Genomic DNA, 57671 nt, shown 5'->3' on the forward strand with positions numbered 1-57671 from the left:
GAACGGGCAGTCGGTGCCCAGGCAATTGTCGACGGTGGAGGTCACCATCGGCAGCAGCGGCGAGTCGTCCGGCAAGGCTTCCAGCTCGGCCATGTCGCCGAACTGGGTGCGCCCGCTCCAGGCCACGATGCGCTGGAACTGCGAGACCTGTTCGGGCGTGGCAAAGCGCGGTTCGCCACGTGCCTGCTGGGTGCGGTACTTGCACAGGTAGTTGGCGCGCCCCTTCAACAACGCACTGCGCAGCCCCACGCCCAGCGCGGCGCGCACACGCGGTAGATCGCGATGGAACAGCTGATCCTGCAGCGCGCGCGTGCCGGTGGAAACGATGGTCTTGAGCCCGGACAGCAACGCCGGCACCAGATAGGCGTAGGTCTTGCCGGTGCCGGTGCCGGCCTCTGCCAGCAATACATCGCGCTGCTCGAACGCCTCGGCGATCGTCCCGGTCAGGCGCAACTGCGCAGCACGTGGCGCGAACGCGTCGAGCTGGCGCGCAAGCGCCCCGCCCTCGCTGAGCGCTTGGATGCTGGCAGTGGCAAGTTGGGACATGGGACCGAACGAAAAACGGACAGGAAGCACGACAGCCTAGCGCGTGCGCGGTGATGCTGCCTGGGTTGCACTTGATGGATTGCGCACATCCCGCTGCTGCGCCAGCAACCGTCAGGTGCGCCTGTGCTTGCTGAAACCGCACCGGGCAGCCAGGAGCCCCCTCCTCACCTTGGCTCGAAGTGCTCCAGGCATTCCAAGCGCACGAAGGACACGGCCATCCAAGGCATCCACCGCGCCCGCCTTGCGGTGCGCAGTCGCTTCGATCGCCGGTCTCAGTACCGCTTCACGCCTGCCACGGTGCAACCGGCAATCTGCGCCTTGGCAGAGGCGGCGTTTTCCTTTTCGCCACGCGCCAGACGCGATTGCTCGATGGTCGCCCAGTGCCGACGGCACAACGGCCCGGTCTTGGACCCCAGGTCGATCGCCTGCTTGGCGAGGCGTTCGGCCGCTGGCCAGTCGGCCTGCAGCACGGACACTTCGGCACGTTCCTGCAGAATCGCCGGGTCGCCCGACACCAAGCCCAGCGCCTGATCCAGGGCCGCAGCGGCGCCGGCCAGATCGCCGGCCTGGCGTTTGCTCTTGGCGGTCTCGCGCAAATCATCCACCTGCGGGTCGCGCAGCGGCTGCACCGACAGTTCGGTGTCGTCCGCGCCGGCTTCGCGTTCGATCAGCAACAGCCGCTGGGTCGGGGTCGTCGGGTCCACCGGGGTCGGCGGCGGCGCGGGTGGTGCGCTGACGCAGGCGGTGAGTGCGGCCAGGACGCCGATCGGGGCGAGCAAACGGTGCATTCGGTTCATGGGGTCGTTCCAATCAACGCGTGGGTGGGGCCGCGGCAGGTGCGGCGGCAGGGTCTTCGGGCTTCTTTTCCAGACCGAAGAAGCGGCGCCAGCCACCGCCGCTGGATTGTTCGGCAGGTGCGGCCGCTTCGCCGGGCGCGGCTTCGATCGACGGCGCGTTGCCCGCGCACGGCGCGTAGGCCGGCGTGAAGCCGACCACGAACGGGAACTGGCGCGCACCCGGGCAACCCGGGTCGGTGACGCCGGTGCCGCTGGCGTCCACCCACTGCCAATCCAGACCTTTGCCGCTGACCTTCAATGGCGCACTCGGCAGGCGGGCGAAGATGCTCGACCACACCCGCATCGCGCCGGTGGCGCCATACAAGCCGGTTTCGGCGTTCTGGTCGTTGCCCATCCAGATCACCGCCAGATGATCGCCGGTGTAGCCGGCATACCAGCTGTCGCGACCGTCGTTGGAGGTACCGGTCTTGCCGGCCGACGACAGGCGCCCCAGGCCATCGCCCAGCAACTGCCGCGCGGTGCCGCCGCTGACCACCTGCTGCAGGCCGATGCTGATGAGGTTGGCGGCCACCGAATCGCCTTCCTGCGCCGGCGCCGGGGTCTTGTCGTAGCGCTTGAGCAGCTTGCCTTGCGGGTCGAGCACACCGCGCACCGCATGCAGCGGCTGGATCTCGCCGCCGGCTGCCAGGAACTGATACAGCTGCGCCATGCCATACGGGCTCTGGTCGGTGGTGCCCAGGATCAGCGCCGGATTGGGCTCGGCCTTGATACCGGCCAACACCTGGATCAGCTGCGCGATGCGGTCCGCGCCGACCTGCATGCCCACCCGCACCGTGGCCTGGTTGTAGGAATGCGCCAGCGCATCGACCAGGCGCACCGTGCCGTGGCTGCGGTTGTCGGAATTGCCCGGCGACCAGGTCTTGCCGCGGCTGAGCTGCACGGTCACCGGCGAGTCGTCGACCCAGCTGGACAGCGCCCAGCGGTCCGGCGAGGCCAAGGCCAGCATGTAGACGAACGGCTTGAGCAACGAGCCCACCTGCCGCTGCGCTTCCACCGCACGATTGAAACCCGGCTTGGCCACATCGCGGCTGCCGACCACGGCGAGCACATCGCCGTTATGCACGTCGGTAAGCACCAACCCCGCCTGCAGCGGCGGGCGTTTCTTGTTGTCCAGCCGCTTGATGGTGCCGGTCACTGCGCCTTCGGCATACGCCTGCGCCGACGGCGACATGCCGGTAAGCACGCTCATGCCGGCGCCCTGCAGCACGCCTTCCGGATAGTCGTGCGCCAGCTGGCGCCGCACCAGGTCCACATACGCCGGAAAACGGTTGGCAGCGACCAGGCCAGGCTCGATCGGCACGCCCAACGGCGCAGCCAGCGCGCGCTTGTATTCGGCGTCGTTGATCAGATTGTTTTCGTGCAGCTTGCCGAGCACGAAATTGCGTCGGTCCAGCGCGCGTTCCGGGTTGCGCCGCGGGTCGTAGTACGACGGCCCCTTGACCAGCCCGATCAACAATGCGATCTGCTCGGTGGTCATCGAATTGAGTTCGCGACCGAACCACAGTTCCGCGCCCGACGACACGCCGTGGATCGCCTGCCCGCCGCGCTGGCCCAGATAGACCTGGTTGAGATAGGCCTCCAGGATGGTGCGCTTGTCGTAGCGCGCCTCCATGATCACCGCGTACAGGATCTCGTTGAACTTGCGCGTGAGCGTCTGTTCCTTGCCGATGCCGAGCAGGCCGCTACGGGCCAACTGCTGGGTCAGGGTGCTGGCGCCCTGGCGGACCTGGCCGCCGGAGCGCGCCATGATCCAGGCCGCGCGCACCATGCCGCTCAGATCGATGCCGTGATGGCTGTTGAAGTCGCGGTCTTCCACCGCCTGCAGGCCGGTGACCAGCAGCTCGGGCACTTCTTCCATGCGCACCAGGCGGCGTTCTTCCTGCTTCTGCCCGTACAGGGTGGCGATGCGCGCCGGGTCCAGGCGTGCGCTCTTGAGCGCCTTGCGGTCGCCGGCGTCGCGCAGGCTGGCCACGCGCCCACCGGCCAGGCTGACTTCGATACGGCGCGCCGGCACGCGTCCATCCACATCGATGTAGCCGCGGCTGGCGATGGTGAAGCGGCTGCCGTCCTGCTGGTAGGTGCCGGCCAGCTTCGCCTGACCGTCGTCGCGGTACGACGCCGCGTCCAGCTCGGTCTTCAGCGTGGCCGCATCCAGTGCGTTGCCCGGCACGAGCACCAGCGGCCGGCCGTACACGCGGGTGGGGATCTGCCAACGCAGTTCGCCAAAGCGCTGGGTGACCTGCTTGTTCAGATACACCGTATAGGGAATCAGGAAACCGAGCGCCAGCGCGAACGCGGCAAATCCCCAGACGATGAGTCTGCGTTGCCAGCGGGAGCCTTGCGCGTTGGTGTCGTCCTCGAAATCGTCGGGAGCGTCGTTGTCGTGGCGTCGGGGCACAGGAATGCGAGAATGTAGAGTGCGGCGAGTCTAGCGCAGCGCTGTCATGGCTGTGACCTGCCGGCCCGTCGGCCGTTAAGAGCGGCTAACAAAGCGACCGATGCCGCTTCGCTAGGCGCGAGGTGTTCTCGGCAGCAGCGCAGGCATGGCTCGCACACTGCGCTGGCAGATGCAACGATTGCCTCGACCCTCGCTCTGCTCGCCACGTTTCACTGCCCCACCACGCTGGAGTTCCAACGCAATGTCGATGTCTTTGGCCGATGCGCGCTATCTGTTCAATCGCGTCCTCGGCCTGATCCACCGCAGCGTGGCCAGCATGCGCACGCGCGGCTGGCGCGCCACCTGGCAACGCATTCGCGTGCACACGCAGGCGCCCCCGGTCGCCGTGGGCACGCCGCTGTGGCTGCCGCAGGCCGCCCCGTTCGCGGCGTTCGCGCTGCCGCACAGCCCTACCCCGCGGGTGACGGTGGTGATTCCGGTCTACAACCACATTGCGCACACCTTGGCCTGCCTGCGCGCGCTGGCGGCGCATCCGCCGCTGCTGAGTGTGGAAATCATCGTCGTGGACGACGGCAGCAGCGACGCCACCGCTGAACAGTTGCCGCAGATCGCCGGTCTGCACTATCACCTGCGTGCGAGCAACGGCGGCTTCATCGCGGCCTGCAACGACGGCATCGCACTGGCCCGCGGCGATTTCGTGGTGCTGCTCAACAACGACACCATTCCGCAGCCCGGCTGGCTGGACCGGTTGATCGACACCTTTGCCCAGCATCCGGGCGCCGGCCTGGTCGGCGCGCAACTGGTGTATCCGGACGGGCGCCTGCAGGAATCCGGCGGCGTGGTCTTCGGCGATGGCAGCGCCTGGAGCTACGGCCGCTTTGAATCGTCCGAAGACCCACGTTATGCATATGTACGCGCGATGGACTACTGCTCGGGCGCGGCAATCGCGCTACCGCGCGCGCTGTTGCACACGCTGGGCGGGCTGGACCGGCGCTACATGCCGGCGTATTACGAAGACACCGATCTGGCGTTTGCAGTTCGCGCGGCCGGATATCAGGTGCTGGTGCAGCCGGCCAGCGTTGTGGTGCATGACGAGGGCACCAGCAATGGCACCGACACGCGTACCGGGGTGAAGGCCTACCAGGTACGCAATCAGAGCGTCTTCGCCGAAAAATGGCAGCAGCCGCTGAAAACGCAGCTGCCGGCAGGTACGGTGCCCGGGCCGGCACTGCTGCACCGCCACCAGCGACAGGTCTTGATCCTGGACGAGTGCGTGCCGCAGCCGGACCGCGACTCAGGCTCGCTGCGGCAGTTCAACCTGATCCGACTGCTGCGCGAAGAAGGCGCGCATGTCGTCTTCGTGCCGACGCGCCGCGAACACGCCGGGCGCCACACCCAGGCATTGCAGCAGCTCGGTGTCGAAGTCTGGTACGCGCCGTTTCTCGAAGGCATCGGCAGCTGGCTGCGCAGCCATGGTGCGCGATTTGCGGTGGTGCTGCTGGTGCGCCACCACGTGGCGCATGCCTGCCTGCCGTTGCTCAGGCAATATGCGCGCCAGGCGCGCACCTTGTTCGATACCGTCGACCTGCATTACCTGCGCGAACGCCGCGGTGCCGAGCTGGCCGGCGATGCCAATCTGCTGCGTAGCGCAGAACGCACCCGCGTGCGCGAGCTCGAGATCATGGCGGCCACCGATGTCACCTTGCTGGTGTCTGCCGCAGAACAGGCGCAGTTGCGCGCGGATGCGCCACACATCCGCACCGCCCTGCTGTCCAACCTGCATGAGGTCGCCGGCAGCGGCCACAGCTTCGCGCAGCGCCGCGACCTGGTCTTCGTCGGCGGCTTTCGTCATCCGCCGAATGTGGATGCGGTACAGTGGTTCATCAGTGACATCTTTCCGCAGGTCCGTGCGCAGCTGCCCGAGGTGGTCTTCCACTGCATCGGTGCCGACCTGCCCGACGCCCTGCGATTGTTGGCCGACGAATGCCCCGGCGTGCAGCTGCATGGTCACGTTCCGGATCTGGTTCCGTTCATGGACAGCGCACGTATCGCGGTGGCGCCGCTGCGTTTTGGCGCGGGCGTGAAAGGCAAGATCAATCTCAGCATGGCGCACGGCCAGCCGGTGGTCGGCACCACCTGCGCGGTGGAAGGCATGCACCTGCGCGATGGCGAGGATGTGTGCGTCGCCGACGATGCGGACGCCTTCGCCGCTGCAATCGTGCGGCTGTATCGAGATGCGACGTTGTGGCAGCGCTTGGCCGATAACGGCTTGCGCAACGTGGCCGAGCATTTTTCGCTGGACGCAGCACGGGCGACGGTACGCGAGTTGTTTATTGCGGGGTGAGCAGGCGGCTAGGGATTGGCGCCTGGATCGTTTGCATCACGAAACGCCCCAGGACACGCAGTGATTGGCGATTGATCCGCCTTCGCCGCATCGCGAGGCTGCGCACGTACCCTCATCCGCCCCTTCGGAGCACCTTTTCCGGTGGAAGAAGGGAGTGTGCATCGCAGCTTGTATCGCGTGCTGGTTGAAGGCTGCACAGCTTGGTCCACCTGCGTCTGCAGCACGCATCGCATCTGATGCAAATATGGGGGCTTGAAGCGTGGGACTGTGCCCGTACCTGATGCAACACGGGCCTTAGACCGTGGGACTGCACACGCTCGGCGGGCTTCCAAGTTGCCCACATCACCAGCAACCGCTCACCGCTGTTCGGCCACCGCCTTGACCCGCCGCGTGAATTCGGCCAGTTCCGGCAAACCCGGATCCAGCTGATGCGCCTCGTCCTGCGCACGGCGGGCGAAGGCTGCGTCCTCCTGGCCCAGCCGCTCGCTCCCGACCGCCACCCAGCGCTGTGCAAGGCGGCGTCGCGCACCGGCCAATGCATCGGCATTGGGTGTCAGCGCCTGCCAGGCATCCAGGCACCCACGTGCGGCACGCAGGCGGTTGTTGCGCAGTTCGTCCTCGAAACAACGTTGGCTGGCCGGTACCACGCGCGCCGCTGCCCGTAGCACACGCGGATCGCGCGGCGCCAGCGCCTGCGCGGCACGCACGGCGTCGTAGGCGCTGGCGCCGGGCGGTGTCATCCAGTGTTGCTGCGCTTGGGCATCGGCAACGCGCTGCAGCAATGCCCGCAGACGGCGCTCGCGCGTGCCCCGCGACAGGCTCGCGTCCGGGCCGCGCTGGGCGTCGCGCGCGCGCGCAATCGCTTGCCCGGCCTGCACGATCGACGCGGCGCCCGGCGCCAATTGCTGCGCCTGACCCAAGGATTGCAACGCATCGTCGAAGTGGAAATCCGCCGCCTGCCGGCTGGCCTGTGCGGCGTACTCGTCCGCCACCTGGTCGCGGCCCCGCTGGGCGGCCCCATCGTCCGGTTCGGCGGCCAGCACCGCGTTGAAATCGCGCGCAGCCGGGGCCAGGCGACCACGTCGCAGCAAGGCCTGCGCACGTTGACGCCGTTGCTCCAGCACGCGGTGGTACTGGCCTTCGGTGAGCGGCATGTCGACATGCCCGGCGTCGTAACGCTTGGCCGCGGCCAGCAGCGCCGAGGCCTCGCCGAGCTCATCGCGCGCCAGTGCGTAGCGTGCCTGCGCCAACAGATCGGTCAAGGCGTCTTCGCGGCCTTCCAGTGCGTCGGTGCGGTCAGGCGCCAGGGTCAGGATGCGTTGGTAGAGCGGCAACGCACTCTCCGGCGTGCCGTCCAGGCGGCCCTGCTGCTGGGCAGCCGCCGCCTGCGCCAATAAGGCATCCAGCCCGACCCGACGCGCCTGCAGCGCGCGCAGCCGCGCCGCAACCGGGGCGATCTGCGCCTGCGGCGCCTCCAGGGCGGTGGCCAGCGCCAGCGCGCGCTGCGCTGCTGCGACATCGCCTGCTGCAACCGCTGCACGTGCCTGCACTACCGCAGCAGCGCCGGTCCGCGCCAGCCCGGTCCGGGCTTCCCCACGGTCGCTGTCCAGTGCAAGTGCGGCGGCGAACAGTTCCCGCGCACCGCTGCCGTTGGCGGCGCTGAGCTGGCCGCGCGCCAAGGCAGCATCGCCCCGCTGCAACAGTTGCTGGATGCGCGTGTCCGGCCACAGCCAGTCGGCCAGCGGCCTGCGCAGCACGACCACGGTGAGCAACAGGCAGACGCACAGCGCCAACACCATGCGCCAGAGCGCGCGGCTGCGCAGTGGCGCCCAGAGGCGGGGCGATCTGGCCCAGCGCGGGAGCAAAGACATACGGTGGCGTCCATCCTTGGCGCGACCTGACGGGGACGCGTTCACCGCATCATGGTAGCGGTGGAGGTTGCGAAGGCGGCGTGGGCTCTTCGGGAATCGGGAATCGGGAATCGGGAATCGGGAATCGGGAATCGTCAGGCAAGCACAGCTCTCGCCCCTCATGGGCTGTGTGTTTCACACCGGGGCGCACCTTCCAGGTAAGCGGCGTCCTCAGCCCAGCCGCCGCACCTCGCTCACCCCGGGCAGCGCATCCAGCTTGCCAAGCAGGCCGGACAGCTGGCCGTAATCGCTGACCTTCAAGCGCAGCCGCAGTTGCGCCCTGCCGGTATCGCGAACGTTGTCGCTGTTGATTTCCAGCACGTGCGCGTCTTCCTGGGCGATCAGGTTGGTGATGTCCTTGAGCAGCCAGCGGCGGTCCACCGCGCGCACCTGCACATCCACCTCGTAGCCGCTGCCGGCCTTGCCCCACTCCACCGGCAACACGCGCTGCGGGTGGGCGGCCGCCAGGCGCGCCAGTGCCGCGCAGTCGGTGCGGTGCACGGTGATGCCACGGCCGCGAGTGAGGTAGCCGGCAATCGGCTCGCCGGCCACCGGCTGGCAGCAACGCGCCAACTGCACCAGCAAATTTCCCACTCCCTCGACGGTGAATTTGGATTTCCCCAACCCATCGCGCCGCGCGGTCGGCCGCGGGGGTGCCGGTACTGCCGGCTGGGACGCGGCGCGCTCGGCCTCCAGCAATGCACGGCTGACTTGGTTCGGGCCGGTATCGCCCAGGGCGACCTGGATATACAGCTCGTCGATGTTTTCGGCGTGGAATTTGCGCGCGGCCACGCTCAGATCCGCATGCTGCAGGCCCAGGCGCTTGAGCTCGCGATCAAGCAAGTCCTTGCCCGCCTGCACGTTGCGCGCGCGGTCCAGCTTATGGAACCAGGCGCGCACCTTGTCGCGCGAGCGCCCGCTGGCCAGAAAGCCGTTGGAGGCCAGCAGCCAATCGCGGCGCGGGTCCGCTTCCTTGGCGGTCATGATCTCCACGCGGTCGCCGCTGCGCAGCCGGTAGGTCAGCGGCACGATACGGTCGTTGACGCGCGCGCCACGGCAGCGATGCCCGACCATGGTGTGCACGTGATATGCAAAATCCAGCGGCGTGGCACCTTGCGGCAGATCGATCACCTCGCCCTTGGGGGTCAGCGCGTACACGCGGTCTTCGATCAGCTCGGCATCCAGCGCGCCGGCCAGCTCGCCATGCTCGCCCTCCTGCACCTGCTCCAGCAGCTGGCGCATCCACAGAATCTTGCGGTCGAAGGCCTTTTCGCCGCCCTTGCCGCCTTCCTTGTATTTCCAGTGCGCGGCCACGCCGAGTTCGGCCTGAGCGTGCATTTCGAAGGTACGGATCTGGATTTCGATCGTGCGCCCTTCCGGGCCGACCACCGCGGTATGCAACGAACGGTAGTCGTTGGCCTTGGGCCGGGCGATGTAATCGTCGAACTCGCTCGGCACCGGCGCCCACAGCGAATGCACCGCACCCAACGCGGCGTAGCAGGCGGCCACGTCATCGACCATGACCCGCACCGCACGGATGTCATACAGCTGATCGAACGACAGACGCTTTTTCTGCATCTTCCGCCAGATGCTGTAGATGTGCTTCGGCCGCCCGCTCACCTCCGCGCGCAGGCCCTGCTGGGCAAGCGCTGCCGACAAGGTGCGCTTGACCGCTTCCAGGTAGCGCTCGCGCGCCACGCGGGTTTCGTCCACTTCACGGGCGATGCGACGATAGGTCTCCGGCTCCAGATGCCGGAATGCCAGGTCCTCCAGCTCCCACTTCACCTGCCAGATGCCCAGCCGGTTGGCCAGCGGCGCGTGGATGTCGCGCGTGAGCTGGGCCAGCGCGCGGCGCTCATCTTCGCTCAGGCGATCGGCCACGCGCATGCGCGCCAGCTGCCGTGCCAGCAGGATCGGCACCACGCGCAAGTCGTGGATGATGGAAAGCAGCAGACGTCGCAACCCTTCGCTGTTGCGCCCGGCCTCGCGTCCGGCATGCAGCGCCCAGACCTGATCGGCTGCGTCCAGGCCGTCTAGCAGACCTTCCACCGCCACCCGCCGCTCCGCCGGTTGCCACGGCAGGCCCGCGATCGCGCCACGCAAGGCAGGCAAATCGAACAGCAACGCCGCAATCAGGGTGGCTTCATCGGCAGCCAGCAGTGCCAATGCATCCAGGGTGTCGCCAAGCAATGCCCACGGCACGTTATCGGTCTGCGCGGGCGACAGGTCCTGCCAGGCCTGCGCCAGCGCATCGCGCACTGCGGGCGCGATCGAGGCCACGGCGGGACGCTGCAGCAACGCCTGCAGACGATCAAATGAGGAACTGGTCACAACGGTGGACACGGCGGCGGGCAACAGCAGGGGGCTGACGACTACGGTAACGTGCGCGTCACCTTCTCCACAACGCGTTTTGCCGGGGCGCTCGCCATGCGAGACGCCGCTCTCGCTTATGCCAGGTTCACCCGGCAACGTCTTGATTCGTAACCGCCAGGCGCGAAAAGCGACACGGCGCCGCAAAGGAAAGTTGGGACCGACGCGCCTTTTTACGTGCGCTTTACAACTGCGCCAGACCGCCTGCCTATGCTCGGAGGACGTCGTGCGTTGCATCCAGCAGCCAGCGACGTTTTCCCCAACTGCGAGGTAGCCGTATGAAGACCTGGAAGAAGCCTGTCGTTCGTGAAGTCAATTGCGGCGCCGAAATCAACTGCTACGTCTCCGGCGAGTTTTGATCCTGCACGTTTCACGCGCACCTTGCCGCCCTTCCTCTTGATGCATGACCGGCAGTTGCCGGCAGATTAGGTCACAGTTCTCCATGCGCATCATCGTCTTGGGATCGGCGGCCGGCGGTGGGCACCCGCAGTGGAATTGCCACACCTCCGCAAGCCTGCGGGCGTGGCAGCAAACAGACGGTGCCCAGCGTCGTACCCAGGCCAGTATCGCGGTCAGTGCCGATGGCGAGCGCTGGGTGCTGATCAATGCCTCTCCCGATTTCCGCCAACAAATTCTTGCAACACCTGCCTTGTGGCCGCAGCACGGGCTGCGACATTCGCCGATCGAGGCGGTGCTGCTGACCAGCGGCGAGATCGACCACATCGTCGGACTGCTCTCGATGCGCGAAAGCCAGCGGTTTTCATTGCATGCCAGCAGCCGCGTGTTGGACCTGCTCGCGCAAAATCCCATCTTCGACGCCGTCAATCCGCACTACGTGAGCCGGCAGCCGTTCGCGCTGGACACACCGCTGGCGCTGTGCGGGTTGCAGCTCACGCCATTCTCGGTGCCCGGCAAGGTGCCCTTGTTCATGGAATCGCGCAGCGGCGGCGACCTGGCTGGGTCCAATGAAGAAACCCTGGGGCTCACCATCGACGATGGCCGCCGCCGCATGCATTACATTCCCGGCTGCGCTGCGATGACCGACGCCTTGCGTGCGCGCCTGCAGGACGCCGAACTGGTGTTCTTCGACGGCACGTTGTGGCGCGACGACGAGATGGTGCAGCTAGGCATCAGCCAGAAGACCGGCCAACGCATGGGCCACATGAGCATCGATGGCCCCGATGGCACCATCGCCGCGTTCGCACCCTTGAACGTGGCGCGCAAGATCTTCATCCATCTCAACACCACCAATCCCGTGCTCAACACCCTCTCGCCCGAGTTCGCCAGCGCGCGCGCCAGCGGTTGGGAGGTTGCGCATGACGGCCTGGAGATCGCCCTGTGACCGCCCTGCTCGGCCCCGACCAACTGGAAGCGGACCTGCGTGCCATCGGCGCGCGCCTGTATCACGACCAGCATCCGTTCCATGCGCTGTTGCACCACGGCAAGCTCGACCGAGGCCAGGTACAGGCCTGGGCGTTGAACCGCTTCGAGTACCAGCGCTGCATTCCGCTGAAGGACGCGGCGATCCTGGCGCGCATGGAAGATCCGGCGCTGCGGCGGATCTGGCGGCAACGCATTCTCGACCACGACGGCAATAGCGCCAGCGATGGCGGCATCGCGCGCTGGCTACACCTCACCGACGCGCTCGGCCTGGACCGCACGCTGGTGGAGTCCGGGCGCGCGCTGCTGCCGGGAACGCGCTTTGCGGTGCAGGCGTACCTGCACTTCGTGCGCGAAAAAAGCCTGCTCGAAGCCATCGCCTCGTCGCTGACCGAATTGTTCGCGCCCAACATCATCGGCCAGCGCGTGGCCGGCATGCTCAAGCATTACGACTTCGTCTCGTCCGAAGCGCTGGCCTATTTCGAACATCGCCTGACCGAGGCGCCACGCGATTCGGATTTCGCGCTGGATTACGTCAAGCAGCATGCCGATACGGTCGAAAAACAGGCGCTGGTCAAGGCCGCGTTGCATTTCAAGTGCTCGGTGCTGTGGGCGCAGCTGGATGCACTGCATGTGGCCTACGTAGCGCCAGGCATCGTCTGGCCGGATGCCTTCGTGCCGGACCGCGACGCCAGCCGGGTCGCAGCATGAGCGGCATTACCCGCGATAGCCGGCCGGCGCTGCGGGCGGGCGTGCGCCTGCAACAAGACCGCGCACGCGATCAGTGGGTGCTGCTCGCGCCCGAGCGCGTGGTCGAGCTGGACGACATCGCCTTGGTGGTCGCGCAGCGCTACGACGGCACGCGCTCGCTGGCGCAGATCGCGCAGGAGCTGGCCGCAGAATTCGATGCGGACGCAGCGCAAATCGAAGCGGACGTGATCGAACTCACCGATACCCTGCATCAGAAACGTTTGCTGCGGCTATGAGCATCGCGCCGCCACCGCTGTCGGTGTTGTTGGAGCTGACCCACCGCTGCCCGTTGGCGTGCCCGTATTGCTCCAACCCGATCGCGCTGGCCGCGCTGCGCGAGGAAATGGACACCGCAGGCTGGCGCTCGCTGTTGCAGCAGGCCGCCGACATGGGCGTGCTGCAGGCGCATTTCTCCGGCGGTGAACCGATGCTGCGCAAAGACCTGCCCGAACTGGTCGCACATGCGCGCGCGCTCGGGCTGTACAGCAACCTGATCACCTCCGGCGTCGCTGGCGGCGAGCCGATGCTGGACCAACTGCAGGCGGCCGGGCTGGAACATGTGCAGCTGAGCGTGCAGGACGTCGACCCGGCCGGCGCCGACCGTATCGCCGGCTACCGCAATAGCTTGTCCAGGAAGCGCGAATTCGCCGCTGCGGTCCGCGCACGCGGCCTACCGCTGACGATCAACGCGGTACTGCACCGCCATAACGCCGAGCGCGTGCCCGGCATGATCGCGCTGGCGCTGGAGTGGCAGGCCGAGCGCATCGAAGTAGCGCACACCCAATACTACGGCTGGGGCCTGCGCAACCGCGCTGCGCTGATGCCCAGCCGCGAGCAACTGCTGGCCACCATCGACGCGGTGGAAACCGCACGTCGCCAGCTCGGCGACCGCCTGGCGATCGATTTCGTCACGCCCGATTACTACGCGCGCCAGCCCAAACCCTGCATGGGTGGCTGGGGCCAGCGTTTCGTCAATATTTCTCCGCGCGGCGATGTGCTGCCCTGCCATGCCGCCGAGACCATCGAGGGCATGCGCTTTGATAATCTGCGCGAGCGCTCGCTGGCCGACATCTGGAACAACGGCGAGGCGTTCGTGCGCTTTCGCGGCACCGCATGGATGCCGGAGGTGTGCCAGGGCTGCCCCAAGCGCGAGATCGATTGGGGTGGCTGCCGCTGTCAGGCACTGGCGCTCAGCGGCGATGCCGCCACGCTGGACCCGGTCTGCGAGCGTTCGCCCATCCATGCGCAGGTGCGCGCAGCCGCCGAGCAGGAGTCGGCATCGCCGGCACCGGCCTTCGTCTACCGCCGCCCCGAACGCCTAGCACCAGCCGCTGCGGACATGCTGGAATAGGCAGCGCCGGCGTGCGTCAACAGCGTCTACACTAGCCCCCTCTTCTTCTTCGGATGGCTTCCATGTCGCTCGCGCGCCGCATTCCCTTGCTGGTTTGCCTGACCTTGGCGTTGCATGCCGCCCCCGCCCTGGCGCAACGCGCGGTGCAAGGCGACCTGCAGTCGCAGATGAGTGCCGAACAGTTCAAGGCCGCCGGCCTGGACAAGCTCAATGCCAGCGAACTGGCTGCGCTCAACGATTGGCTACAGGGCAAGGTCGCCAAAGAGGCCGCAGTGGTGGTCGAACAGGCCAAGGAAGCCGGCCGTCAGGAAGTGATCGTCAAGAACCGCGGCTTCTTCGACTTCGGCAGCAAGGAGCCGATCGAGAGCACGATGCTCGGCGAATTCAAGGGCTTTTCGAAGGGCCGCGTCTACACGCTGGCGAATGGTCAGGAGTGGGAACAAACCGATACGGCCAGCCTGTCCGCGGTGCGCAAGGATGCACCCAAGGTCAAGATCAAGCCGGGTCTGGTCGGCGTGTGGTATCTGCAGATCGAGGGTTACAACACCCCTGCAAAGGTGCGGCGGATCAAGTAGCGCATCCGCCACGCTTTCGCGGCTGCCGAAGACGGTCGCCGCGCTTGGCATCGGCAGGCGCCACGCGAATCCCGCCACTGGGCGTTGCGCATGCAAGATCGCAACTGCAGCCGCTGCACTTCGCCCGCGGGATGCCGCTCACTGCAGAGCAGCGCATGCGCAAGGCAACGCTGGTGCCGGCAGACAGAGCGCAAACCTAGGTGCGCCCCCTCTAGGCGCAGCTGACGTGGCGCGCCGAATCATCGTACTCCGCATCGCGCAGACACAGCCCATTGCCGGTAGCGAGAAGCGCTGCCCTCCTTACCGATAGCGACCACGCGTACACTCCTGCACACACCGCGCGCCCCACCCCGTCGCTGACGCGACTGCTGACCACGCTTCCCATGCGATTGGCGCGGCAGGCGCTGGCCACACGCACGGTCTCTGGAGAACCTGCATGCGCTCGATGACCTATTGCAGCCTGGTACTGCTATCGTCACTGACACTGTTTGCCGGCATCGCGTCCGCTGACTCACTCGCTTCTGCTGCGTCGCCGGCAGAGCGCTGCGCGAATGCACCGGACGTTGGCTTCGGGCAATCCTTGGTGTGTTACCGCGATGCCATCGAACGACAACCGTTGACCTATACGCGCGTTGGCACCAGCAGCGTTGCCGGTGTCGAGCGGCGCGACTACCTGCTGACCTCGCAGGACTGGTCGCCAGAGGGACTGGTCACGCCGTCGCGCTGGCAGCATGACGTGGCGATCTATGTGCCGAAAGAGGCCTTGCCCACGCGCGCGGTATTGATCTCAACCAACGGTACGCGTCATCCGGTGGATGGCAGTACGGCGCAGCCGGCCAGCGAGTTGGCGCCCGAGGCGCTGGCGGCGTTGGCGCAACGCACCCACACGGTGGTGATCACGCTCAGCGACATTCCCAACCAGGCGTTGAGCTACCAGGGCGATACCACCCCACGCCGCGAAGACGACAGCGTGGCCTATAGTTGGTCGCTGTTTCTCAAGGCGCCGCAGCAGCGCAAGACACTGCCGCTGCACGTACCGATGGCGGCCGCGATTGCGCGCACCATGAGCCTGGCCGAGCGCGAATTGGCCCCGTTGCACGTCCACCGCTTTGTGCTTGCCGGCGCCTCCAAACGCGGGTGGGCCAGCTGGCATGCCACCATCGCCGACCGGCGCGTAGAGGCGGTGGCGCCATTGGTGATCGACATCCTCAACATGCCGGCGGTGCTGGAGCATATGTACCGCACCTATGGCGGCAACTGGCCGATTGCCTTCGACGCCTATGCAAAGCAGGGCATCACCTCACAACTGCAGACCCCGGCTTTCGCGCAATTGGTGCAGCTGCAAGATCCGCTGAGCTATTTGCACACGCCGTACCGCACACGGCTGGCGGTGCCCAAGTACATCGTCAATGCCAGCGGCGACGACTTCTTTTTGCCGGACAACACCCGGTTCTTCTATGACGCGCTGCCCGGCAGCAAGGCGCTACGCGTCCTGCCCAATAGTGCGCACAACATTCGCACCTCCGTCGTCGATACCCTGGCGCCGTTCATCACGCGCCTGCAGCAGCAGCGCCCGTTACCGCAGGTGAGCGATGTGTTGCGTACGGGCGAAGCGCCGCAGATCCGCTTCCGCTCCTCGGAGCGGCCAACGCAGGTGCAGCTGTGGAGTGCACATAATCCACAGGCGCGCGATTTCCGCTACGCCTGCGGCATACGCTACAGCGCCACGCCGATTGCGCTTGCCGACGGCGGCACGGTCTCGGTACCGGTGCAGATTCCGGAGAACGGCTGGAGCGCGTATTTCGTGGAAGCCACTTACGCCGATGGATTCGTTGCCACCAGCCAGGCCTATGTACTCGACAAGCAGCGTTACCCCACCCAGGCACCGCCCACCGATAACGCAGCCTGCAGCACGTTGCCTGGCGTGACCAGCGGTGGCGCCGGGCGCTGACGCAGTCCTTGAAACAGGGTGGGTGGGGCGATAGCCAACTGAAGCACCCGGTGGGCAGCTGGGCGCCATGCGCCGGCTGCCGAGTCCGCTTTTCACCATCCACTGCGCCACGTTGGACGCATTTGTCCACTTTGCGCAACGAAGTCCGCACAGACAACCCCGAAGCGCACGTTTTTGCACTTGAGCACGCCACCAAGATCGATCCAACCCGGCTGATCCATTGACATCGTTGTCACCAACTCCTAAACAGGCCCCTACTCGCTGACGGCATCGGCCGGTCAGACGGACCAAAGGACTGAATGTGGCTGCGACTTCGCGTTCCGCTTACGCCTCTGCCTCGCCCGATGTCCCCGTTGCCATCAGCTTCATCGCTGCCGATGTCGGCGGCACGCATGTGCGTGTCGGGCACATGCTGCAGGCGCGCGATGCAGCCATCGAGCTTTCGCATTACCGCACCTATCGCTGCGCCGAGTACGCCAGTCTCCAGGCCATCCTCGAGGATTTCCTGCAACAGCGGCGCGGCGTCGATGCGGTGGTCATCGCCAGTGCCGGCGTGGCGCTGGACGATGGCAGCTTCATCAGCAACAACCTGCCATGGACGATTTCACCCAGCCGCATCGGTGCTGCACTGGCAGTGCGCAACGTGCACCTGGTCAACGATTTCGAGGCGGTGGCCTACGCAGCGCCGCAGATGGAACAACGCGCCGTGCTGCAGCTGAGCGGGCCGACACCGCGCCATGCGCGTGCCAACGGGCCGATTCTGGTGGTCGGCCCCGGGACCGGTCTGGGTGCAGCACTATGGATCGATGCCAAGCCACGCGCGATCGTGCTGGCCACCGAAGCCGGCCAGGTCGCGCTGGCCAGCACCCATCCGCGCGAGTACGCCGTGCTGCAATGCCTGTTACGTGACCGGCACTATTTGCCGCTCGAGCACGTGCTCTCCGGCCCGGGATTACGGCATCTCTACGATGCGGTGTGCGAGCTGCATGGCGCAACGCCGCGTCATCGTCTGCCCGCCGCCGTGACGCACGCAGCGCTGCACGAAGACGATGCGCTTGCGCGCGAGTGCCTGGAGATTTTTTGCGGCCTGCTGGGGAGCGCGGTCGGCGACATGGCGCTGGCCTACGGCGCTGCCGGGGGCATCTATCTGGCCGGGGGCTTCCTGCCGACGATCGGCCAGTTCCTGGCTGGCAGCGCCTTTGCCGAGCGCTTCCTGGACAAGGGAAACATGCGCGCTGTGCTCGAACGCATTCCGGTCAAATTGGTCGAGCACGGGCAACTGGGCGTGCTCGGCGCGGCCAACTGGTATCTGCAGCACCACACCGACCTGTCGTAAGCGATACCACGCGTTCTATCCCGAGCGCGCGTCTGCAAGACCCCGCATCCGGCGAGCGGCAGCCCGCCGTCCATCCCTGTGCGTGATGAGGAGAGACATCATGAAATACAGCACCACCCTGCTGTCCAGCGCCATTGCACTATCGCTGGCATTCGCTGCGCAAGCCCAGGACAGCGCTGGTACGCAAGCCACCGACCTGGATGCCGTCCAGGTGGTCGGCATCCGCGCCAGCCTGGAAAAATCGCTCGATACCAAACGCAACAACACCGGCATCTCCGAGGCGATCACCGCCGAAGACATCGGCAAATTCCCGAGCACCAACGTGGCCGAAGCGCTCTCGCAGATTCCCGGCGTGACGTTGGACAGACGCTTCGGGCAAGGCGAGCGCGTGAGTATCGACGGCACCGACCCCAGCCTCAATCTGTCGTTTCTGGACGGGCATCCGGTCGCGCAGGCGATCTGGCTCTACGGCGAACAACCCAGCCGCGGTTTCGATTACACCCTGCTGGCCCCGCAGATCCTGGGCCGTGCGGAAATCCTCAAATCCTCCGAAGCGCGCCTGACCGAAGGCAGCCTCGGTGGCACGGTGCTGATGCATACGCGGCAGCCACTGGATCTGAAAGTCAATGAAGTGGCTGCATCCATCGGCTACAGCTACAGCGACCAGGCCGGCCAGGGCAAACCCAACGCGGCACTGCTCTACAGCTGGAAGAACGCAGCCGAGACCTTCGGCATTGCGGTCTCGGCGCAGCATTACGAAGAACGCGTGGACCGCCGCGGCATGGAGGTCTTCGGCTACGTACCGGCCAGCACTTTCGCCAATGCCGCAGGCGGCGTGCCTGCCGATGCGGATGTGCCCAACTCGATCAACGCTGCCTGGTTCCAGCAGGATCGCGAGCGCGACAGCGCCGTGGTCAACCTGCAACTCAAGCCCAGTGAAGCGCTGGAGTTCAATCTGAGCGGCCTGTACATCAACGAGAACTTCGACAACTACAACCAGTCGATGTACAGCTTTTTGACCTGGAATGCCGGCACGGTGGCGGCGGTGGACCAACTTGGCGGCGTCCGTAACGGTGTGGTCACCAGTGGCCACTCCAGCGCCAATGCCATCCCGCGCGGCGGTACGGTGATCTACGACAACAACGTGCGCGAATCGGAGGTGACGACCAAAGGACTGGACCTGCGCGGCGCCTTCCGCGGCGAGGGTTGGGGCTTGAACGGACAGGTGGGCCAGAGCAAGTCCGAGAACAAAGATCTCTCGCAATACTTCATCGAGCCGTTCTACAACGGCGGCTTCAGCTGGGACACCCGCCGCGGCATCCGTTTCGACGATTCGGTAGCGGCACGTAACCCGGCCAATTGGGGTTCGGCCGGCGGCTGGTTCGGCAACAACGGCATCTTCTCTACCGAAAGCAAGGACACGTATGGCCAGCTGGATTTGAATCTGCAGTTCGACAGCGTGTTCAATCAATTGTTGCTGGGCGTGCGCCACGGCAAGCACGACGAGCGCTTCGAGCTCAATGTCTATGGCGGCGTCACCCCCGGCACCCTGGCCGATGTGGGCACGATCGGGCTCACCGATCTGCAGGGGTTCTATCCCGATCACGGCCGGCACATACAGGCAGGTCGCAACAACGTGCTTAACTGGATCCGCAACAGCCCAGTCGATTACAGCGCACCGGATCCGGCCAGCTACCTCAACAACAGCTGGGCGCTGGAGCAGACCAACAACGCAGCCTATGCGCAGCTGAATTTTTCCAGTGGCGGTCTGCGCGGCAATCTTGGCGTGCGCTACGTGGATTCCAAGACCGAAGGCAGCGGCTTCGTCTACAGCGGCACGCCCTCCCTCGCCGACGCCGGCAGCCTGTGGCAGACCCGCACCCGCAAGGAAGACTTTCTGCTGCCTTCGCTGACGCTGTCGTACGACACCAGCGACGACTGGGTATTCCGCTTCGCTGCGGCCAAGGTCATCGCCTGGGCACCGTACAACCAGATGGTCAATAACACCTTCCTCAACGACACCACGTTGACCGGCAGCGGCGGCAATGCAGACCTGTCTCCGTACGAATCCTGGAACTTCAATCTCTCTGCCGAATATTATTTTGCGCAGCAAGCGGTGGGGGCGTGGTCGGTGTTCTACAAGAAGATCGACAACTACATCGACACCAGCGCCAGCGTGGAGCGCCAGTACAACGCATTGCGCGATACCGCACCGCAAAGCTGGGCGCAGTTGGTGGGCAGCAACGGCTGCACGGCCGATGGCTATTGCGACTACAGCATTCAACGGCCGCGCAATGCCGGCGATGGCAAGGTCAAGGGCTTCAACATCTCCTTCCAGCAACCGTTCGGCGACAGCGGCTTCGGCCTGACCGCCAACTACACCTATGCCGCTGGCGAAAACAACACCGGCGATGCCCTGCCCTACCAATCGCGCAACAGCCTCGCCTTCAGCCCCTACTACGAAAAAGGCCCGCTTAATGCGCGGCTGACCTACAACTGGCGCGACAGCTACCTGGCCGGCGGTTATGTGGCCGGTGCGGCACCGGCAAGCGTGGACGATTACGCCGAACTCGGCGCCAGCGTCGGCTATGCCTTCAGCCCGAACTGGTCGCTGCAGGTCGATGCGCAGAACCTGCTGGACGAGCAATACCTGCAGTATCTGGGTGACAAGGACCACCTGGCCGGTCGCTACAAGAGCGGACGCCGCTACATGGCCAGCCTGCACCTGAAGTTCTAGCGTAGCCAGCAACACGACTGCGCTCACCGCCGGGTGGGCGCGGCCGGTGCCCAGAATCGGCATCTACCACTTACACATGCCGGTTCCTGTGCGCCGTCCCGCCCGCCTGGCGCCTGCTCGCTACGTCTGTTAGCAGCTCTCAGCTTCTAAGACGGACGCCGCGCGGGTTGTGAGATGCGCGCGGCCCGTGTCGGATGCGCAGCCTTGCATCAGGCCTCAGCTGCGCAATGCAGCCACCCGTTGCGACAGTTTCTTCGCCGAAACGCCGGATTTTGCACCCAGCTCCTGCGCAAATACCGACACGCGCAGCTCTTCCAGATCCCAACGCAGCGCCTGCCACTCTTGGCGGTTTTGCAAACCGCGCGCGGCGGCCTCTTCCACTGCATCCACGAACGGTTTGAGCTCGAGCATGCGCGCCTGGTCGCGCGCAGGATCGCGCTTTGCGCGTTCGGTGCGCAGGATCATCGCCCTGAGGTAGCGCGGATAATTGGCCAATGCGTCGGCCGGGGTGTCGCGCAGGAAGCCTGCATGCACCAGCGCGCGCAGTTGCTGCTCCATGTCATCCAGATTGCCGCGTGCCCAGCCCATCAACGGTGCTTCCAACAGTGGCTTGAGTTCGGCCACGGCGCTCAGGATGCTTTCGGCCAGCTTCAAGCGCTCCATCGCTTCGCCGAACAGTCGCTTGCTCGCATCGTCTCGGCGCTGCGCAAATGCGCCGGGGTCGCGAATGGCGCCCAGGCCATCGGCCAGCACGGCGTTGAGCGCCGCATCGACCAGATCGCCACGCAAGCGTTCCTGTGATTCGATCGCCGCATACAGCAGCCCGGTCTTGGGCGACACCGGCAGTTGCTTGCGTGCCTGTTTGATCTTGTCGGCCAATGCGATTTCCAGCAAGCGCCGCACGCCGCGCGGATGCGCCCGCGCCGCTTCGTTGCGGTCGGCGAAGATGCGCAGCGCCGCGTTGTCGCCCTGATCCACCAGCGCCGGGTACGCCGGGACGCCGGCTTCGCCTGCCACCTGCTCGGGAATCGGCGCGCTCGGAAAATCACGCAGGCCCTCGACGGCCAGCGCGCGTCCGGCCCGCGCGGCGAATGCCTGGCCAGCACGCTCGCCAAAGCGCGCGCGCAGCCCGTCCAGATCGCGCGACTCGGCCAACACCTTGCCGTCGTCGTCGCGCAGGCGCAGGTTCATCAGCAGATGCGTGTCTAACGCCTGCTCATCGAAATCCAGCGCGGTGACCTGCGTCCCGGTGGCCTTGGTCAGAAAGCGCGCCAGCTCGCCACGAATATCGTCGGCCGAGGCCACACTGTAGGCCTCGTAGAACGCGCGCCCGAAATCCGGTGCCGGCACGTAGTTGCGGCGTTGCGCCTTGGGCAGGCTACGAATCAACGCAGACGCCTTGTCGGCAACGAATCCCGGCGCCAGCCACGACAGGCGCGAAGGATCCAGCGCATTGAGCAAGTGCAATGGCACATCCAGGGTCACGCCGTCGTCGACGGCACCCGGCTCGAAACGGTAATGCAACGGCAGGCGCGCATCGCCAAGCGGGAAATACTTCGGAAAGCGATCGGCTTCGCTGCCTTCGCCCGGCAGCAGATCGTTCAACGACCAATGCAGGCTGCGGCGTTTGTCCGGCGGCAAGGTCTTCCACCACGCATCCAAGCCGCTGGCCGAATGCAGCTCGGCAGGAATGCGATCCAGATACCAGCGCGCCTGCCAGCCTTCGTCGGCAACGATACCGGCGCGACGCAACTTGGCCTCTTCTTCGCGTGCCTGCTCGAGCACTTTGAGGTTATCGGCCACGAATGCGGCCCGCGTATTGATTTCACCCGTCACCAGGCCTTGGCGCACGAACAGGTCATGCGCTGCGGCCGGGTCGATCTTGCCGAAATGCACGGGCTTTTTCGGCGCCAGCACCAGCCCGAACAGGCTGATCTGTTCCGAAGCAACCACCTGCCCCTGCGCACGCGACCAGTGCGCATCGAAATGCTTGCGCGCCAGCAGATGCGGCAGCTCGGCAATGGCCCAGTCCGGCTCGATCGCGGCATTGGTCATGCCCCACACTTTCTGCGTGTCCAGCAACGTGGCGGCCAGAATCCACGGCGGCGGTTTGCGCGCCAGCGCCGAACCCGGGAACGGCACGAACCGGCGTTGCCGCGCGGCCAGATAGTCGCCCTTTTCCGTGCGGTGGCCGATCTGGGTCGGCAGCCCCGCCAACAGTGCGCGGTGCAGCGCCTGATAGGCCGCCGCACGTTCGCGTTCGCTGCTACGGGCCGATGCTTCGGCAGCTTCGGCCGGCTGGTTCACCGCAGCCGGCGCGGGTGTCGCAGGCGCTGCGTTGGGATCGGGCTTGCCTTCGCGCGCCAGTCGCGCGGCACGGTGCAGCTGGCCACGCGTGGGTCGGTTGGCGTTGTGGCCGTCTTCGCGGGCGGGCGCACTGGCACCGGCCAGCAGTGGCGCCAGCATCGCGTTGGCCGGCTCTTCGCTCCAGCCCAGTTCTTCGCACAGCAACCGCAGCTGCCGATGCAGCTCGCGCCACTCGCGCATGCGCAAGAAACCGAGGAAATGCCGGTTGCACCAGTCGCGCAGCTTGGACTGGGTAAGATCTTCATGCACCTGCCGGTACGCATCCCACAAGCGCAGGATGCCGACGAATTCAGAGCGCGCATCGGCAAACAGCGCATGCGCGTTATCGGCCGCTTCGCGCGCCTCCGGCGGGCGCTCGCGCGGATCCTGGATGCCCAGGAATGCGGCGATGATGATCATCTCGCGCAAGCACCCATGTTGCTGCGCGGCCACCAGCATGCGCGCCAGCTTGACGTCCACCGGCAGGCGCGCCATCTGGCGGCCGGTCGCGGTCAGACGCCGCTGCGTATCGATGGCGCCCAGCTCCAGTAGCTGTTGCCAACCATCGGCCACCGCACGTTCGTCGGGTGCTTCCAGAAACGGGAAGTCTTCGATCCTGCCCAGCCCCAGCTGCAGCATGCGCAAGATCACCCCGGACAACGAGGAACGTCGGATTTCCGGATCGGTGAATGCCGGACGCGCGGCAAAGTCCGCTTCGGCATACAGCCGGTAGCAGATGCCCTCGGCAATACGCCCGCAACGGCCCATGCGCTGGTTGGCGCTGGCCTGCGAGATCGGCTCGATATGCAGGCGGTCCAGCTTCTGGCGCGGGCTGTAGCGCTTGACGCGGGCAAGCCCCGGGTCCACCACATACCGGATGCGCGGCACCGTCAGCGACGTTTCGGCCACGTTGGTGGCCAGTACCAAGCGCCGGCGCGGGCCCGGGTTGAACACGTGGTCCTGATCGGCTGCCGACAGCCGCGCATACAGCGGCACCACTTCGGTTTCGCGGTATTTGCGCCGTTCCAGCGACTGGTGCGCATCGCGAATCTCGCGCTCGCCCGGCAGGAACATCAGCACATCGCCGCGCGGGTCGATGCGGGTGATCTCATCGATGGCCGCCACGATCGCATCGTTGACACTGCGCTCGCCGTCGCGGCCGCTGCCGTGTTCTCCCTCGTCGCCGTCGCCCGTATCGCCTTCCAGCGGGCGATAACGCACCTCGACCGGGAAGGTGCGGCCTTCCACGCTGATCACCGGCGCGTTGTCGAAGTGCTGCGCAAAGCGCTCGGTGTCGATGGTGGCCGAGGTGACGATCAACTTGAGATCGGAGCGCTTGTGCAGCAACTGCTTGAGATAGCCCAGCAGGAAATCGATATTGAGGCTGCGCTCGTGCGCCTCGTCCACGATGATGGTGTCGTAGGACGACAGCCAACGGTCGCTGGCGATTTCCGCCAGCAGGATGCCGTCGGTCATGAACTTGATGCGCGACTGATCGCTGACGCGATCGGTGAAGCGCACCTGGAAGCCCACCGTGGTGCCCAACGGCGTCTTCAGCTCGTCGGCCACGCGCGCGGCCACCGCGCGCGCGGCGATCCGGCGTGGTTGGGTGCAGCCGATCATTCCGGCGGCTCCGCGTCCGGCCGCCAGGCACAGCTTGGGCAGCTGGGTGGTCTTGCCCGAGCCTGTTTCGCCGGCGATGACCACCACCTGATGGTCGCGGATCAGCGCGATGATGCGCTCGGCCTCGCGCGCAATCGGCAACTGGTCGTCCAGCGTGATGGCCGGCTGCTGCTCGGCCCGTGCCTGGCGTTGCGCCTGCGATGCCGCCAGTGCCTGCTCGAACGCATCGCGCACCTGCGGGTTGCCTGGCTTGCCCTGCCAGCGCGACCATAGGCCCAGCAAGCGGCCACGGTCGCGGCTCATCGCGCCATCCACGGCACGGCGGCGCTCACGCAAGGTGTCGGCAAGGGTGGAGTCGATAGCGCTCATTGATGGAAAAATGTGAAAAATTGAATGACGTTTGATCCTTTAGCCTGTCTATTGTGACGCCATATCAGTTCCCTAAGACATCAACCCCGCAAGGACCATCCCATGTCCAAGAAAAAGAACGCCAACAAGCCCGTCGTCGTCAGCGACGCCCTGCCGGTCGCTGCTGCATCGGCGCCGCATATCGATATCGGGATCAAGGACAGCGATCGCAAGCAGATCTCCGACGGTCTGGCCCGCTACATGGCTGACGCCTTCACCTTGTATCTGAAGACCCACAACTTCCACTGGAACGTCACCGGGTCGATGTTCAACTCGCTGCACACCATGTTCGAAACCCAGTACACCGAGCAGTGGGCGGCGCTGGACGAGGTGGCCGAGCGCATCCGCGCCCTGGGCTACAACGCTCCGGGCTCGTACCGCGAATTCGTCGCGCTCACCTCGATCCCGGAAGAGCCGGGCCTGAGCGACAGCGCCGACTGGCGTGAAATGGTGCGCCAGCTGGTCAGCGGCAACGAAGCGGTCTGCCGCACCGCACGCAAGGTGCTGGGCACCGCCGACGACGCCGGCGATGACCCGACTGTGGACCTGCTGACCCAGCGCCTGCAGACCCACGAGAAGTACGCCTGGATGCTGCGCTCGCTGTTGCAGTAAACCCTCTGGGCTTCGCCCCTTCGGGTTTGCCCAAGGTTTCGCAGTTGCGAAACCTTGGGCCCCTGCTCAATTGCCTGCCACACCCCGCGCCTTCGGCGCGCCCCCTAACTCAGGGGGCTCTTGGTGTCATGTTCACTGCGATAGAGCGCATAGAGCACGGGCTGTGCAGTACTCAGCATTCCTTTGCCGGGCCACGCATATCGAAAGTCTTTGAGCCCCTCTCCCGCCGGGGGCGAGAAGGCACGGCTTGCGCGCCACTGGCGCGCGTGCCTCGGCGCGCCCGCGCCGCAAGCGCGTGCCGGGGCGCGGAGCGGGGGTTTGGGTGAGTACGCAGCGAAGCCTCGTGCAACTCACTGCTCCCAACTCCTCACGCATCACTGGTCAACCCAACATCCACATCACGGCAATCCCTGATGCGGCTTCGCGCAACTCCACCCAGCAACACCCCGGCCAGGGCTTGACCCGCACGGTATCCTAGGCGGATGTCTTCCCCCGCCCACGAACTGCTCAGCCGCGTCTTTGGCTACGACGACTTCCGCGGCCCGCAGCAGGCCATTGTCGAACACGTCGCTGCCGGCAACGATGCCCTGGTCCTCATGCCCACCGGTGGCGGCAAATCGCTGTGCTACCAGGTGCCGGCGCTGCTACGCGACGGCATCGGCATCGTGGTCTCGCCGCTGATCGCGCTGATGCAGGATCAGGTCGAGGCCCTGCGCCAGCTCGGCGTGCGCGCCGAGTTCCTCAATTCCACCCTGGATGCAGAAAACGCCCAGCGCGTGGAACGCGCCCTGCTGTCCGGCGACCTGGATCTGCTCTACGTTGCGCCGGAGCGCCTGCTGACCCAGCGCTTCCTTTCATTGCTGGAACGTAGCCGCATTGCGCTATTCGCCATCGACGAAGCGCATTGCGTCTCGCAATGGGGCCACGATTTCCGCCCGGAATACCGCCAGCTCACCGTACTGCATGAGCGCTGGCCGCATGTACCGCGCATGGCGTTGACGGCCACCGCCGACCCGCCGACCCAGCGCGAGATCGCAGAGCGCCTGGATCTGGTAGACGCGCGCCACTTCGTCAGTTCCTTCGACCGCCCCAACATCCGCTACACGGTGGTGCAGAAGGACAATGCGCGCAAACAGCTGCAGGAATTCCTGGGCCGTCATCGTGGCTCGGCCGGCATCGTCTATGCGATGTCGCGGCGCAAGGTGGAAGAAACCGCGCAGCAACTGTGCGCGCAAGGCTTCAATGCACTGCCCTATCACGCCGGCCTGCCGGCAGAGGTACGCGCAGAAAACCAGCGCCGCTTCCTGCGCGAGGACGGCATCATCATGGCCGCCACGATCGCTTTCGGCATGGGCATCGACAAGCCGGACGTGCGCTTCGTGGCGCACGTGGATCTGCCCAAATCGCTTGAGGGCTACTACCAGGAAACCGGACGCGCCGGCCGCGACGGCGATCCCGCCGAGGCCTGGCTGTGCTACGGCCTGGGCGATGTGGTGCTGCTCAAGCAGATGATCGAGCAGGGCGAAGCGGCCGAAGAGCGCAAGCGTCTGGAGCGCGCCAAGCTCGACCACCTGCTGGGCTATTGCGAATCGATGCAATGCCGTCGCCAGGTGCTGCTGGCCGGCTTCGGCGAGACCTATCCCAAACCCTGCGGCAACTGCGACAACTGCCTGACCCCGGCCGCCGCCTGGGACGCCACGGTGGCCTCGCAGAAGGCGCTCAGTTGCGTCTACCGCAGCGGGCAGCGCTTTGGCGTGGGTCATCTGATCGACATCCTGCGCGGTAGCGAAAACGAGCGTATCAAACAGCTGGGGCACGACCAGCTCAGCACCTACGGTATCGGCCGCGATCTGGACGAACGCACCTGGCGCGGCGTGTTTCGCCAACTGGTGGCCGCCAGCCTGCTGGAAGTCGATAGCGAAGGTCACGGCGGCCTACGCCTCACCGATGCCAGCCGCCAGGTGCTCAAGGGCGAGCGCCAGGTCATGATGCGCCGCGAAAACCCGGCTGCCGGGCGCGAGCGTAGCGCGCAGCGCACCGGCCTGCCGGTGCAGCCGCAGGATCTGGCGCTGTTCAATGCCTTGCGCGGCTTGCGCGCGGATCTGGCCAAGGAACAGAACGTGCCGGCCTTCGTGATCTTCCATGACAGCACCTTGCGCAACATCGCCGAACAACGGCCAACCAGCATCGATGCGCTCTCGCGGGTGGGCGGCATCGGCGGCGGCAAGCTGGCGCGCTACGGCGCGCAATTGATCGAGATCGTGCGCGAACAGGGCTGATGCAGCAGCGTGTGTCAACACAACACCGCAGACGGCACAAAAATCCGCAAGATCGACAGCGCGCATTCAATCAGCCGTTGCTAGTTTCACACAGCGAGCTGGCACGCGCTGCCAGCCCCTCTTCGTAGAGTCCAACCGATGAAACGCAGCCTGCTTGTCCTGGTCACTCTGTTTGCCGCCGGCAGCGCCGCCGCTGGAAGTGCGTCGGCCCAAGCCAGCGACGGCAATCCCGACACGGCGACCGCACGTTCGCTGGACCTGAGCCTTCCGCAAGCCCCGGTGCAGCTCCGCTCCGACCCGGAATACAGCAACGACCCGCCGGGCACCTTCTACGGCGACAAGAGCGGCCCCAAGCCGGCACTGGCCCGGCCAAGTGCAGCCTCCATCGCTGCCGAGCGCGCCGAGCAATGCCAGGGCAAGCTGCATGGTGCCGTCGAAACCGGCCTGGGCTATTCCAGCCGCGGCGGCAACAGCAACTGGCAGGCGGTGAATTTGAATTCCTGCAAGACCTATTACGACGACGACGGCAAGGCGCACCAGATTGGCGTCAGCATCAGTGTCGGACGTGGTGAGGGCTCCATCTTTGGCCCGCGTTATGCACCCGGCGGCTATGGTCCAGGCCCGTTCGGCTGGTAACCATACGGCGAGGTTTGCGTTGACAGAGGGTTCACTGCCGCATCGCTGAGAATGTGGCCTGCCTTACGAGACCAGCTCATGCCACAGAACAAGGAACGGCCGGTTGTCTTCGTTGTCGAAGACGGCGACGGAACCCGACAGCTCAGCTGCCTTGTGCTGGAGAGCTATGGTTTCACCTGCCGCAGCGCCGGCTCGGTCGAGGAAGCCTTGACCTTGATCGAAAGCGATCCGCGCGTGGATGTGCTGTTTTCCGATATCCATTTCCCGGGCGGCCTGACCGGTGTGGACCTGGCGCTCAAGACCGCACACGCGCCGTACAACCTGCCGGTGCTGCTGACTTCCGGCCTGGCCGTCGAATACGTGGAAGAGATCCTCCCCGACGGCGTTGCCTTCCTGGAAAAGCCGTATACCCCTGAGCAACTGCTGAGTGCGATCCGCAGCGTGATGGCCAAGCACCGCGTGCTGGCAAGCCCGGTCGCGTAACGCGAGCGGCCACGACTGGACGGCCGCCCACAATCCCGGTGTTGAATGCCAGCCGTCGCGCGGTGCGACGGCGACGGCGACGGGGATTGACCACAACACGGTGGTACCACAGACGCGCCGCAACGCGCATCTGGCCACGCCGTGTCTTACGCCAGGGGAAAACACGAGACATCCAGTGACCGCAGCCGTTGCCATGGCTGCGCTGAGCGGTTGCGCCACGGTCATGAACGATGCAACGCAGCCAATTCGGGGCGACACCAAGACGACCGATGGACAACTGGTTTCCGGCGCCGACCGCGCCATCAGCAACGACAAGGACCGCGTGACGGTGAAGTCCGGCCAGACCGCATAAGTGCGTCGTTCCGCGCGCGATCTGGATGTGGCCTGCGTACTGCCCGGCCAACGCGACGCCGCAGGCCGTTCCATGTCGCGCGCCAACGTGGGCATTTGAGGCAACATTCTGACTTCAGCGCGGTTTGCGGCAGCGGCGATACGGTGCAGATCGATTGTTCCGGCTCCACTGCAGCTCCACCTTTCAGTGATGCGGTGAGCGGGGAGTTGTGGGCGCAAGCCCGTGTTCATACGCAGATCGTCGCGACGGCTGTCGGGAACGCCCCGACAGCGTGTCGGCTCGCTCCCGATTTACCCGACCGATGTCGCATTTAAACTGCAGCCACCGGACGCGAGGCCTGTTGGGCCGCTCAACTCGCGGGGCGCAGAGCACGCCCCTGCCGGGACACGGATGAGTAAAGGTGCGAGAGAATGGCCGCGCCTCCTCCCCGATCTGCCCGTGCGTTCGCTCGTGCAGCCATTTAGCAGGCAAGAATTGCGGCCAGGTTCGATGCCTGGAAGCCCTGCCTCGCCCTGCAATTGACCGCAGTCAACAGACGTTGCGATCGCGCATCTCACTGGCACTCAATCAGCGCAGCATGCCCATGTGCGCGCATCACGCCGCAAGCGCTCGCTTGGCGGCCAGCTCATGCACGGGGCCATCCTTCCCGAATCACGCTGCACAGGCACGCTCCCCGACGTGCAAGGTGGCTGGTTCCTTGCTGCATGGATCGATGCAAGGGCAACGTCAGCTACCGAGTCACTCAGGTAGATGCTGGAAAAACAGCACTCTGCGTCATCGACGCGGCCGAAATATTCGCCTGCTTCTGCAGCAAACCATGCATTTCACGCGATCAAGCAGGCTGCTCGCTAGGCTAACCTCATCGCAGCGCTGTGCTGCGCAAGACTGTCAGGAGTTCCGCATGGGCGACAATTCGTTTTTATCTCCGGCCTTCATCATCCTGGTCATTGGTGTGATTGCCGTTGTGCTGTTTCTGGTCACGCGTGCCAAGAAAAAGCGCAACAAGAAATAATCGCTGCATGCACTGCTGGCCGTGCTAAGCACATTTGCACACAAGCGCTACGTGATTCCAGCGGCTGCAGCCGTGTGCCGCGGTACTCCAGTCAGAACCGCTCACCTGCCGGCAGGTAGCGCCATTCGCCGATCGCCAGCTTGCCCAGCGACACCCGGCCCACGCGCAAGCGGCGAATGCTCCTGACCTCCAGGCCTACTTCGCCGCACATGTAGCGCAGTTGGCCGGGTTGCACGTGCTTGATCGCAAACCGCAGGCGGTCTTCGCTTTGCCAGCTCACCTTGCAAGGCGACAGACTGCGTTGCTGATAGACCAAGCCATGCGCCAGCCGCGCCATTCCGTAGGGACGCAGCTCACCCTGCACTTCAACCAGAAATTCCTGCTCGATCGCGCTGGCGTCAGCGCTCAGCCGGCGCAGCACGCGGCCATCCTGGCTCAGGATCAGCAGCCCGCTTGCGGCGTCTTCCAGCGGCAGCGGCGCTTGCAAGCGTAGGAAGTGCCGCTTCAACACACGTAGGTCGGACTGGTCCAGTGCGCTGCGCGTTGCCGGCGTGGCCAGCGCCAGCGCGGCATCTGCGCAGATGCCTGCGGGCTTGTGCAGTAACAAGGTGGCGGGCTCGGCAGGCGCCAACACCGCATTTGCGGCCAGGGTGACCTGCGCCACGGTAGCCAGCGCCTGCGGTTCTTCGACCACCACGCCGTCCACGCTGACCCACCCGCCCTCGATGTAGTGCTGGGCCTCGCCACGCGAGCAGCCGAACGCGGCAGCTACACATTTATCGAGACGGATCGGATCGGACATGCGGCGAGCTCAGCATCAGGGGACGGCAGTGTACGTGCTGGCTGCTCGCCCGCGTGAGTCGCTGCGCAATGCATTCGATGGTGCGCCTGCGCAGATCGGCACTGTCCGCTACCGATGCAACGGCAAACGCCGTGCACGCAGACGCCGGCAAACGCTTCTGCACTGAACGACAACGTGGGAAACTCGATGCTCACACAGGAGATCGCAGATGTTTATCCAGTTCGGCACCGCCCGGGTCCGCCTCAACCATATCTCTGTCATCAGCGACCCGTTCAACGCTGGCGAAAGCTTCGGGTCCTACTGCCACTCGGTTCGGGTCGGGCTGATCTCCGGCGAAGAGCTCTTTGCGCGCTTCAACAGCGAGGGTGGCGCCGAGCAACTGCACGCAGACGTGCTCGCTGCGCTGGAAGCCTGAGCAAGAGTGATCGCCATCGCGTCGCGCTGCTTGCGCACGCGATGGCGCAAGCGGCAGCACGTTGCGTTTCCCGGCAGGCATGCTGCAGCGCGGCAACACTCGCGACGCAGCGTGCGGATACTTCAATCCACTAATTCGCACGGCCCACCCGCTACCAGGCTCGCGGCAGATCGTTGCCCAGCGCTCGATGCAGAACTGAGCACTGCATCGCAATCCAATGACCGGTTGCAGGCGAGGCCACGCGCCAATGTCGGCAAAGCGTCAGAAAATCGCTGCACCACTGAGACGCTTCGATCCGGCCAGATGCACATAAATTTGCGCCTTGGAGCTCCCATGTCAGGACACGGGAAGCCGCTGTCAGGAAACTCCCGATCTGTAATGAATCAACGGTAAGTATTTTCGATCGACGGTCTTTAGCTCCCTGGAATCCGGCCGCTAGCTGGGCAAGGCGCTTGAGTCGATGCACCCCGCATCCACCGAGCTGCTCAGCTGTGCTACCTGGAAGCGGTCATGAATGACTTTCTGCAACGCCTCAATGTCGGCCGTCGCCTCGGAATGGCCTTCGGTATTCTGATTCTGCTGTCGGGCCTGCTGGTGGCCACCGGCCTGATCACCATGTCCAATGCGCGTTATGAGCTGGACACCATCGTCAACAACAACATGGAAAGGATCCGACTGTCCTCCGAAATGCTCGATGCCAACACCAACGTGGCGATCGGCTTGCGCGACGTGGTGATGGTCTCCGGCGATGCGGCCAACCGGCGCGCACTGGACATGATCGAAAAGAGTCGTGCGCGCTACAAGCAGGCCCACGATGCCTTGGCTGCGATGCCGAGCAGCGAACTCGAGAAAAAAGCGCTAACGCTGGTGCAGGAAAAGCGCGACGTCTCGGTCAAGTTCAACAACCAGATCCTCGACTACGGCATACGCGACCAGAATCAGCAAGCGCAAGCCTTGTTGCAAGGTGCTGCCGCTGCGGCGATGGACGAGCAACAAGCCGCGATTGCTGCAAATGCTGCCTTAGAGCGCCGCCTCAGCAAAGATGCTTACGCGGCAGCCGTTGCATCGATGCATAACGGCAAGATCATCCTGGCCAGCGGCGGCATTGCTGCGCTGGCGATCAGTGCGCTGCTCGCATGGTTGATTACGCGCAGCCTGACCAGGCCGTTGAGCCAGGCCACGCGCACTGCCGAAGCCATTGCCGCAGGCGATCTGCGCAACGATGTGCACACCACCGCAACGGATGAAACAGGTCGCCTGTTGCAGGCCATGGACAAGATGCAACTGCAGCTGCGCAACCTCATCGCGGCGCAGACCGACATGGCCAAGCATCATGACAACGGCCAGATCAGCTTCCGCATCGACGCAACCGTCTTCCCGGGCGACTACGGCCGCATGGCCAACGACACCAATGCGTTGGTGGCCTCGCACGTGGCCGTGCAAAACGATCTGGCGCGCATCATGGGGCGCTATGCCATCGGCGAACTCTCCGAAGACATGCAGCCCTTGCCGGGCGAAAAGGCCGCCTTCAGCAACACCATGTCGCAGGTCAAGCTCAACCTGTCGGCAATGAATCACCAGATCAAGCACCTTGCACAGGCCGCCGCCAATGGCGACTTCAGTGCCCGCGGCGATGTCGAGCGCTTCCAGTTCGACTTCCGCGTCATGGTGGAGAGCCTGAACCAGTTGATGTCCACCGCGGACGGCAATCTGCAATCGCTGTCGGCACTGCTGCAGTCGATCGCAGCCGGCGACCTCACCGCACGCATGAGCGGCGACTTCCGCGGCGTGTTCGCACAGATGCGCGATGACGCCAATGCGACAGCGAGCCAGCTGGCGCAGATCGTCGGCAACATCCAGCAGTCGGCAGTGTCGATCAACGCGGCTGCCACCGAGATCGCCGCGGGCAATCAGGATCTGTCGCAGCGGACCGAGCAGCAGGCGGCCAACCTGGAAGAGACCGCCGCCTCGATGGAAGAGCTGACCTCCACCGTCAAGCAGAATGCCGAGAGTGCGCGCCAGGCCAATCAACTGGCGATCGGCGCCGCACGCGTGGCCTCGGAGGGTGGCAATGTGGTTGGTAAGGTCGTGGACACGATGAGTGGTATCGAAGCCTCGTCCAAGAAGATCGCCGACATCATCTCCGTCATCGACGGCATTGCCTTCCAGACCAACATCCTGGCGCTGAACGCCGCGGTGGAAGCTGCCCGTGCAGGCGAACAAGGTCGTGGCTTTGCGGTTGTCGCCTCGGAAGTGCGCACGCTGGCGCAGCGTTCCTCCGGCGCAGCGAAAGAGATCAAGGACCTGATCGACGATTCCGTTCAACGCGTGGCCGAAGGCTCGGCACTGGTGCACAGCGCCGGCAAGACCATGGGCGAGGTCGTGGCCAGCGTCCAGCGCGTCACCGATATCATGGGCGAGATTTCGGCGGCCTCGCAGGAGCAATCTGCCGGCATCGAACAGGTCAATCAAACCATCACGCACATGGACGAAACCACGCAACAGAATGCGGCGCTGGTGGAAGAAGCCACTGCCGCCGCCCGCTCCATGGAAGAACAAGCCGTGCAGCTCACCGACGCGGTCGCCATCTTCAAGATCGATGCAAGGCAGGTACGCCGGGCAGACACGCGCGCCACCGCACCGGTCGCGCATCTGTTGAACAAGGTTCGCCACGCCTGAGCAGTGGCGTGGCCCGCTGGCTGCCCTCCAAAGGCGCAGCTGGCGTGAGCGGACCGAAGCGCCTGCCGGCGGCAATCGCAACAAGCCGCTCACGTCGTCCCAAGCGCGCCCTGAGAGGCGCGCTTGGCTGTTGCAACGGCGCAGCCACATTCCAGGGACACCATCTACCCCAACGCCGCCTGTTCGCTGTCACAGAAACTGCCAAAACATATCGAATTGTCGAGCAATCCCTGCATCGGCGGCGATCCGATGGCCCTGGCCTGGCGGATGGACTGCAACAGATCACGATTGAAACAGCAGGATGTCCGGCTCCGATATGTCGGTAGTTGCTGCGCAATGACTGCATAACGCTCCGGACAGAGCGATCAGCGCAGCTCCGCGTGCTCGGGGAGCAGCAACAGCACGCACAGCAGCAGCATGAAGACCGCGATCAGTCCATCCAGTATCCGCCACGCACGCGGATGCCGAAACACTGGCTGCAACAGGCGGGCCCCATAGCCCAGGCCAGAGAACCAGCTCACGCTGGCCACACACGCACCCAGTGCAAATGCCCAGCGCAACGCGCCGGGGTAATGCGTCGCCAGACTGCCGAGCAAGAGCATCGTATCGAGATAGACGTGCGGGTTGAGAAAGGTAAACGCCAGGCAGGTGAGCATGGCGCGTTGCCAGCGATCTTCGCCCTGTTCCGCTGGCGACATTGCGCCATCTCCGCGCCAGGCACGGCGTGCCGCCATCCCCCCATACACCGCCAGAAACGCAGCGCCCGCATAGCGCAACACCTGCAGCAGGCCCGACCATTGCTGCGCCAACACGCCGATTCCGGCGACGCCGAGCAGGATCAGCGCGATATCTCCAAGTGCACAGATCGTCACCACCAGTCCCACGTGCTGGCGCTTGAGCCCCTGCCGCAGCACGAACGCATTCTGCGCGCCGATCGCGACGATGAGACCGGCACCGGCAAGGAAACCGGCCACTGTTGCTTGAACGATCATGGTGTTGTCTCCGAGGCTGGAGTGAATCGTGCGTCCTCGCGTCGGATTAGGAAAACTAAATAATCTGTATGCTCATTAGAACTTCTAATGTCGGCAAAAGCATGGATCTTCTGCACCCGCAATTGGCCGCCTTCGCAGCCGTTCTGAATGAGGGCAGCTTCGACGCGGCCGCGCAGCGTCTTGCACTGACGCCCTCGGCAATCTCGCAACGCATCAAGGCGCTCGAAGACCGACTCGGGCAGGTACTGGTCATGCGCACGGCGCCCTGCCGGCCCACGCCGGCCGGCGAACGGCTGCTGCGCCGGCTCAAACCCATGCAGGTCCTCGAGGCCGAAGCGGTCGCCGACCTCCTGCCTGGCGATCGCATCGCCGGTCATCCACGCACTCTCGCCATCGCGGTCAATGACGACTCGTTACAGACCTGGTTCCTGCAGGCGCTGTCTTCGCTGCACCGGGCGCACGGCTTTTTGTTCGATGTACAGATGGACGACCAGGACCACACCCTGGAATTGCTGCGCGCTGGCAGCGTGCTGGGCGCGGTCACCTCGGAGCGCGCGCCACTGCAGGGTTGCAACGTCCAGGCGTTGGGCGTGATGCGCTACCACGCGATCGCATCGGCAGCGTTCGTCGCCGCACATTTCCAGGACGGCTTTACCGCCGACGCGCTGGGGAAGGCGCCGATGCTGGTGTTCAATCGCAAAGACACCTTGCAGGCGCGTTTCGTCAGGCGGATCACGCGTGCCCGGCTGACCCCGCCCACGCATTACCTGCCCACCTCCACCGGCTTTGTCGAAGCCGCTGCACGCGAGCTGGGCTGGTGCCTGGCGCCCGAAGCGATGGTGCTGCCTGCGGTGCGCAACAGGCAGGTCGTCATCATCGACCCCACCCGCTGGCTCGATGTTCCGCTGTACTGGCAATACACCGCTGTGCGCTCGAACGCCTTGCAACAACTCAGCCAGGCACTGCGCAAGGCGGCTGCCACCAGCTTGCGTGGCAGCAGATAGACACCACGCCCACCGATCTCACCGCCGGCCAATCGCCGGACTGCCATGCATCTGCGGCGCTCCGAGTTTACCGGCCCTAATCGCCGCGTTGGCTGCACCTGCCACGTTAGCCAGGTAATCAGTGGGCAGGCACGCCCAAGCGGTGATTCAAGGCATTATCCGCGCCGATTGAATGCCGACCGTGCCATGCGCGCCCTGGCACTGTGGCGGTCGGCAATATCGAACTCCTCGCCCGCAACTAATGTCGTTCAACTGCAGTAAACCCGCGCTGGATCACTCGGCGCTGCGGTGCTGCAAAAGCGATAGCGCATGCTTCAGATCACGAAAATGGAAGGGTTTCTGCAGGCCGTGCCGGTGCCGGTACCTTTCGGGAATCCCGCCCTGGGCATAGCCGGTCACGAAGATATACGGAACACCGCGCGCGTCCAGTTCTTCCGCAATCGGAAACGACAAGGTGCCGCCAAGATTGATGTCCAGCAGTGCCAGGTCGAGGTTGCCTGCCTGCACCGCTTGCAGCGCGGCGTCCACGTCGGCCACGGTTGCCGCCACCTCGTAACCCAGTTCCGCCAGGCAATCCTCCAGGAGCATCGCCACCAACGATTCGTCTTCGACCAGGAGCACGCGCATGGTCATGGCCGTGACTCGATATGCTCGCGCGGCAACGGGATGGACACACGGAAACACACGCCAGCCGGATCGAAGGACAGCTCAACTTCGCCCTCGAGGTCGTGCTTCAAGCCACGCTCCAGAAGACGCGTGCCGAACCCCTTGCGCGTGGGTGGCTGCACCGGCGGCCCCCCGGCTTCCCGCCAGATCAATTCAAGCAGTTCCTGCTCGCCGCGTGTGCTGCGCTCCCACGAAACCAGTACATTCCCAGCTGGCAAGGATAATGCGCCGTGCTTGAGCGCGTTGGTACACAGCTCATGCAGCGCCATCGACAGCGCCAATGCGCGCCGCGGATCAAGGCGACAAGAATCACCCTGCAACGTGAACCGCTGGCCGTCGTGCGACTCATAGAGCGCGGCAGCGTCGCGGGTCAGTTCCAGGATGTCGGCGCTGACCCAATTTTCGCGCGTCAGCGTGTCGTGTGCGCGCGACAGCGCCAGCAAGCGCGCATCAAGCTTTTCCTGTGCGTCGCCCAGGCTGCCGGCATTGGTGAACGATTGGCGCGCCAGCGATTGCACCATCACCAACGAATTCTTGACCCGGTGGTTGAGCTCGTTGATCAACAGCTGCAGATGCTGCTCATGCTGCTTGTGTTCGGTGATGTCGCGCGTGGCGCCGGCGATCGCCTCGACCTTGCCGTCGGGTCCGAACACGGGGGTAAAAATGTAGTCGTAGATGCGCAGGCCCTTGGTCGTATGCGGGAATGGCACCTCGCCGCGCACCGGCTGGCCTGTTGCGATCACCTGTTCGATCTCTTCATCGTGCATGGCCGCATGCCAGGGCTCGTAGCCCAGTTCCAGGCAGGTTTTGCCGCAGGCGTCTTCCCAGCGCATTCCCCACATCGTCAACAACGCCTGATTGGCGTAGACGAAGCGATGCTGGATATCGAACACATACAAAAGATCCGGTGTTGCCTGTAGCAGGGCCTCGTAAATGCGCGATTTCGCTGCGTCTTCCTGATGCTCGGCCATTGCGTCATGGTCCTAAAATTGAAGCGAACGATAAATGGACTTACGTGAACGCCTGATCACGCGTATTTGACGTCGGATCAGCTCAAGAAGACGCGCGCCGCCGCTGAGAGAAACCACTTGCGATCGGCCAATACCGCAAGCGCATTCCATTGTTTCCTGCATGTGCCGGCCAACCCGCGGCAGCCAAACCTGGATCGATGACCGGCTCCTGGTCGCCCTGCACCATCGTCCCTGATAGCCTTCGGGCTTATTCCGCAGTGATCGCCGATTCGCCATGAAAAAAGCCGTTGTTCTATTGTCCGGTGGCATGGATTCCGCCGCCGTCATCGCACTCGCGCAGGAGCAGGGCTTTGCCGTCTACGCGCTGAGCGTTCGTTATGGCCAACGCCATACGTCGGAACTGGACGCTGCAGCGCGCGTTGCTGCCGCGCAGGGCGTCATTGCGCACAAGGTGGTCGACGTGGACCTGCGCAGCATCGGCGGCTCGGCCTTGACCGACGACATCGAGGTCCCCGACGCTGGCGGCGACGGTATCCCCGTTACGTATGTGCCCGCGCGCAACACCATCATGCTGTCGCTGGCGCTCGGTTGGGCCGAGGTCATCGGCGCCAACGATCTGTTCTGTGGCGTCAATGCGGTGGACTACTCTGGCTACCCCGATTGCCGTCCCGAGTTCGTGCGGGCTTTCGAGGTGCTGGCCAACCTGGCCACCAAGGCAGGTGTGGAAGGCGCGGGGCTGCGCGTGCACGCACCACTGCAGTTCCTCAGCAAGGCCGACATCGTCCGTGAAGGCGTGCGCCTGGGCGTGGACTTCGGCGTCACCGTCTCCTGCTACCGCGCAGATGCGGATGGGCGCGCCTGCGGCCACTGCGACGCCTGCCGCCTGCGCGCGGCCGGCTTCGCCGATGCGGGCATTCCCGACCCCACACACTACGCCATTTTGTCTTGACGCTCGCGTAGGGTAGAATGCGCACCCCGACGCAATGTCGGGTCAGTGGGCCGTTAGCTCAGTCGGTAGAGCAGAAGACTTTTAATCTTTTGGTCGATGGTTCGAATCCATCACGGCCCACCATCTCCAGCAAGGCTTTCAGCGAACCTCATCGCTCCGCGAGAAGGCATCCGCTCCGAAATTCCGCAGTATTCGGTTGCCCTGCAAACGCGCAGGCACCGATGCGCCGCGACGTCATCGCGTAGCGTCCATCGGGTCTTTGCCACTGGTGGGATTGCCCGCCGCCTGAGCAGACCAAGACACCGTCCAGATCTTTTTGTCGGCGCAAGTCAGTCGCACGATGCGCTGCGCTACGTGCCTGACCCTCAACGCCCAGGCTCGTCGTTCCACAGCAGCTTGTGCAGCTGCATCTGGAAACGCACCGGCAAGCGGTCGGCTACGATCCAGTCGGCCAGCTGCCGTGGGCTAACCTCGCTTTTGCTCGGCGAAAACCACACCGTGCAGCGGCGATCCAGCGCATGCGCGGCCACGATCTCGCGCGACCATTCGTAGTCGGCGCGGCTGCAGATCACGAACTTGATCTGGTCGCGCGCGGTCAGCAGCGGGAGGTTTTCCCAGCGATTGCGTGCCTCCTCGCCGGATGCGGGCGTCTTGATGTCGACCACGCGCGAGACGCGCGAATCGACGGCAGACACGTCCAGCGCACCGGATGTCTCCAGCGAAACATCGAAGCCGGCATCGCACAGCTTCTGCAGCAGCACCAGGCAGCGCTTCTGCGCCAACGGCTCGCCGCCGGTCACGCAGACATGGCGCACGCCGTGGCTGGCAACCTCGGCAACGATTGCGTCGATGTCATGCCACTGCCCGCCATGGAACGCGTAGGCGGTGTCGCAATAGTGGCAACGCAGCGGGCAGCCGGTCAGCCGCACGAATACCGTCGGCCAGCCGGCCGCTTCGGCTTCGCCTTGCAGGGACAAAAAGATTTCGGTGATCTTCAATCGCGGCAATGGCGATTGGACGATCTCGCTGGGGACGGCGGCGGCGTTCATGGGCAAAGTATGCGCCGTGCCCACAGGCACAGACGCGCAGGCTCAGCGCAGTTGCTGGCCGAGACGGATGGACTGCAGGCGCTCCTGCGCAACGCGTGCCGCGTCGGAGCCAGGGTACTGCGAAGCGACCTGCTGCAAGGTCTGCTGGGCCTCGTTGTTCTTGCCTTCGCCATACTGCGACAGGCCAAGCTTCAACAAGCCGCCGGCGGCCTTGTCATGCGTGGGATAACGGCTGACGAGATCGCGGAACTGCGCCTCGGCAAGCTGGAAATTACGGGTGGCGTAATAACTCTCGCCCAGCCAATACAAGGCATTGGGGGTATAGACGCCGTTGGGATAGAGCTCCAGAAAGCTCAGGAACAGCTGCGACGCATCGTCGTATTTGCCGTTCTTCAACGCATCGAACGCTACGTTGTACGCAGTACGTTCGTCGTTGCTGACGGCCAGGGTGCCTGGGTCGCCGTGGACGGTGGGCGGCTTCTCGGAAGTTGCCGCCGCTGCGGGCCGCGCGGCGGGTGCCGGGGCCGGGGTCACGTTGCCGGTCGCTGGGGGCAATGGCGGAGTTGCGCCACCTGCGCCTTCCAACCGGTTCAAGCGTCCATCCAGGTCCAGATACTGGTCCTTGGACTGCTGCTTGAGTTGCTCATTGTCGTGCTGCAGCTGTTCGACGGTCGACCGCAACGCCTGCAGGTCCGAACGCGCCTGCTGCAGCTGATTGAGGAGATCGTTATTGGCCTGACTATTGGCCTGCTGCTGCTCGAGCACGGCCACACGATCAGCGAGACTGGCTCGCTGGGCGTATGCCGGCGCGGCGACCACAAGGGCCGCCGCGACGAACAGGGATGTCACTCGAAAGCGCATCGCTTCTTACTGAGCCGTGTACACGATTTCGACGCGGCGGTTCTGCGACCAGCAGGACTCGTTCGACTCGGTGCAGACCGGACGCTCTTCGCCGTAGCTGACCACGGTCAGCTGGCTGGCCGAGCCGCCCGCAGCCTGCAGCGAGGACGACACGGCATTGCCGCGACGCTCGCCCAGACCCATGTTGTACTCACGCGAACCGCGCTCGTCAGCATTGCCCTGCAGGGTGATGCGCGAGGAAGGACGGTCACGCAGGTACTTGGCGTGGCAAGCCATGATGGCCTGGAATTCCGGCTTCAGGGAGTCCTGATCCAGATCGAAGTAAACAACGCGCTGACGCAGGCAGGCATCGGCATCCAGGTCGCCCGGACCATACAGGCCAGAGGTGGACGGGCCGGTGGGAACCGAGGAACCAGCGGTGGTATCGGTCGCAGGGGGCGGAGTTTCCTTCACCTTCTTCGAGCAACCAGCCAGCACAGCAACGGACAGCAGGGAGACAAGCAAGACGCGGGTGGACTTGTTCATGGGGTACCTATGGAGGCTCTGGGCCAATGAGTGGTTTAACGCAGCGAAATATTAACATTAATGCGCGGTTCGGTAAGGCCCCCATGCGGGTTCTCTCACATCGCCGTCGGCCAGCACCAGGCGCTGGCGGACCCGAGCGTCGGAAGAGACCGCGTACAGCACGCCACGGCCACCTTCGCGTGCGGCGTACAACACCATGCTGGCGTTGGGCGCAAAGCTCGGCGATTCGTCCAGAGAACCCGGCGACAGCGTGCTCCAGCTCGGCGAACCCAGGCTGCGGTCCATCATCGCGATGCGGTAGGTATTGCCGCTGCCCTGTGCCACGGCAATCTTCTTGCCGTCGAACGACACGCTGGCGGTGGCGTTGTAGTTACCCTGGAAGGTCACGCGGTTGGCGCTGCCGCCGCTGGCTGCCACCTGATAGATCTGCGGACGACCGCCGCGATCGGAGGTGAAGTAGATGCTGCCGCCATCCGGCGCCCAGGTCGGCTCGGTGTCGATGCCGAAGTGGTTGGTGAGCTGGGTCAGCTGCTTGCTTCCCAGGTCCATCACATAAATTTCCGGGTTGCCGCTACGCGACAACGCCAGCGCCAGGCGACGTCCGTCCGGCGAAAACGACGGCGCGCCGTTGATGCCGCGGAAGCTGGAGACCAGTTCGCGTGCGCCGGTGGCGATGTCCTGCAGATAGATCGACGAGTTGCCGCGCTCGAAGCTCACGTAGGCCAGCTTCTTGCCGTCCGGGCTCCAGTTCGGCGACAGCAGCGGCTCGGCCGAACGCACGATGGTCTGCGGGTTGTAGCCGTCCGAGTCGGCCACCATCAGCGCATAGCGCATGGCGCCGCCCTTGCCGCTGGCGGTCACGTAGGCAATGCGGGTCCAGAAGGCGCCGCGTACGCCAGTGATCTTTTCGTAGATGGCATCGGCCATCTGGTGCGAAACATCGCGCATTGCGTTGGCACGCGCCGTCATCGCCAGGCCAAGCATGCGCTCGCCCTTGGCCACGTCGAACAATTCGTATTCGACCCGGTATGCGCCTTCGCCGGCATCCATGACGCGGCCGACCACGATGTAGTTCTGCTTGAGGGTGCGCCAGGTCTGGAACTGCACCTCGGTGCCACGGGTCGGTTTTTCGACGATCTGCGCGGCCGGCAGCGTGCGGAACTGGCCGGAACGATCCAGGTCGGCGCCGACCACGGCGGACACGTCGGTCTGCGGCGCGGTGCCCGAGCCCTGATACGGCATCGGAATGACGGCGATCGGCGTGGCAGACGCGCTACCGCCGACGATATCGATGGTGAGACCTTGCTGCTGCGCGAGCGCGCTCAGCGGCAACAACAGGGCGGTCAAGGCAGCTAGCCAACGCAGCGGTTTTTTCATGGACGGCTCGGATCGGGCAGGAAAAGTGTGCAAGGGATAGCAATCAACGAGTGAACATACTCGCAATCGTGAATGAGGTGACGTGAAAACGGAGCGAGCGATCGTGTAGCGACATGCACAGCCCCGAGGGCATCACCTGGGGGCATCAGGCTGCGGCGCCAGTGGCAGCCTCAGCCCGACGACGGTTACTGATCCTGCGCAGTGAACACAAAGGTCAGGTTGCGCTGAAACACCGATTCGAATCCGCGGTAAGGCAATGGCTGGGCGCTCAGTACGGCGGCTTCGATCGAACGCTGGCCAGCCTCGTCGTAGGGGCAGCCCGGCGCCACCTTGGCCTCCATCACGCTGCCGCCCGGCAACTGGCGGATGTTGATGGTGCATTTCTGGCCTGGCGGCACCGACGGCGGACGCACCCACTGCGCCAACACCTTCTGTTGAATCGCCGCGGCGTACTTGGCCGACAGGTCGGTGCTGGTACCGCCCTGCCCTGCGGTCGGCTGCGCGCTGGTCGCGGCGGCCGCAGAGGCCTGCTGCGCACGTGCGGCGGCGACCTGGCGCAGCTTCTGCTCGGCGAGCGCCATTTCCTTATCGGCTTGCGCGCGCTGACGACGGATGTCGGCGATCTTCTTCTGGCGTTCGGCTTCTTCCGCCGCCTGCTGTGCAGCCGCCTGCTTCTTCTTGGCGTCGGCTTCTTCCTGCTGCTTGGCGAGGCGCAATTTCTGCTCGGCCTCTTCCTGGCGTTTGCGCTCGGTCAGGTCGATCTGCTCCTGGCGCCGCTTGGCTTCCTGTTCCTGCTTGGCCTTTTCGGCGGAAATGGCCAGTGCATCCACGCGCTCCTGGTCGACCTTGTCGGGCTGGGCGACGCGCTCCTGTGCCTGCGCCTGCTGCGGCGTGGGCGCATCCTGCGGGCGCGGCTCGGGGATCGGCTGCGGCGGTGGCACGCTGTCTTCCGGCGCGGGTTCGGGCAACGGCGCGGGCGGGGGCGGCGTTTCGACCGGCGTGGCTTTCAGTGCCTGGCGCGCAACCCGCGCCTCGGCAGCTGACACGTCCAGCGAAGCTTCCATGCTGGGATCGCCTGCGGCCGGTTCCACCGAGCGTTCGGGCGACCACAGCCAGCCGGCGATAAACACCAGCGCGACCAGGACGTGCACGACCAATGCCAGGACGACCGGTCGAAACCAGCCGTCATCGCGCGCCGCTTGCGTGGGGAGTGCGTCAGCGTGCATCGCTGCCTGCGGTGCCGCCGGAGTCGGAAATCAGGCCCACTTTCTCGACCTTGGCCTGCTTGAGCACGTCGATGGCATCCATGATCTTCTGGTACGGCGCGGCGCGATCGCCCGCCACCACCACCCGTGCGTCCTTGTCCTGCGCCACGATGGCAGCCAGCTGCGCCTGCAGCGCGGCCACGTCCATCGCCTGCGGCTTGCCCTTGGGCAGTTGCAGGGCCAATTTGCCATCGGCAGCGACCACCACCACCACCGGGTCCTGCTTGCTCTCCAGCGCCTTGGCGCGCGAACTGGGCAGGCTGACGTCGGTGCTCAGGGTCAGCAACGGTGCAGTGACCATAAAGATGATCAGCAGCACGAGCATCACGTCGATATACGGCACGACGTTGATGTCGGATTTGAGCTTGCGCTTCTTACGACGGGAAATACCGGAGATCATCGCGAAACGTTCCTAATTAGTCCTCGGCGCCGGCTGGCAGTGCGCTTGCACGGTGCCCCGAAAAGGGACACCTGCTCGTGGCACTGTGCACCGACGCGACTGGCCCTGCCGGACACTTCCCGCGTCACGCCGTGCGGGGACATGCCGGGAGCGCGCATCACTCGTCCGCGCCGGCCTGGCGCTGCAGGATGGAGCTGAACTCGTCGGCGAAGGTCTCATAGCGCACCGACAGCCGTTCCACGCGGGTGGTAAAGCGGTTGTAGGCCCACACGGCCGGAATCGCCACGAACAGACCGATGGCGGTGGCGAACAACGCTTCGGAGATACCCGGCGCCACGGCCGCGATACCGGCCTGCTCGCCGCTGCTGACCATGTCGTGCATGGTCACCATGATGCCGAACACGGTACCGACCAGGCCGACGTACGGCGCAGTGGAGCCGATGTTGGCCAACAGTTCGAGATTGCGTTCGAGCTGATCGACTTCACGGGTGAACGCGGTGCGCATGGCGCGCTGTGCGCCTTCCAACTGCACGCGCGCATCCAGACGGCGGCGGTCGCGCAGACGCGAGAACTCGCGAAAGCCGCTTTCGAACATCGACTCCAGACCGCCGACGGTCCGGTTGCGGTCGGTTGCCGAGGCGTACAGCTTGGCCAGATCCGCACCGGACCAGAAGCGGTTTTCGAACTCGTCCGCCTCGCGGTTGGCCTGCTTGAACGCACGCGCCTTGCGGAAAATGATCACCCAGCTGATGAACGAGCCGATCAACAGCAGCAGCACGATGATCTTGACCGGGATACTGGCGCGCAGGATCAGGTCTACATAGTTGATGCTGCTGTTGTGCGCCACGCTGGCGGTCTGCGCCGCGGCAGCGGCGACGTCCTGCGGCAGTGCTTCCACTACCGTGTCCTGCAGGGCCAGGAGCAATGCAATCGACATCCGTTCGTTCCTCAGTAATCGGATTCTGGGGTTTCTAGAGCTTTCAACACGTCATACAGCGCATCGTCCATGCCGCGCGGGCGGAAGTCGCTGGTACCGAGCGCGGCAATGCGCACCTCGGCGGTCAGCAGCACTTCGCCTTCGCGACGGACCGATTGCGCGAAGAGCAGGCTGGCCCGTCTGCATCGCAGCAACACCGCCGACACTGACAGCGCGTCGTCGAGCCGGGCCGGCTTGAGGAAATCCAGTTGCATCGAGCGAACCGCAAACACCAGGTCGTGCTCCTGGCGCATACGCTCCTGCCCGTAACCGAGCGCGCGCATCCACTCCGTGCGCGCGCGTTCCATGAAGGCAACGTAGCGCGCGTGATAGACCACCCCGCCGGCGTCGGTATCTTCCCAGTAGACGCGTGTCGGCCAACTGAATACCGGCAGGGATTGGGGATTGGGGAATGGGGATTCGATGGTCATGGGCAGGGAGTTCCGGTCGCGACGGCCCAGGTTGGCGACCAGCAGAGCGTCGTCAAAACAGGTCTCCCGGTTCGCCAATGCCCGGGGCGCGCTCGCGCGGCGGTTTCAGGCCCAGGTGCAGATAGGCCTTGGGCGTGACCATGCGGCCGCGCGCGGTGCGGATCAGAAAGCCCTGCTGGATCAGGTACGGCTCGATCACATCTTCCAGCGTGCCGCGCTCCTCCGACAGCGAGGCGGCCAGCGATTCCACGCCGACCGGGCCGCCGTCGAAGTGTTCGACGATGGTGCGCAACATGCGGCGGTCGAGCTCGTCAAAGCCTTCCGGGTCGACCTTGAGCATCTGCATGGCCGCCTGCGCCACCGGCAGATCGATATGCCCGGCCGCCTTGACCTGGGCGTAGTCGCGCACGCGACGCAGCAAGCGGTTGGCGATACGCGGGGTGCCGCGCGCACGGCGTGCGATTTCCGCCGCACCTTCGGCCGTGCAGTCGATGCCGAGAATCGCCGCCGAGCGGATCACGATGCGGGTCAGTTCCTGCGGGGAATAGAACTCCAGCCGCTGCACGATGCCGAAGCGGTCGCGCAGCGGTGCGGTCAGCAATCCGGCACGCGTGGTGGCACCGATCAGGGTGAACGGCGGCAGGTCGATCTTGATCGAACGCGCGGCCGGGCCGTCGCCGATCATGATGTCGATCTGGAAATCTTCCATTGCCGGATACAGCACTTCCTCCACCACCGGCGAGAGGCGATGGATTTCGTCGATGAACAACACATCGTGCGGCTGCAGGTTGGTCAACAACGCCGCGAGATCGCCGGCCTTTTCGATCACCGGGCCGGAGGTCACGCGCAGGCTCACGCCCAGCTCGTTGGCAATGACGTGACTGAGCGTGGTCTTGCCGAGCCCCGGCGGGCCGAAGATCAGCACATGATCCATCGCCTCGCCACGCGCCTTGGCCGCCTGGATGTAGATCTCCATCTGCTCGCGCACCGGTTGCTGGCCGAGATAATCGGCCAGGCGCTTGGGACGAATGCTCGCATCGGCGGCATCGTCTTCGCGGGTGGAGCTGCTGGCGATGATGCGCTGCTCAGTCATCCGGCCATCTTCTCATGCCGCGCGCGGATGGCCCAGCATCTAGACATCAAGCCCGGCCTGGCGCAGCACTGCGAAGAAGGCTTCGAAGCTCGCGGCGCGCCAGGTCGGCACCAGACCTTCCCAGCGATCGAAATAGACGACCTCCGGTTCGTGCTGCGGCCCGCGTGCGCGGTAGTCGGTGGCCGGCACGCGCCCGAGGGTGAGTGCGTCATCCCAGAAGGTATCCAGGCTCGGTGAGCGCGCGTAGACCATCCACTTGAGCGCGGCCACGCTCAGATCTCCACTTGCGCGCCCAACTCGACCAGGCGGTTACCGGGGATGCGGAAGAATCCGGTGGCCGGGGCGGCATTGCGGTGCATCAGGGCGAACAGCTTGTCGCGCCAGATCGGCATGCCGCGGTTGGCGCTGGCCACGATGGTTTCGCGGCTGGCGAAATAGGTGGTGTCCATCGGATCGAAATAGATCCCGCCCTGATCGCAGGAGCGCATCAGCGCCAACGGCACGTCCGGGGTCTCCATGAAACCGAAGCGCACATGCACGCGGTAGAACTCGTCGCCGATCGCGTCGATCTTCAGCCGTTTCCCGGCGGCCGCGTACGGCACCTGCAGGGTTTCCACGGTCAGGAACACGTTGCGCTCGTGCAGCACCTTGTTGTGCTTGAGGTTATGCATCAGCGCGTGCGGCACCACCATCGGGTCGGCGGTCAGGAACACGGCCGTCCCGGGCACGCGCACCGGCGGCGCCAGCATCAACCCGGGCAGGAAGGTGTCCAGCTTGATACCGTCCTTGCGGATCTCGTCGTGCAGCAGCTTGCGGCCGCGGCGCCAGGTACGCATCAGGGTGAACAGGATCAGGCCCAGCAACAACGGGAACCAGGCGCCGTCCAGGAACTTGATGATGTTGGCGTAGAAGAACGCGCAGTCCACCGCCAGGAACACCAGCGCGAACAACCATAGCAGCGGCGCCGGCACGCGCGGATTGGCACGTGCGTAGATGATCATCAACACGGTGGTGATCAGCATGGTGCCGGTCACCGAGACGCCGTACGCGGTGGCCAACGAGGCCGAGTCGCCGAAACCGATCACCGCCACCGCCACCAGCGCCAGCAGGCACCAGTTCACCGCCGGCACGTAGATCTGGCCGATGGTGGAGTGCGAGGTATGGCGAATGTGCATGCGCGGGATGTAGCCGAGCTGCATGGCCTGGCTGGCCACCGAATAGGCGCCGGTGATCAGTGCCTGCGAGGCGATCACCGTGGCCGCGGTGGCCAGCACGATCATCGGGTACAGCGCCCACTCCGGCACCGCCTCGTAGAACGGGTTGCTGACCGCGGCTGGATTGCGCAGCACCAGCGCGCCCTGCCCCAGGTAGGTCAAGGTCAGCATCGGCAAGACCACGAACTGCCACGAGCGGCGGATCGCCTTGGCGCCGAAATGGCCCATGTCCGCGTACAGCGCTTCGCCGCCGGTCACCGCCAGCACCACCGCGCCGAGCACGAACACCGCATGCCAGTTGTGTTGCGCGAAGAAGCGCACGCCCCACCACGGATTCAGCGCATGCAGCACTTCCGGTGCACGGGCCATGTTGTAGACGCCGATCGCGCCCAACGCGAAGAACCAGAGCAGGGTGATCGGCCCGAATGCCTTGCCGACGCGTTCGGTGCCGAAGCGCTGCGCCAGGAACAGCATGCTCAGCACCACCAACGTGATCGGCACCACGAACGGCTCCAGCTTGGGCGCGGCCACCTCCAGGCCCTCCACCGCCGACAGCACCGAAATCGCCGGGGTGATGACGCCGTCGCCAAAGAACAGCGAGGCACCGAAGATGCCGAGGATGCCGACCACATACATCGAGCGCGAACCGCCGGGCAACGTGCGTTGCGCCAGCGCAGTCAGCGCCATGATGCCGCCCTCGCCATCGTTGTCGGCACGCATGATCGCGGTGACGTATTTGAGCGTGACCACCAGCATCAGCGCCCAGAACACCAGCGACAGGATGCCCAGCACGGTGTCGTGGTCCGGGGTCAGCCCGTAGTGCGGCGAAAACGCCTCTTTGAGCGTATACAGCGGGCTGGTACCGATATCGCCGAAGACGACGCCGATCGCGCCGATGACCAAGGCGGTCTGGCTATTGACGGGCGCGTGGCTGGAGCCGGCTGATTTGGGGGTGTGAGACATGAGGTGGGCAGTTTTCGCCAGACAGCGTGAAGAAGATAGGGAGACAGCACCTGTCGAAGGTGCCTGCACTGACGTCACAGGCACCCAAGGTACGGGCTGGCCGCGGGCAAGGATGCGCAGTGTACGGGCCGCCCCTGTCGATGCCGAGTGCCGGCCGCGCCCGCTTTGCGGGCCAGGCGATGGTTCGTGGCCGCGCTTAGCGCAGCGCGGCCTGCAGCGCCTTGCGAATGACCGTCGCGACCTCGTCGCCTTCTGCACCGGCGTCGCGCGCCATGCGGGCGGCCTCGGCCGGCTTGTAGCCCAGCTGTTGCAAGGCCACGGTGGCTTCGGAAACGGCGTCGGGCCCCAACTGGCCGGTAATCGGTGCGCCGCTGCTGAAATCGGCGGCGCGGTCGCGCAGTTCCACCACCATGCGCTCGGCGGTCTTCTTGCCGATGCCGGGAATGCGCGTCAGCGCGGTGATGTCGCCGCTGGTGATCAGGCGGGCGAACTCGTCCACGCTGACCCCGGACAACACCGCCAGCGCGATCTTGGCGCCGATGCCGGTGACCTTCTGCACGTCGCGGAACAGCCGCCGCTCGCCTTCGCGCAGGAAGCCATACAGCGACACGCTGTCTTCCTTTTGCGCGTAATGGGTAAACAGGATCACGTCGCGACCGACATCGGGCAGGTCGTAGAAGGTGCTCATCGGCGCCTCTAGCTCATACCCCACCCCACCTACGTCGATCACCAGCCACGGCGGCTGCTTGTAGGCCAGGATCCCGCGCAGACGGCCGATCACTGGGCACCGCCTTGGCGGTGCCGGGAATGGGGAATCGGGAATGGCCAATCGCAACAGCGCGCGCTGTCGTGGACCCTGCGTTTGGGATTCCCGATTCCCGATTGCCGATTCCCGATTCTCATTTCTTGCGGCTCCAGGCCTGTTGGGTATTGACGCCCAGGCGTTGCGCGGTGGCGCGCACGTGGGCGTGAGTGATGGCGACCGCCAATGCGTCGGCAGCGTCGGGCTGCAGCTTGCCATTCAAGTTGAGCATGATGCCGACCATGTGCTGCACCTGCACCTTGTCGGCGCCGCCCTTGCCGACCAGCGCCAGTTTGATTTCTTTGGCCGCGTACTCGTGCACCGGCAGATCGCGCATGACCACCGCGCAGATCGCCGCGCCGCGCGCGTGGCCGAGCTTGAGCGCCGAAGCGGCACTCTTGCCCATGAACACCTTTTCGATCGCGACTTCATCCGGCCGATAGATCTCGATCAACTCGCCCAAGCCCTGCAGCAGGCGCTTGAGCCGCTGGGAGAAATCCCCCTCGCCCAGCAGCATCAGCGGCGCGTGGTGCACATGCCGGCTGCGACCGCCCTCGTCGATGTCGATGATGCCGATGCCGGTGCGCTGCGAACCCGGATCGATGCCCAGGATGCGGGTCATCGAGCGGCCGGGAATGGGAAGTCGGGAATCGGGAATGGGTGGAGCAGCCTACCGGCATGCTCGATGCTGCCGAGCGATGCAGGATGCGGCGATTTCGATTCCCGATTCTCCATTCCCGATTCCCGGCGCTTAGGCGCCAAGCGCCGCTTGATCGACGTTCGAATACACGTCCTGCACGTCGTCCAGGTCTTCGAGCATGTCCAGTAGCTTGCGGACCTGCACGGCGGTATCGCCGTCCACGGCGATGTCGTTGTCGGCGCGGAAGGTGATTTCGGCGTGCGCCGGTTCGAGGCCGGTGGCGACCAGGGCGTCCCTGACCTGGGCGAAGGCGTCCGGGGCGGTCAGCACATCGATGGCGCCGTCTTCCGGGTACACCACCACATCGTCGGCGCCGGCGTCGATGGCGGCATCGGTGAGGGTGTCTTCATCGATGCCGGCAGCGAAGCTCAGCACGCCCAGGCGCTTGAACATGAAGGCCACCGAGCCCTCGGTGCCCATGTTGCCGCCGCATTTGCTGAAGGCATGGCGCACGTCGGCCACAGTACGCACGCGATTGTCGGTCAGACAGTCCACGATCACCGCCACGCCGCCAGGCGCGTAGCCCTCGTAGCGCACTTCTTCGTATTCCACCCCTTCCAGCTCGCCGGTGGACTTCTTGATGGCGCGCTCCATCACGTCCTTGGACATGTTCGACGACAGGCCCTTGTCCATGGCGGTCCGCAGACGCGGATTGTTGGACGGGTCGCCGCCGCCGGCGCGGGCGGCCACGCTGATCTCACGGATGATCTTGGTAAACATCTTGCCGCGTTTGGCGTCGGAGGCGTTCTTGCGGCCTTCGATCGAGGGACCTCTACCCATGGGTGGTTCCGGACTGGCTTCAATGACAGGGCGCGGATTTTACCTGATTGCCCGCCCTCACCGGGGCCACGCCATCCGCCGGCGCATGTTCACGCCTGGAAGCGGCCGGTGCGCAGAAAGGCCAGCGCCTGTGCGGCAGCCTCGGGCGAGCGCAACAGGCCGCTGTGGCTCGCCCGCACCACGCAATGGTCGCGCAGCCCGGGCAGGCGGGTCTCGGCCAGCGCCACGTTGCCGGCCACCTGACCGATCTCGGCCTGGCCGTCCCAGCGCGCAAAACCCTGTTGCAAGATCGCAGCGCTGCGGCCCATTGCCCATCGCCCGCCACGCTGCGCCAATCCGCGCGCGGCGGCGCTGCCGCACAACGGCGAGCCCAGGCAGACCACGCGACCCACCGGCAGGTCGGGCGCATCCTGCAATGCCTGCAGGGTCATCAGCCCACCCAGGCTGTGACAGATCACCAACTGCACGCGGCTGGCGCGCAGGCGTTCGATCAGATGCGGCACCGCCTGCGCGGGGCCGCCGAGCACGCTGGCGTAACCGAACAGCGCAGGCGCCAGCCCGTTGGCACGCATCCGCCGCGCCAATGGCAGCAGCCAGTGCGCGGTGTTCCAGATGCCATGCACCAGCAGCACGTCGGCGGTCGCGGCGCTCGCCTCCTCGCGCGGACTGCGCCGCGGCGGCGCCGGGCTGATGGGTAATGCGCTGGACACTGAGATGGTTACCGGCAGAGGGCGTCAGCTGCGTGTACGGTGCGCGCTGGACGCCACGGCCAACGCGCAATGGCAACCGGCGGCAGCACTGGTGCGATTAGTCCGCTGCCCGCACCGGCCTGCGCCGCAGGATGTATTCGCGGTCGACGATCTTGCCAACCGGAAAATCGTATTCGCCCACCTTTTCGAAACCGTAGCGGGCGTAGAAGCGTTGCGCGCCGAAATTCTCCGACCACACCCCGATCCACAAGGTGCGAGGACCGTCGCGCTCCAACCATTGCAGTGCGGTTTCGAACAACCGGCTGCCCCAGCCGCTGTTCTGATAGTCCTTCAGCAGATACAACCGCTTCAGCTCCCCATCGCCGGGACGCACTTGGTCATGCGGCAGCCCGCAGGGACCGGCGGCGGCATGGCCGACCAGCAGGTTGTCCATCTCCAGCAGCCAGATCGCGTAATCCGGGTGCGCCAGCACGGTACGCGCCCGCTCCACGGCATAGGTCTCTTCCAGAAAACCGCGCAGGTCCTCTTCCGGATACAGGTGCCCGAAGGTTTCGGTAAAGGTCTGCGCGGCCAGAAGCGACAGCGCTTCGGCATCGTCCGGCGTGGCGCGGCGAATGCGGGTCATGCGGGCCCCTCTGGCAAGTCGACGCGGCAGCTTCTCGCATGCTGCGGCGTTGCTGCAAGTGGGGAATGGGGAATGGGGAATCGGGAATTGTCGAGCGCCCTGCGCGTCGGACACTAGATGCGTCTGCTCGGCTGGTGGTGTGAGCACCCCGAGGTCTTATTGCCATGTGCGCTTGAGTTGCACAAAAAAACGCTGCGTCGCCTGCTTGAGCCTGCGCGCAGTTCCTATGCAAGCACTGAGGTTTTAGGAAAGTCGCAGTGCAAGATTGGTGGGGAGCTACCTACGCACGCGAGCTGCGCGTGCAGCTGTTCGATACGCGCATTGAGTGCAGCGCGGATCGGTCGGCAAAGCCTCGCGCAAGCTGCTCGCTGCGCATGAACGCACGGCCACGCAATGGGCGTGGCCGTGCGTTCGATGGCCGGTCAGACCTGCTTCGGACGCACCTGCACGTGCACTTCGGCGAGCTGGTCGGCAGCGATCGGCGACGGGGCGTCGGTCATCAGGTCCTGCGCGCCGGTGGTCTTGGGGAACGGGATGACGTCGCGAATCGACTCGGTACCGGCCATCAGCGCGGCGATGCGGTCGATACCGAAGGCGATGCCGCCGTGCGGCGGTGCGCCATAGTTCAAGGCATCCAGCAGGAAGCCGAACTTGGCGCGCGCCTCTTCGGCGCCGATGCCGAGCAGTTCGAACACGGCGCTCTGCATGTCCGGGCGATGGATACGGATCGAGCCGCCGCCGATTTCATTGCCATTGAGCACCATGTCGTAGCCGCGCGAGACCGCGGTGCGGGCGTTGGCGCGCAGGTCGGCAATATCGTCCACCGCCGGTGCGGTGAAGGGGTGATGCAAGGCGACGTAACGCTGCGCCTCTTCGTCCCATTCGAACATCGGAAAGTCGGTGACCCACAGCGGCGCCCAGCCGTCGGCGATCAGGTCGAATTCCTTGCCGGCCTTCAGGCGCAGCGCGCCCATGAAGTCGGACACCTTGGTGTAGCCGCCGGCACCGAAGAACACGATGTCGCCATTGCCGGCGCCTACATGCTTGAGCAGCGCGGCGAAGGATTCTTCGCTGAAGAACTTGGCGATCGGCGAACTGACCTCGCCGGTCTCCGACAGCTTGATGTAGGCCAGGCCCTTGGCACCGTATTTGGCGGCGTGCGCTGCGTATTCGTCGATCTGCTTGCGCGACAGGCTGGCGCCGCCGGGAATGCGCAGCGCGGCGACGCGGCCATCGGCATCGTTGGCGGCAGCGGTGAACACCGGGAATTGGCTGGCCTTGACCAGCTCGGCCACGTCGACCAGTTCCAGCGCGATGCGCAGGTCCGGCTTGTCCGATCCAAAGCGGCGCATCGCCTCGGCCCAGGTCATGCGCGGGAACTGCGCAGCCAGGTCCACGTCCACCACTTCCTTGAAGATGGCGCGAATCATGTCTTCGACGAAATCCTGCACGTCGCGCTCGCGCACGAAGGCGAATTCCATGTCGAGCTGGGTGAATTCCAGCTGGCGGTCGGCGCGTAGCGCTTCATCGCGAAAGCAGCGCGCGATCTGGTAGTAGCGGTCGAAGCCGGCCACCATCAGGATCTGCTTGAACAGCTGCGGGCTCTGCGGCAGCGCGTAGAACTCGCCCGGATGCATGCGCGCCGGCACCAGGAAGTCGCGCGCGCCTTCCGGGGTGGCCTTGGTCAGGATCGGGGTTTCGATGTCCTGGAAGTCGCGCGCATCCAGATGCCGGCGCAGCGCCTGCACCAGCTTGATGCGGGTGCGCTGCATGCGCTGCATCTCCGGCCGGCGCAGATCCAGGTAGCGGTATTTCAGGCGCGTCTCTTCACCCGGATTTTCGTGCGCGTGGAACGGCAGCGGCGCGGCCTTGTTGAGGATGCTGATGCGCGTGGCGATCACTTCCACCTTGCCGCTGCGCAGCTTGTCGTTGACCGCATGACGCGCGCGCACCACACCCTCCACTTGCAACACGTCCTCGTAGCCCAGGCTGGCGGCCACCTTGAACAGCTCTGCGCTGGCGTCGTCGCCGGCCACCGGTTCCACCGTCACCTGCACGATGCCTTCGTGGTCGCGCAGGTCGATGAAGCACACCCCGCCCAGGTTGCGGGCCACGTCGGTCCAGCCGGCGAGAGTGACGGTTTGGCCGATCAAGGTCTCGTCGACCAGGCCGCAGAAGTGGGTACGCATCGAAAGCTCCGCTGAAAACCCGGCGCAGGACAGCGCCGGAAAGCCGGATATTCTGGGGCCGGCGGGCGACAGGAGCAAATGCGCGGGCGCTCATGGGCGCTTAAGTCAGCGCCCGGCTGAATAGGCGCCACGCCCCCTCCTGCACCAAGGACGACACGATGCTGCGCACTGCCCTGCTGCTCTCCGGCTTCGGCCTGATCACCTTGACCGGCGCCTTTGCCAGCCTCACTGCCAGCGCCCAGGAGCGCGGCTGGAACGGCCCCAGCATCACCTGTTCCAGCAACGACAACCGCCGTCGCGAGTGCGATACGCCGTTCCGCGGCCGCGCGGTGCTGGTGGAAAACATCTCTGGCACGCGCTGCATCGAAGGCCGCAACTGGGGCAGCGAGCGCGGCCGGATCTGGGTGGACAACGGCTGTCGCGGCCGTTTCGTCGAAGCCCGCAACGGTGGCGGCTGGGGCGGCGGCAGCGGCCGCGGCGACTTTGGCGGAGTCGCGGGAACGGTGCGCTGCGAGAGCAACGACCAGCGCCAGAAAATCTGCGATACCGGCTGGCGCCGCGCCATGTTGGTGCGCCAACTCTCCAACACGCCCTGCGTGGAAGGCCGCAACTGGCGCCAGGAAGGCGGCCGGATCTGGGTGGACGACGGCTGCCGGGGCGAATTCGCGCAGGCCCGCGGTGGCGGTGGCTGGGACGGCGGTTATGGCGGCCGCGATGACCGCCCCGGCAACGGCTACGCCATCACCTGCGCCAGCGACGACCGGCGCCTGCGTACCTGCGCCTGGGATGGCCGTTACGGCCGCCCGGTGCTGACCCGCCAGTTATCGGACACACGCTGTGAGGAGGGCCGCACCTGGGGGTACGACGATCGTCGCGCCACGGTGTGGGTCAACGATGGCTGCCGGGCGCGTTTCGAGGCGCGTTGAGGCAGCGAATGGGCGCGCCGCGCGCGGCTGGGCCAGGGGTCGGGACTTCCGCCCTGCAAGCGGCTGCGGCGCGCTGGTCCGGCTCAGGCGGGGTCGGACGCTGGCTTGGCAACAGGCTTGCTCTCGGCGGCTGCCGCCGGCTTGGCATCGCCACCGGCGCTGCTGCTTTCGGTGAGGTTTTTCTTCTTCTCGCCCGCCGACTTGAAGTCGGTCTCGTACCAGCCGCTGCCGGACAGACGGAACGACGGCGCGGTGATTTGGCGCTTGATCGTGGCCGCCGCGCAGGCCGGACAGGTCTGCGGATCGGGGTCGGCCATCTTCTGCAGGCGGTCGAAGGCGTGACCGCAGGTGGTGCACTGGAAACCGTAGATGGGCATGGCAGGATCAGCTGAAGACGATGCGGGGCGCAGATTCTAGACGGATGCGTGCGGGCAGGTGCAGTGGGCCGTCTGCGATGTTGAATACGCGCGAGTGTGTTGCGGGCAAGAGACATCGATCGATGTGGTTGCCTCGCACTTGCACGCCAGGTGCGCTCGCTAACCACCGCAGCCCTCATCGGCAGATAGCAAGACGGTTAAGAGTGTTCGCGTGTATGCCGAAGAACGCGAATCTACGCAATGAATGATCATCAGATCGGCGCGACTGCCTGAACTGCGCAGGTAGATGAGGTAATCATCCCGCACGCCAGAAACCCACGCTTCGCATCGGGCTGACGCCACAACAGCGGGTATCGAGCGCTGTAGAGGCAGGTCGTTTCGATCAAGCCATACGATCCGGGCTGTTACACTCGAACTCGTGATCGACGCGCCTTTCCCCCCACGAGGGCCGCATCCATGTTGCGGTTGACTGCCTTATTGCTTGGCGTTGCCCTGCTGCTCACCGGTAGCGGGTTGCTCGGCACCCTGCTCGCCGTGCGCGGCGATCAGGCCGGCTTCGATGCGCGGGCGTTGGGGTTGATCATGTCCGGCTACTTCGCCGGCTTCTTTCTCGGCACCTTCTTTGCACCACCGCTGATTCGCCGCATCGGCCATATCCGCGCATTTGCGTTTTATGCGGCGCTGGCAGCCATTGCGGTGTTGCTGCATCCGATCTGGTTGAACGCCTGGGGCTGGGGCCTGCTGCGCCTGGTGACCGGCGCGGCGCTGGTCGGCCTGTATACGGTGATCGAAAGCTGGCTCAACGCCGAGCCGGACGCGCGCCGGCGCAGTCGGGTGTTTTCGGTCTACATGGCGATCAATCTGTCGGCGCTGGCACTGGGCCAGGTCCTGCTCACCATCGGCGATGCGGGCGCGCCGGCGATGTTCACGCTGACGGCGATCCTGATCTGTGCGGCAGTGATGCCGGTGATGACCACGCGCCTGATTCCGCCCGAAGTGCCGCATGTCTCGCGCCTGCGACTGAAAACGCTGTACGCATTGGCGCCGGTGGCAACCATCGGCGCGGGACTGTCGGGCCTGGCGATGGGTGCGTTCTGGGGCTTGTTGCCGGTCTACGCCAACCGCATCGGACTGGATGCCGACGGCGTGGCGATGTTCATGCTCACCGCCATCGTGGGCGGTGCGGTGCTGCAGTGGCCGATCGGGCGCATCAGCGATGGGCATGACCGCCGCATCGGCCTGGTGACCGTGAGCACGCTGGCCGCCGCCATCGCGATCGCTGCCGCATTGCCGATGGTGCAGACGCAGACCACCGTGCTGTTCGTGCTGTTCTTCGTCTATGGCGGGTTGGCGTTTTCGCTGTACCCGTTCGCGGTGGCGCACATGCTCGATTACCTGCCGCGCGAAGACCTGCTTTCCGGCAGCAGCAGCTTGTTGCTGGTGCATGGCGTAGGTGCGGCGATTGGCCCTGCACTGGCCGGCGGCGCAATGCAGAAATTCGGCCCGGCCGCGTTGCCGGTGTACTTCGCGGTGATGTTGTTGGCACTGGCGGGCTTCACGTTGTCGCGGCTGCTGCGCTTCACCCGCCGCCGCACCCATCCGATCGCCTTCCGCCCAATGCTGCGCACCACCCCGTCAGCACTGGAGTTGATGCCGGAAACACAGCAGGCCGAA

At 65.3% G+C, this 57671-nt stretch carries 49 protein-coding genes, 1 tRNA gene and 1 other RNA gene (2 of these 51 only partly in view); 23 read left to right on the top strand and 28 right to left on the bottom strand.

From position 1 onward, the window contains the following. The 3 genes from yoaA to mrcB form a co-directional block, all read right to left on the bottom strand. Window positions 1–546, bottom strand: the beginning of a protein-coding gene (yoaA, locus tag AMD14_RS16165; protein WP_003482501.1) for a DNA repair helicase YoaA. It extends 1479 nt beyond the left edge of the window; only the first 546 of its 2025 coding nucleotides appear in the window; it begins with the start codon at window positions 544–546; its stop codon lies off the left edge, out of view. Between the two features lie 272 nt (window positions 547–818). Continuing rightward, window positions 819–1343 carry a hypothetical protein gene (locus AMD14_RS16170; RefSeq protein WP_003482503.1) on the bottom strand — a complete coding sequence of 175 codons (525 nt, stop codon included), beginning with the start codon at window positions 1341–1343 and terminating at the stop codon, window positions 819–821. Window positions 1344–1356: 13 nt separating this feature from the next. Beyond that, on the bottom strand, window positions 1357–3801 hold the full coding sequence (gene mrcB, locus AMD14_RS16175) for a penicillin-binding protein 1B (RefSeq protein WP_003482504.1): 2445 nt from the start codon (window positions 3799–3801) through the stop codon (window positions 1357–1359). Between the two features lie 241 nt (window positions 3802–4042). Between mrcB and AMD14_RS16180 the strand changes: the two genes are divergently transcribed. Continuing rightward, window positions 4043–6145, top strand: coding sequence for a glycosyltransferase (locus AMD14_RS16180; RefSeq protein ID WP_015463485.1), 2103 nt, complete (start codon window positions 4043–4045; stop codon window positions 6143–6145). A 356-nt stretch (window positions 6146–6501) separates the two neighbouring features. Here the strand turns inward: AMD14_RS16180 and AMD14_RS24745 are convergent, their stop codons facing one another. Both AMD14_RS24745 and AMD14_RS16190 read right to left on the bottom strand, forming a co-directional pair. After that, window positions 6502–7944, bottom strand: a complete 1443-nt coding sequence (locus tag AMD14_RS24745) for a hypothetical protein (RefSeq protein ID WP_015463486.1) — start codon at window positions 7942–7944, stop codon at window positions 6502–6504. Window positions 7945–8226: 282 nt separating this feature from the next. Beyond that, on the bottom strand, window positions 8227–10413 hold the full coding sequence (locus AMD14_RS16190; RefSeq protein WP_040107786.1) for a RelA/SpoT family protein: 2187 nt from the start codon (window positions 10411–10413) through the stop codon (window positions 8227–8229). A gap of 290 nt (window positions 10414–10703) precedes the next feature. Here AMD14_RS16190 and pqqA point away from each other — a divergent pair, with 290 nt between their 5' ends. From pqqA to AMD14_RS23775, 10 genes are all read left to right on the top strand, one after another. Next, window positions 10704–10784, top strand: coding sequence for a pyrroloquinoline quinone precursor peptide PqqA (pqqA, locus tag AMD14_RS23770; RefSeq protein ID WP_002812057.1), 81 nt, complete (start codon window positions 10704–10706; stop codon window positions 10782–10784). A gap of 83 nt (window positions 10785–10867) precedes the next feature. Beyond that, window positions 10868–11767 carry a pyrroloquinoline quinone biosynthesis protein PqqB gene (gene pqqB, locus AMD14_RS16195; RefSeq protein ID WP_011052045.1) on the top strand — a complete coding sequence of 300 codons (900 nt, stop codon included), beginning with the start codon at window positions 10868–10870 and terminating at the stop codon, window positions 11765–11767. Continuing rightward, window positions 11764–12516: a pyrroloquinoline-quinone synthase PqqC gene (gene pqqC, locus AMD14_RS16200; RefSeq protein ID WP_011052046.1), complete on the top strand. Its 753-nt coding sequence runs from the start codon at window positions 11764–11766 to the stop codon at window positions 12514–12516. Before pqqB ends, pqqC begins: the two co-directional genes overlap by 4 nt. After that, on the top strand, window positions 12513–12791 hold the full coding sequence (gene pqqD, locus AMD14_RS16205; protein WP_005921459.1) for a pyrroloquinoline quinone biosynthesis peptide chaperone PqqD: 279 nt from the start codon (window positions 12513–12515) through the stop codon (window positions 12789–12791). The genes pqqC and pqqD overlap by 4 nt, the downstream gene beginning before the upstream one ends. Then, window positions 12788–13906 carry a pyrroloquinoline quinone biosynthesis protein PqqE gene (pqqE, locus tag AMD14_RS16210; RefSeq protein ID WP_003482516.1) on the top strand — a complete coding sequence of 373 codons (1119 nt, stop codon included), beginning with the start codon at window positions 12788–12790 and terminating at the stop codon, window positions 13904–13906. Before pqqD ends, pqqE begins: the two co-directional genes overlap by 4 nt. Window positions 13907–13968: 62 nt before the next feature. Next, window positions 13969–14481, top strand: a complete 513-nt coding sequence (locus AMD14_RS16215) for a hypothetical protein (RefSeq protein WP_015463489.1) — start codon at window positions 13969–13971, stop codon at window positions 14479–14481. A 436-nt stretch (window positions 14482–14917) separates the two neighbouring features. Next, entirely contained in the window at window positions 14918–16432 is a 1515-nt protein-coding gene (locus AMD14_RS16220) for a PhoPQ-activated pathogenicity-related family protein (RefSeq protein ID WP_011052048.1), read from the top strand. Window positions 16433–16733: 301 nt separating this feature from the next. Beyond that, window positions 16734–17768 carry a glucokinase family protein gene (locus tag AMD14_RS16225; protein WP_011052049.1) on the top strand — a complete coding sequence of 345 codons (1035 nt, stop codon included), beginning with the start codon at window positions 16734–16736 and terminating at the stop codon, window positions 17766–17768. A 100-nt stretch (window positions 17769–17868) separates the two neighbouring features. Further along, window positions 17869–20505, top strand: a complete 2637-nt coding sequence (locus AMD14_RS16230; protein WP_011052050.1) for a TonB-dependent receptor — start codon at window positions 17869–17871, stop codon at window positions 20503–20505. Between the two features lie 61 nt (window positions 20506–20566). Further along, a non-coding RNA gene (locus tag AMD14_RS23775) (sX9 sRNA) lies at window positions 20567–20640 on the top strand. An 81-nt stretch (window positions 20641–20721) separates the two neighbouring features. On the opposite strand, the gene hrpA is transcribed toward AMD14_RS23775, so the two are convergent. Next, entirely contained in the window at window positions 20722–24843 is a 4122-nt protein-coding gene (hrpA, locus tag AMD14_RS16235; protein ID WP_015463491.1) for an ATP-dependent RNA helicase HrpA, read from the bottom strand. Between the two features lie 102 nt (window positions 24844–24945). Here hrpA and AMD14_RS16240 point away from each other — a divergent pair, with 102 nt between their 5' ends. From AMD14_RS16240 to AMD14_RS25095, 5 genes are all read left to right on the top strand, one after another. Next, the gene (locus tag AMD14_RS16240) at window positions 24946–25494 is read left to right on the top strand and encodes a Dps family protein (protein ID WP_003482535.1); all 549 of its coding nucleotides are present in this window, start codon (window positions 24946–24948) and stop codon (window positions 25492–25494) included. A gap of 482 nt (window positions 25495–25976) precedes the next feature. After that, a complete protein-coding gene (recQ, locus tag AMD14_RS16245; protein WP_011052052.1) occupies window positions 25977–27773 on the top strand; it encodes a DNA helicase RecQ in 1797 nt (598 codons plus the stop codon). Between the two features lie 138 nt (window positions 27774–27911). Beyond that, complete coding sequence (locus AMD14_RS16250) at window positions 27912–28409, top strand: hypothetical protein (RefSeq protein ID WP_005913671.1); 498 nt, start codon at window positions 27912–27914, stop codon at window positions 28407–28409. A 78-nt stretch (window positions 28410–28487) separates the two neighbouring features. Next, window positions 28488–28892: a response regulator gene (locus AMD14_RS16255; protein WP_003482540.1), complete on the top strand. Its 405-nt coding sequence runs from the start codon at window positions 28488–28490 to the stop codon at window positions 28890–28892. Window positions 28893–29085: 193 nt separating this feature from the next. Continuing rightward, complete coding sequence (locus tag AMD14_RS25095; RefSeq protein ID WP_162829063.1) at window positions 29086–29244, top strand: hypothetical protein; 159 nt, start codon at window positions 29086–29088, stop codon at window positions 29242–29244. A gap of 1103 nt (window positions 29245–30347) precedes the next feature. On the opposite strand, the gene AMD14_RS16265 is transcribed toward AMD14_RS25095, so the two are convergent. Next, window positions 30348–31058, bottom strand: coding sequence for an rRNA pseudouridine synthase (locus tag AMD14_RS16265; RefSeq protein WP_011052054.1), 711 nt, complete (start codon window positions 31056–31058; stop codon window positions 30348–30350). Window positions 31059–31266: 208 nt separating this feature from the next. Between AMD14_RS16265 and AMD14_RS16270 the strand changes: the two genes are divergently transcribed. Both AMD14_RS16270 and AMD14_RS16280 read left to right on the top strand, forming a co-directional pair. Beyond that, a complete protein-coding gene (locus tag AMD14_RS16270) occupies window positions 31267–31473 on the top strand; it encodes a hypothetical protein (RefSeq protein ID WP_005913665.1) in 207 nt (68 codons plus the stop codon). A gap of 510 nt (window positions 31474–31983) precedes the next feature. Then, complete coding sequence (locus AMD14_RS16280; RefSeq protein WP_011052056.1) at window positions 31984–34152, top strand: methyl-accepting chemotaxis protein; 2169 nt, start codon at window positions 31984–31986, stop codon at window positions 34150–34152. 365 nt (window positions 34153–34517) lie between these two features. Here AMD14_RS16280 and AMD14_RS16285 read toward each other — a convergent pair whose 3' ends face one another. Beyond that, the gene (locus tag AMD14_RS16285; protein ID WP_011052057.1) at window positions 34518–35144 is read right to left on the bottom strand and encodes a LysE/ArgO family amino acid transporter; all 627 of its coding nucleotides are present in this window, start codon (window positions 35142–35144) and stop codon (window positions 34518–34520) included. Window positions 35145–35245: 101 nt separating this feature from the next. On the opposite strand from AMD14_RS16285, the gene AMD14_RS16290 reads away from it, so the two are divergent. Then, a complete protein-coding gene (locus AMD14_RS16290; protein WP_011052058.1) occupies window positions 35246–36148 on the top strand; it encodes a LysR family transcriptional regulator ArgP in 903 nt (300 codons plus the stop codon). 273 nt (window positions 36149–36421) lie between these two features. Here the strand turns inward: AMD14_RS16290 and AMD14_RS16295 are convergent, their stop codons facing one another. Continuing rightward, window positions 36422–36781 carry a response regulator gene (locus AMD14_RS16295; RefSeq protein ID WP_003482555.1) on the bottom strand — a complete coding sequence of 120 codons (360 nt, stop codon included), beginning with the start codon at window positions 36779–36781 and terminating at the stop codon, window positions 36422–36424. Beyond that, window positions 36778–37785 (bottom strand): sensor histidine kinase, encoded by a 1008-nt coding sequence (locus tag AMD14_RS16300; RefSeq protein WP_011052059.1) that lies wholly within the window; start codon window positions 37783–37785, stop codon window positions 36778–36780. Before AMD14_RS16300 ends, AMD14_RS16295 begins: the two co-directional genes overlap by 4 nt. A gap of 274 nt (window positions 37786–38059) precedes the next feature. On the opposite strand from AMD14_RS16300, the gene queC reads away from it, so the two are divergent. After that, window positions 38060–38734 carry a 7-cyano-7-deazaguanine synthase QueC gene (gene queC / locus AMD14_RS16305; RefSeq protein WP_005913660.1) on the top strand — a complete coding sequence of 225 codons (675 nt, stop codon included), beginning with the start codon at window positions 38060–38062 and terminating at the stop codon, window positions 38732–38734. A gap of 47 nt (window positions 38735–38781) precedes the next feature. Next, window positions 38782–38857, top strand: a tRNA-Lys gene (locus tag AMD14_RS16310). Window positions 38858–39099: 242 nt separating this feature from the next. Here the strand turns inward: AMD14_RS16310 and queE are convergent. The 17 genes from queE to aspS all read right to left on the bottom strand — a co-directional run bounded on the left by queE (window position 39100) and on the right by aspS (window position 54694). After that, entirely contained in the window at window positions 39100–39783 is a 684-nt protein-coding gene (gene queE / locus AMD14_RS16315) for a 7-carboxy-7-deazaguanine synthase QueE (RefSeq protein ID WP_005913658.1), read from the bottom strand. Window positions 39784–39825: 42 nt separating this feature from the next. Then, window positions 39826–40644 carry a tol-pal system protein YbgF gene (gene ybgF, locus AMD14_RS16320; RefSeq protein WP_011052060.1) on the bottom strand — a complete coding sequence of 273 codons (819 nt, stop codon included), beginning with the start codon at window positions 40642–40644 and terminating at the stop codon, window positions 39826–39828. Window positions 40645–40650: 6 nt separating this feature from the next. Beyond that, window positions 40651–41169, bottom strand: coding sequence for a peptidoglycan-associated lipoprotein Pal (gene pal / locus AMD14_RS16325; RefSeq protein WP_015463494.1), 519 nt, complete (start codon window positions 41167–41169; stop codon window positions 40651–40653). Between the two features lie 57 nt (window positions 41170–41226). Then, complete coding sequence (gene tolB / locus AMD14_RS16330) at window positions 41227–42546, bottom strand: Tol-Pal system beta propeller repeat protein TolB (RefSeq protein WP_003482565.1); 1320 nt, start codon at window positions 42544–42546, stop codon at window positions 41227–41229. Between the two features lie 185 nt (window positions 42547–42731). Next, on the bottom strand, window positions 42732–43772 hold the full coding sequence (tolA, locus tag AMD14_RS16335; protein WP_003482566.1) for a cell envelope integrity protein TolA: 1041 nt from the start codon (window positions 43770–43772) through the stop codon (window positions 42732–42734). After that, window positions 43762–44211 carry a protein TolR gene (gene tolR, locus AMD14_RS16340; protein WP_005913652.1) on the bottom strand — a complete coding sequence of 150 codons (450 nt, stop codon included), beginning with the start codon at window positions 44209–44211 and terminating at the stop codon, window positions 43762–43764. Before tolR ends, tolA begins: the two co-directional genes overlap by 11 nt. Window positions 44212–44368: 157 nt before the next feature. Beyond that, window positions 44369–45148: a protein TolQ gene (tolQ, locus tag AMD14_RS16345; RefSeq protein WP_003482569.1), complete on the bottom strand. Its 780-nt coding sequence runs from the start codon at window positions 45146–45148 to the stop codon at window positions 44369–44371. Between the two features lie 11 nt (window positions 45149–45159). Further along, on the bottom strand, window positions 45160–45618 hold the full coding sequence (gene ybgC, locus AMD14_RS16350; protein WP_003482571.1) for a tol-pal system-associated acyl-CoA thioesterase: 459 nt from the start codon (window positions 45616–45618) through the stop codon (window positions 45160–45162). A gap of 52 nt (window positions 45619–45670) precedes the next feature. Next, on the bottom strand, window positions 45671–46711 hold the full coding sequence (ruvB, locus tag AMD14_RS16355) for a Holliday junction branch migration DNA helicase RuvB (protein WP_003482572.1): 1041 nt from the start codon (window positions 46709–46711) through the stop codon (window positions 45671–45673). 39 nt (window positions 46712–46750) lie between these two features. Next, entirely contained in the window at window positions 46751–46981 is a 231-nt protein-coding gene (locus AMD14_RS16360; RefSeq protein WP_015463495.1) for a hypothetical protein, read from the bottom strand. A 2-nt stretch (window positions 46982–46983) separates the two neighbouring features. After that, on the bottom strand, window positions 46984–48888 hold the full coding sequence (locus tag AMD14_RS16365) for a potassium transporter Kup (RefSeq protein ID WP_011052062.1): 1905 nt from the start codon (window positions 48886–48888) through the stop codon (window positions 46984–46986). Between the two features lie 196 nt (window positions 48889–49084). Further along, window positions 49085–49669 carry a Holliday junction branch migration protein RuvA gene (gene ruvA, locus AMD14_RS16370; RefSeq protein ID WP_003482577.1) on the bottom strand — a complete coding sequence of 195 codons (585 nt, stop codon included), beginning with the start codon at window positions 49667–49669 and terminating at the stop codon, window positions 49085–49087. A 118-nt stretch (window positions 49670–49787) separates the two neighbouring features. Then, the gene (ruvC, locus tag AMD14_RS16375) at window positions 49788–50312 is read right to left on the bottom strand and encodes a crossover junction endodeoxyribonuclease RuvC (protein WP_003482580.1); all 525 of its coding nucleotides are present in this window, start codon (window positions 50310–50312) and stop codon (window positions 49788–49790) included. A gap of 129 nt (window positions 50313–50441) precedes the next feature. Continuing rightward, window positions 50442–51170: a YebC/PmpR family DNA-binding transcriptional regulator gene (locus AMD14_RS16380; protein ID WP_011052063.1), complete on the bottom strand. Its 729-nt coding sequence runs from the start codon at window positions 51168–51170 to the stop codon at window positions 50442–50444. A gap of 89 nt (window positions 51171–51259) precedes the next feature. Next, a complete protein-coding gene (locus AMD14_RS16385) occupies window positions 51260–51880 on the bottom strand; it encodes an esterase/lipase family protein (RefSeq protein ID WP_040107653.1) in 621 nt (206 codons plus the stop codon). A 97-nt stretch (window positions 51881–51977) separates the two neighbouring features. Then, window positions 51978–52505, bottom strand: a complete 528-nt coding sequence (locus AMD14_RS16390; protein ID WP_011052065.1) for a GNAT family N-acetyltransferase — start codon at window positions 52503–52505, stop codon at window positions 51978–51980. A gap of 422 nt (window positions 52506–52927) precedes the next feature. Then, the gene (aspS, locus tag AMD14_RS16395) at window positions 52928–54694 is read right to left on the bottom strand and encodes an aspartate--tRNA ligase (protein WP_003489579.1); all 1767 of its coding nucleotides are present in this window, start codon (window positions 54692–54694) and stop codon (window positions 52928–52930) included. 158 nt (window positions 54695–54852) lie between these two features. Between aspS and AMD14_RS16400 the strand changes: the two genes are divergently transcribed. Continuing rightward, the gene (locus AMD14_RS16400; protein WP_003489577.1) at window positions 54853–55620 is read left to right on the top strand and encodes a DUF3011 domain-containing protein; all 768 of its coding nucleotides are present in this window, start codon (window positions 54853–54855) and stop codon (window positions 55618–55620) included. 83 nt (window positions 55621–55703) lie between these two features. On the opposite strand, the gene AMD14_RS16405 is transcribed toward AMD14_RS16400, so the two are convergent. Beyond that, complete coding sequence (locus AMD14_RS16405; protein WP_003489574.1) at window positions 55704–55997, bottom strand: FmdB family zinc ribbon protein; 294 nt, start codon at window positions 55995–55997, stop codon at window positions 55704–55706. A 456-nt stretch (window positions 55998–56453) separates the two neighbouring features. On the opposite strand from AMD14_RS16405, the gene AMD14_RS16410 reads away from it, so the two are divergent. Next, window positions 56454–57671, top strand: partial view of an MFS transporter gene (locus AMD14_RS16410; RefSeq protein ID WP_003489572.1) — the 5' portion only. Its footprint extends 27 nt past the window's final position; 1218 of the gene's 1245 nt are visible here — the first part of the coding sequence; its start codon is at window positions 56454–56456; the stop codon falls past the right edge of the window.

The sequence above is a fragment of the Xanthomonas citri pv. citri genome (genome assembly GCF_000961215.1).
GTDB classification, from domain to species: domain Bacteria; phylum Pseudomonadota; class Gammaproteobacteria; order Xanthomonadales; family Xanthomonadaceae; genus Xanthomonas; species Xanthomonas cissicola.

Bases quoted from the DNA above. Each gene is read 5' to 3' on its own strand.
- AMD14_RS16215 (WP_015463489.1), top strand. From the start codon at position 13,969: ATGTCGCTCGCGCGCCGCATTCCCTTGCTGGTTTGCCTGACCTTGGCG.
- tolR (WP_005913652.1), bottom strand. From the start codon at position 44,211: ATGATCTCCGGTATTTCCCGTCGTAAGAAGCGCAAGCTCAAATCCGAC.
- pqqB (WP_011052045.1), top strand. From the start codon at position 10,868: ATGCGCATCATCGTCTTGGGATCGGCGGCCGGCGGTGGGCACCCGCAG.
- AMD14_RS16240 (WP_003482535.1), top strand. From the start codon at position 24,946: ATGTCCAAGAAAAAGAACGCCAACAAGCCCGTCGTCGTCAGCGACGCC.
- AMD14_RS16250 (WP_005913671.1), top strand. From the start codon at position 27,912: ATGAAACGCAGCCTGCTTGTCCTGGTCACTCTGTTTGCCGCCGGCAGC.
- AMD14_RS16220 (WP_011052048.1), top strand. From the start codon at position 14,918: ATGCGCTCGATGACCTATTGCAGCCTGGTACTGCTATCGTCACTGACA.
- queE (WP_005913658.1), bottom strand. From the start codon at position 39,783: ATGAACGCCGCCGCCGTCCCCAGCGAGATCGTCCAATCGCCATTGCCG.
- AMD14_RS16270 (WP_005913665.1), top strand. From the start codon at position 31,267: ATGTTTATCCAGTTCGGCACCGCCCGGGTCCGCCTCAACCATATCTCT.
- tolB (WP_003482565.1), bottom strand. From the start codon at position 42,546: ATGAAAAAACCGCTGCGTTGGCTAGCTGCCTTGACCGCCCTGTTGTTG.
- pqqD (WP_005921459.1), top strand. From the start codon at position 12,513: ATGAGCGGCATTACCCGCGATAGCCGGCCGGCGCTGCGGGCGGGCGTG.
- pqqA (WP_002812057.1), top strand. From the start codon at position 10,704: ATGAAGACCTGGAAGAAGCCTGTCGTTCGTGAAGTCAATTGCGGCGCC.
- AMD14_RS16300 (WP_011052059.1), bottom strand. From the start codon at position 37,785: ATGGCCGAGCATCAGGAAGACGCAGCGAAATCGCGCATTTACGAGGCC.
- queC (WP_005913660.1), top strand. From the start codon at position 38,060: ATGAAAAAAGCCGTTGTTCTATTGTCCGGTGGCATGGATTCCGCCGCC.
- AMD14_RS16390 (WP_011052065.1), bottom strand. From the start codon at position 52,505: ATGACCCGCATTCGCCGCGCCACGCCGGACGATGCCGAAGCGCTGTCG.
- AMD14_RS16380 (WP_011052063.1), bottom strand. From the start codon at position 51,170: ATGGGTAGAGGTCCCTCGATCGAAGGCCGCAAGAACGCCTCCGACGCC.
- ruvC (WP_003482580.1), bottom strand. From the start codon at position 50,312: ATGACCCGCATCCTGGGCATCGATCCGGGTTCGCAGCGCACCGGCATC.
- AMD14_RS16365 (WP_011052062.1), bottom strand. From the start codon at position 48,888: ATGTCTCACACCCCCAAATCAGCCGGCTCCAGCCACGCGCCCGTCAAT.
- AMD14_RS16230 (WP_011052050.1), top strand. From the start codon at position 17,869: ATGAAATACAGCACCACCCTGCTGTCCAGCGCCATTGCACTATCGCTG.
- hrpA (WP_015463491.1), bottom strand. From the start codon at position 24,843: ATGAGCGCTATCGACTCCACCCTTGCCGACACCTTGCGTGAGCGCCGC.
- AMD14_RS16405 (WP_003489574.1), bottom strand. From the start codon at position 55,997: ATGCCCATCTACGGTTTCCAGTGCACCACCTGCGGTCACGCCTTCGAC.
- AMD14_RS16295 (WP_003482555.1), bottom strand. From the start codon at position 36,781: ATGACCATGCGCGTGCTCCTGGTCGAAGACGAATCGTTGGTGGCGATG.
- aspS (WP_003489579.1), bottom strand. From the start codon at position 54,694: ATGCGTACCCACTTCTGCGGCCTGGTCGACGAGACCTTGATCGGCCAA.
- ybgF (WP_011052060.1), bottom strand. From the start codon at position 40,644: ATGCGCTTTCGAGTGACATCCCTGTTCGTCGCGGCGGCCCTTGTGGTC.
- pal (WP_015463494.1), bottom strand. From the start codon at position 41,169: ATGAACAAGTCCACCCGCGTCTTGCTTGTCTCCCTGCTGTCCGTTGCT.
- AMD14_RS24745 (WP_015463486.1), bottom strand. From the start codon at position 7,944: ATGGTGTTGGCGCTGTGCGTCTGCCTGTTGCTCACCGTGGTCGTGCTG.
- AMD14_RS16290 (WP_011052058.1), top strand. From the start codon at position 35,246: ATGGATCTTCTGCACCCGCAATTGGCCGCCTTCGCAGCCGTTCTGAAT.
- tolA (WP_003482566.1), bottom strand. From the start codon at position 43,772: ATGCACGCTGACGCACTCCCCACGCAAGCGGCGCGCGATGACGGCTGG.
- recQ (WP_011052052.1), top strand. From the start codon at position 25,977: ATGTCTTCCCCCGCCCACGAACTGCTCAGCCGCGTCTTTGGCTACGAC.
- tolQ (WP_003482569.1), bottom strand. From the start codon at position 45,148: ATGTCGATTGCATTGCTCCTGGCCCTGCAGGACACGGTAGTGGAAGCA.
- AMD14_RS25095 (WP_162829063.1), top strand. From the start codon at position 29,086: ATGGCTGCGCTGAGCGGTTGCGCCACGGTCATGAACGATGCAACGCAG.
- AMD14_RS16285 (WP_011052057.1), bottom strand. From the start codon at position 35,144: ATGATCGTTCAAGCAACAGTGGCCGGTTTCCTTGCCGGTGCCGGTCTC.
- ybgC (WP_003482571.1), bottom strand. From the start codon at position 45,618: ATGACCATCGAATCCCCATTCCCCAATCCCCAATCCCTGCCGGTATTC.
- ruvB (WP_003482572.1), bottom strand. From the start codon at position 46,711: ATGACTGAGCAGCGCATCATCGCCAGCAGCTCCACCCGCGAAGACGAT.
- AMD14_RS16255 (WP_003482540.1), top strand. From the start codon at position 28,488: ATGCCACAGAACAAGGAACGGCCGGTTGTCTTCGTTGTCGAAGACGGC.
- AMD14_RS16170 (WP_003482503.1), bottom strand. From the start codon at position 1,343: ATGAACCGAATGCACCGTTTGCTCGCCCCGATCGGCGTCCTGGCCGCA.
- AMD14_RS16265 (WP_011052054.1), bottom strand. From the start codon at position 31,058: ATGTCCGATCCGATCCGTCTCGATAAATGTGTAGCTGCCGCGTTCGGC.
- pqqE (WP_003482516.1), top strand. From the start codon at position 12,788: ATGAGCATCGCGCCGCCACCGCTGTCGGTGTTGTTGGAGCTGACCCAC.
- AMD14_RS16180 (WP_015463485.1), top strand. From the start codon at position 4,043: ATGTCGATGTCTTTGGCCGATGCGCGCTATCTGTTCAATCGCGTCCTC.
- AMD14_RS16280 (WP_011052056.1), top strand. From the start codon at position 31,984: ATGAATGACTTTCTGCAACGCCTCAATGTCGGCCGTCGCCTCGGAATG.
- AMD14_RS16400 (WP_003489577.1), top strand. From the start codon at position 54,853: ATGCTGCGCACTGCCCTGCTGCTCTCCGGCTTCGGCCTGATCACCTTG.